Genomic DNA, 53,567 nt, shown 5'->3' on the forward strand with positions numbered 1-53,567 from the left:
GCGAGGTGCGCGGAGCGATGTTCGGTCTGACGCGGGGAACCACAAAAGAGCATTTTATCCGCGCCACCTTGGAGTCGCTCGCTTATCAGACCAAGGATGTGCTTACAGCCATGGAGATTGACTCAGGTATTACGGTGAAGATGTTGCGAGTGGATGGTGGAGCTGTGTTGAACAATTTTCTGATGCAATTCCAGAGCGATATTCTGGATGCGACGGTGGAACGGCCGGTCATCCATGAGACAACAGCGCTGGGTGCCGCATGTCTGGCAGGCTTGGCGGTTGGATACTGGAAGAGTACAGATGAACTTCGTAAGCGAGTGAGGGTGGAAACTTCCTTTACCCCTACGATGGATGAAGCAACACGTGACAGCCTGTATGAAGGCTGGAAAAAGGCCGTGAATGCAACGATGGCCTATAAGTAATAGCTTAAACGAAGAGGCTCAATATATTTAAACTGTAAAAAGGTGACTTCTAAATTCAACAGGAGTCACCTTTTTGAGGTATATGCTATCCCTTGATCCTCGTATGGTTCCAATTTTGCCGGGCTCCGCAAGAGGTACGAATGACTAGTTCGGGCTCTACTTTAATACATTTCGTATCCATTTGTTTATTCATCAGGTCAAACAGCACCATGGCGGCTAGACGACCTATTTTTTGCTTGTCTTGTTTTACAGTCGTCAATGGAGGATCGGTATAACGACAGGCTTCAATATCATCACAGCCTACTACAGCAATATCCTCGGGTACCCTCAAGCCGCTTTCCTTAAAAGCACGGATGGCACCAAGGGCAAGCAGGTCGGTAGCCGCAAAAACAGCTCTTGGTAAATCTCCTTGCTGTATCCACGCCTTCGCAATCTGGTATCCATCCTCTGCCGCATAGTCCTTACCATACACGATCCATTCAGGTCTGAAATCAAGGCTAAACCTCTTTAGTGAAGCGATAAACGCTTCCTCTCTCTCTTTAATAACCAAGGAGGGGCGTTCAATGCCTATAAAACCCATCTCGCGGTATCCATTCATGTAAAAGTGCTCAACAACCTTCATTGAGATCTTTTGATTGTCGGACATAATGTAGCAGGAACTGGCTCCGGTTAGCTCAATATCGACACCGATGCAGGGGATAGGACTGGCGTCGAGATCGAAAACACTTTTCTCCACTTCGTCTCCAGCAATAATAATGCACCCGTCCACTGAAAAATATTTCGAGCGAGCCAAATAGTCCTCTCCATTATCCAGAAATTTTTCATTTGAAAAAAACAGCAGGTCATAACCGAGCAAGCCAATCTGCTTTTTGAAAACATTAATGATGTCCACAAAAAAAGGATGACTAAAATCGACATTCAGCTTGCCAGCGAATATAACGCCTACCAGATTGGATTTTTTGGTAGCAAGTGTTTTAGCCGAGGAGGAAGGTCTATAGCCTGTTTCCTCCATAATTTTAAGTACTCGCTGCCGGGTTTCCTCACTGATATCTGTGTAATTGTTTATGATTTTCGAAACCGTCGCTACTGAAACGCCTGCCATACTAGCTATTGTTTTTATATTCATGGAATCCTCCACAACTAAACTGATTTAGTTGAATTGACTTTGTATTTCAAATTCAATGATTACTCGTATTCTATGCTACCTCATAGATGGGAGTCAACAGAGTTAATAAAGGATTTATCCTAATATTTTAAGGAGTAAGAACGATAATTTAACGGTGATTATATTTTTTTGATATTTCATAATTCTCTATTTACAAATACAGGTTATTCGATACATAATAGTAGCTGTAATTAACTAAACCGATTTCGTAAAAGTGAATGCATTTACCACTGGTTATTTTGCATATTTTCCTCCAGCGCTTTATTGTCGGCGGTGCAATGGCCGGAGCTGTGAAGTCTTTATTTCTGAAAGGAAGGTACCGAGTATGAGCGAGAATATCTTTGTATTTCCTGATACGTTTATGTGGGGAACTTCAACCTCTTCCTATCAAATTGAAGGTGGCACAAATGAGGGCGGTAGAACGCCCTCCATTTGGGATACTTTCTGTCAAATTCCCGGGAAGGTGATCGAAGAGGATTGTGGAGATGTGGCTTGTGACCATTTTCACCGCTTTAAAGAAGACGTGCAATTAATGAAACAGCTTGGTTTTTTACATTATCGTTTTTCTGTGGCTTGGCCGCGCATTATGCCCGCGCCCGGCGTGGTCAACGAACAAGGGCTGCTCTTCTATGAGCATCTGCTGGATGAGCTTGAGTCGGCCGGGCTAATTCCAATGCTGACTCTGTATCACTGGGATTTACCGCAGTGGATTGAGGACGAAGGTGGATGGACGCAGCGAGAGATTATCCAACATTTTAAAACGTATGCCTCTGTAATCATGGACCGATTTGGCCAGCGAATAAACTGGTGGAATACGATAAACGAGCCTTATTGCGCTTCTATTTTGGGATATGGTACAGGGGAGCATGCCCCTGGGCATGAGAACTGGAAAGAAGCCTTTACTGCCGCCCATCATATTTTGATGTGTCATGGGATTGCGATCAATTTGCACAAGGAAAAAGGATTAACAGGTAAAATTGGCATTACGCTAAACATGGAACATGTGGATGCCGCTTCCGAGCGACCCGAGGACATAGCTGCTGCCGCCAGAAGGGATGGCTTTATTAATCGTTGGTTTGCTGAGCCATTGTTTAACGGAAAGTATCCTGAAGATATGGTGGAATGGTACGGAACGTATCTGAATGGATTGGATTTTGTACAGCCTGGTGATCTGGAGCTGATTCAGCAACCGGGAGATTTTGTAGGCATTAACTATTATACCCGCAGCGTCATTCGAGCAACTAACGACGCTTCGCTACTGCAAGTGGAGCAGATTCACATGGAGGAGCCAGTAACAGACATGGGATGGGAGATTCACCCTGAATCCTTTTATAAGCTGCTGACGCGGATTGAAAAGGATTTTAGCAAGGGCTTACCCATTCTGATTACGGAAAATGGAGCAGCGATGAAGGATGAACTGGTGAATGGACAGATTGAAGATACCGGGCGTCAGCGCTATATTGAAGAGCATTTAAAGGCGTGTCATCGCTTTATGCGGGAGGGAGGTCAGCTCAAGGGCTATTTTGTCTGGTCTTTCTTTGATAACTTTGAATGGGCCTGGGGATATAGCAAGCGTTTTGGTATTGTACATATCAATTACGAGACGCAGGAACGGACCCCCAAACAAAGTGCGCTGTGGTTCAAGCAAATGATGGAGAAGAACGGGTTTTAAACAGAAAACCAGGTGCAAGTTAGCAATAGCTTCAATTTATGTAGGCCGTCATGCTGTAAAACAGAGCATGACGGCTTTTTAATTTTATAAAATACTTGCGTCAGGTAGGGGATCTATGCAGAAATATCTTGCAAATCCAATATAACAGGGCAGTGGTCACTGCCTGTAATATGGCAATCAATACTCGCATCCATTAATAGCGGACGAAGCCTCTCTGAGACGAGGAAGTAATCAATCCGCCAGCCGATATTCCGTTCCCTCACCTTTGGCATGTAGGACCACCAGGAATAAACATCTGTCCGATCAGGATAAAAATATCTGAAGGTATCTATAAATCCGGCGTTGAGCAGCTGTGACATGCGGTCTCGTTCCTCGGGCGTGAAGCCAGCATTACCGTAGTTGGCTTTAGCATTTTTAAGGTCGATCTCCTGATGAGCCACGTTCAAGTCTCCGCAAATGATGACAGGCTTCTGAGCGTCTAGTTGTTGCAGATAGCTGCGAAAACGGTCTTCCCATTCCAGTCTGTATGGCAATCGCGATAAGTCTCGTTTCGTATTTGGTGTGTACACATTGACGAGGTAAAATTTTTCGAATTCTAGTGTAATAGTTCGACCCTCTGGCTCTTCATTTTCTTCAAGTCCATAATGCACAGAGAGCGGCTTGATTTTGGTGAAAATAGCTGTGCCGGAGTACCCTTTTTTCTCAGCGTAATTCCAGTATTGAGCGTATTCCTCCATGTTCTCCATGAGGATTTGTCCTTCTTGAAGCTTCGTTTCCTGTACGCAAAAAATATCAGCATTCGTTTCTTTTAGATAAGTATAAAATCCTTTGGTTACACAGGCTCTTAAGCCATTTACATTCCAAGATATTAATTTCATTTGATTAAACTCCTTACTACTCTACGCAGTCAAGCGGTGTAATGGTATACCCTCGATAAAAGGCTGTCCCAGACAAGCGCTCAAACAGCGCTGCGGAAACAGCCTTTTCTACATTAAAATAGGTTGTAATACGATGCTAGGCTCCAACATCCACAGTGGGTCCTATTTCGCTGGAAAATAAAAAAAGCTTCCTAAACAGGAAGCTTCGGCTATACGTCCCAGGAGGGATTCGAACCCCCGACCGACGGCTTAGAAGGCCGTTGCTCTATCCAGCTGAGCTACTGGGACATAAAATTCAAGCGAATACTAATATATCATATGGATGAAAAAGATACAAGTCTTATTTTGCATATATCGCTTATTTGGGCTCTACACCACATAAATTCAGAATACACATCGTTTTTTTTGCCTTATAAAAGGGTATGTTAGAATACAGGTGAATATGTTGAAGACGAGTGGTTGAACTTCGGCTGCTGTTTCTCATATAATCTACAAATACTTTAGCTTGCGGAGGAGAGGGGGTGCCTTGAAAATAAAGGACTCCAAGGTGACGACAAAAGAAAATAATATCGTATTGTTTCCGAAGACACTGGACTACTATCAAATTCAACTTACGGTGATGCTTGAGAACGAACGTTACGGAGAGGCGATGGCGATGCTGCGTTTTTTGATGCAGTGTCAGGGACAGGAGCAGAAACAATACGATGAATGGAACGCTCTGTTACAATGGCTGGAAGCTGCATTTCCACAGTACGCTGACAGCGGGGCGGCAACGGACAATGTGGAAGAAGACGAAGTCAGTGAAGTTGAGTTGGCTCGCCGTCATGCACGCTTTAAGCAGGAACAGGATGCAGGCTACGGTAACAAGCTTTTGCAGATGGCTATGGATCAACCGTTATCCGAACAGACGATTCTAGCTTTGGAACAGCTATCCTACTTGGAACTGCCGGAGATCGACGATGCCTTGCTTCGCTGGATTACTGAACGGGAAATCCATCCTCTTCTCCAATTCCGTGTTCTACAGACAATGAGACGCCGTGGAATGGAAGGGACGATAGAAATCAGACGGGGTGATGAAAAGACGGAAATCGATATTGAAACGGTTCCGTTACAGCCCGATGAGTTTCCAGAGGCGATTATGCGTATTTTGGAACGGGTAGCTGACCAGACTGAAGTGCATGAGCCTACACTATTCTATTTTGCACAGGAGCTATGGTCACAGTTTGTGATGGCAGTGTACGGTACGAAAGATTATAGATCAATGTTGGTGGAAGAGGACGGGATGCCGGATATTTGGGCAGCAGCACTCCATCAGACCGTTTCGGAAAGTTTGAACGGGAACAATAATGAGGAAGAAACCCGCGCTATATATGGCATTACAGATGCACTACGCTTCCGTTTTGAGCAAGCGTATCGGTCGATGCGATTATTCGTCGCGGCGGGAATGAACACTCCTTAATGACCGGAAACGTTTACCTGTTAAAGCATTCAAGGGCTGCCCTTGAAAAAGACAGTAATGTTAGATATACTATAGTGGTTATTTTGTGTGCGTTGATTGTAATGAAAACTAAGTGAAGATTTTGTTGGAGGGGAAAGCATAAAATGAAAGCAACTTGGGAGAAAATAGAGAAGAACCTTGGGGTTCTTGAAGTTGAGGTAGACGCGGATCGTGTAGCCGCTGCACTCGACAAAGCTTTTAATAAAGTGGTTAAACAAGTAAGTGTACCAGGATTCCGTAAAGGTAAAGTACCACGTCCTATCTTTGAAAAACGTTATGGTATTGAAAGTCTGTACCAGGATGCAATTGACTTCCTGTTGCCAGAAGCATACAGCCAAGCTGTAGAGCAAACAGACATCTTCCCAGTAGATAGCCCTGATGTTGAAATTGATCAATTTGCTAAAGGTGAATCTTTCAAATTCAAAGCAAAAGTTACGGTTAAACCTGAAGTAACTTTGGGCGATTACAAAGGCGTAGAAGTGCCTGTAAGCAAAAACGAAGTAAGCGACGAAGAACTGGCTCAAGAGCTGGAGCGCCTGCAACAACGTCATGCTGAATTGGTTGTTGTTGATGAAGATGCTGCTCAATCCGGCGATACAGCTATCATTGACTTCGACGGTTCCGTAGACGGCGTACAATTCGAAGGTGGACAAGCTGAGAAGTATTCTCTGGAACTGGGTTCCAATACCTTCATCCCTGGCTTTGAAGACCAAGTGATTGGTTTGCACACTGGTGATTCCAAGGACGTTGAAGTAACGTTCCCTGAGAACTACCATTCTGCTGACCTCGCTGGTAAACAAGCTGTATTCAAAGTGAAAGTTCATGAACTGAAACGCAAAGTTCTTCCTGAATTGGACGATGAATTTGCTAAAGATGTAAGTGAATTTGACACACTTGCTGAATTCAAGGAAGACTTGAAAAAGCAATTGCTGGAGCGCAAAGAAAACGAAGCTAAAGCAGCTCGTGAGGGCGCTGTAGTGGAGAAAGTTGCTGAAAATGCAACAATCGACATTCCTGAAGCAATGGTCAAGAGTGAAGTGCAAAACATGGTTCGCGATTTCGACAACCGTCTGCGCAGCCAAGGCATGAACCTTGAAATGTTCCTCGGCTTCTCCGGTCAAAGCAAAGAAGACCTGGAAGAGCAAATGAAAGCAGATGCTGAGAAGCGCGTACGCAACAACCTCGTGCTGGAGCAAGTGGCTAAAGCAGAAAACATCGAAGTTTCCGAAGCGGAAATTAATGAAGAACTGCAAAACATGGCTGACACTTACAAACGTTCTGTAGAAGAGATCCGCAGCATTCTGGAAAGTAACGGCTCGTTCGCTAACTTGAAAGAAGAGATCTCCCTGCGCAAAACAATCGCTTTGCTGGTGGAAAACAGCAAAGAAGTTGAAGCGCCAGCTGCAGCTGCTGAGTAATTTAAACGATAAAATATACGGTGTAGGCTATAACAGGCTGCAACGTAGTAATTAGATAAGGATAAGGCACGTAGTGAAAGTTACGTGCCTTATTTTTACCTTAGACAACCCAAATTTTAGTCGTTTATGGAAAGCGCTGTGAATGGTGTTTTCTGTTTTACATAAGTCACTACCGTACATTTGCACATACATACGAAACATGGTTAAATATGAGAAGGTCTCGGCAGGGTGTCTGTAAATAGCCTGCACTTCATATATGAGCAGGCAAATATGACACGAGACTCTGAACATGTTAAAATATTTTGTAAGGTGTTCACGTTTCATGATTGCCGCTTCCGTTTTAATGGGACATAAGGAAGCGGATGAATACAGGTGTTCATTTTAATAAAGAAAAGAGGTTGGTCGTGATGAGTCTCGTCCCTATGGTTGTGGAACAAACGAATCGAGGAGAACGATCTTACGATATTTACTCGCGGTTGCTTAAGGATCGCATCATTTTCCTAAGTGGCCCGATTGATGACGATGTCGCCAATCTCGTCATTGCACAGCTATTGTTCCTTTCTGCGGAAGACCCGGAGAAGGACATTAATTTGTACATTAACTCGCCAGGCGGTTCTGTTACTGCAGGCATGGGTATATATGATACAATGCAATTCATTAAGCCGGATGTATCGACGATTTGTGTAGGTATGGCTGCTAGTATGGGTTCTTTATTGCTCACAGCTGGTGCACCAGGCAAAAGATATGCACTTACCAATAGTGAAGTTATGATCCACCAGCCGCTCGGCGGCATTCAGGGGCAAGCCTCCGACATGCTGATTCATGCGGACTGGATTATCAAAACACGTGCCAAGCTGAATCAAATCTATGTGGAGCGTACAGGTCAGCCCCTCGAAAAAATCGAACGTGATACTGACCGGGATTTCTTCATGGAAGCGGAAGAGGCAAAAGCATACGGTATCATTGACCAGGTGCTGTCTAAACCGATTAATCTGTAAAGGGGTGGCTCTATGTTTAAATTTAATGATGAAAAAGGACAATTAAAATGTTCTTTCTGCGGTAAATCTCAGGATCAGGTTCGCAAGCTTGTTGCCGGACCGGGCGTATATATATGTGATGAATGCATCGAGTTGTGCACGGAAATTGTGGAGGAAGAATTGGGTCATGAAGAAGAAGTAGATCTGAAAGACATTCCAAAACCAATGCAAATCCGTGAAATTCTGGACCAATATGTTATTGGTCAGGATCAAGCGAAAAAATCATTGTCTGTTGCGGTGTATAATCACTACAAACGTATTAATACACAAAACAAAATTGATGATGTGGAACTGCAAAAAAGTAACATTTTGATGCTTGGACCTACAGGTTCGGGTAAAACGTTGCTTGCGCAAACCATGGCTAAAATTTTGAACGTCCCATTTGCTATCGCAGATGCCACTTCCCTTACGGAAGCGGGTTATGTGGGTGAAGACGTTGAAAACATTTTGCTGAAACTGATTCAAGCTGCCGATTATGATGTAGAAAAAGCAGAACGCGGCATTATCTACATTGACGAAATTGATAAAGTAGCTCGTAAATCTGAAAACCCGTCCATTACGCGTGACGTATCGGGTGAAGGTGTACAGCAAGCATTGCTTAAGATTTTGGAAGGCACGGTTGCTTCTGTACCTCCGCAAGGCGGTCGCAAGCATCCACATCAAGAATTCATTCAAATTGATACTACGAATATCCTGTTCATTTGTGGCGGTGCCTTTGATGGTCTGGAGCAAATGATCAAACGTCGTATCGGTAAGAAGGTCATCGGCTTTAACGCGACTAGTGAACAAAAAGATCTGAAACCAGGCGAATATACCTCCATGGTATTGCCTGAGGATCTGTTGAAGTTCGGTCTGATTCCGGAATTCGTAGGACGTTTGCCAGTCATTTCGACGCTGGAGCCACTTGATGAGAAGACATTGGTTCGTATTTTGTCTGAACCGAAAAATGCGTTGACCAAGCAATACCAGAAGATGCTGGAACTGGACAATGTGCAGCTGGAGTTTAAACAAGATGCTCTGGAAGCCATTGCTCGTGAGGCGATCAAGCGTAACACGGGTGCTCGTGGCCTTCGCGCAATTATTGAAGGTATTATGCTTGACGTTATGTACGAAGTTCCTTCCCGTGATGATGTGACGACTTGCGTCATCAACGAGCAGGTAGTAAAAGACAAAATTGCACCGGAACTCGGTGGTACAGATAAGGATAAAAAACAAGAAGAGAGCGCCTAAGGATTGATACTTCGCGATCTCTACAACATGAGAAGCCAGATCTCCACTTCACGAAACCTGTATGAGGTTTTATGGGGTGGAGGTTTGGCGTTAATGGGAGAGAAAAGTATATGTTCTTAAGACAAGACACACGTCCCGTTCAAGTCGGGAATCTGACGATTGGCGGCAGCAATGAAGTCATCATCCAAAGCATGTGTACAACCAAGACGGCAGATGTGGAAGCTACAGTAGCCGAGATTCTTCGTTTGGAAGAAGCCGGATGTCAGATAGTGCGGGTTACCGTCAACAATGAGGAAGCTGCCGCAGCTATTAAAGAAATTAAGAAGCGGATTCATATTCCGCTGGTTGCAGATATTCACTTTAATCACAAGCTGGCTCTACTGGCAATTGAAAATGGGATTGACAAGGTTCGCATTAACCCAGGCAACATTGGACGACGTGAAAAAGTGGAAGCTGTCGTTAAGGCATGTAAAGAAAAGGGGATTCCGATTCGGATTGGTGTAAACGCCGGATCATTGGAACAGCATTTACTGGATAAGTATGGCTACCCTACGCCAGAAGCGATGGTAGAAAGTGCACTGTACCATATCGGGATACTGGAAGAGCTTGATTTCCATGATATTATCGTATCACTGAAGGCTTCTGACGTTCCAATGGCGATTGCCGCTTACACGAAGGCAGCTGAAATTATTAAGTATCCCCTCCATTTGGGCATCACCGAAGCCGGTACACTCTTTACTGGAACGGTTAAAAGCGCGGCAGGTATGGGAGCTCTGTTGGCAGCAGGTATCGGGTCCACCATGCGTATTTCGCTAAGTGCCGATCCGGTAGAAGAAGTGAAGGTAGCACGGGAGTTGCTCAAAACGTTTGGGTTGATCACGAACGCAGCTACATTGATTTCTTGTCCGACTTGTGGGCGTCTGGATATTGATCTGTTCTCTATTGCGAACGAGGTAGAGGATTACATTGCAAAACTCAAGGTGCCGATTAAAGTATCTGTACTAGGGTGTGCAGTTAACGGCCCGGGTGAAGCGAAGGAAGCTGATATCGGAATTGCCGGAGCACGCGGAGAAGGTCTATTGTTCCGTTATGGAAAGATGATTCGCAAAGTCCCTGAGGCTGAAATGGTTGACGAATTGAAAAAAGAAATTGATATCATCGTCAAAGCTTATGAGGAAACAGGTAAAATACCCGGACGTGAAGAGCGTCACACTGCCGAGAAAGTGTAGGCATAAGCGGTTATTTTAAAATAGGTATAATCATAAACTATTGTCATTGTTTAAACACCGTGGAGAGCAGCTCTGCTACAGAACTGTTCTTCGCGGTGTTTTTGTATTTCTCTCTGATCTTTTGAAAGACAGCCGTTTAGCTCTCGTGGAAAAGGAAATACTGTCTTTCATAGAACAGCATTTTCAAATTGCTGAGATGAGAAACGGAGGGAATACGATGGACTTGACTATGATATTGTTATTGGTGCAAATGTTTTTCGGGATTGTTATTGGTCTGTATTTCTGGAACCTTCTACGGAGCCAGAAAACGAACCGTAGTGCGGTGGATCGGGAATCTCGGAAAGAATTGGATAAGTTGCGCAAATTGCGCTCTATTTCACTTACTAAGCCGCTAGCTGAACGCACACGTCCTGCCACGTTACAGGATATCGTCGGTCAGAAGGACGGGCTACGTGCGCTCAAGGCGGCGTTATGCAGTGCGAATCCGCAGCATGTCATTATTTATGGCCCCCCTGGTGTAGGGAAAACGGCTGCCGCACGTGTGGTGCTGGAAGAGGCCAAGAAGAATCAGTCCTCCCCGTTCAAAGGGGATGCTAAATTCACGGAAATTGATGCCACAACGGCCCGTTTTGACGAGCGTGGTATTGCGGACCCGTTAATTGGTTCAGTACATGATCCAATCTACCAAGGGGCAGGAGCGATGGGTGTAGCAGGTATCCCTCAACCTAAACCCGGAGCTGTAACGAAGGCTCATGGAGGGATGCTGTTTATTGATGAGATTGGCGAGCTGCATCCAACGCAGATGAATAAGCTGTTGAAAGTGCTGGAGGACCGAAAGGTATTTTTGGAAAGTGCATATTACAATTCAGAAGATTCGCATACGCCTGCTTACATTCACGATATTTTTCAAAACGGTTTGCCAGCGGATTTCCGCTTGGTTGGTGCGACGACCCGTTCACCGCATGAGCTGCCACCTGCTATTCGATCCCGGTGCATGGAAATTTATTTCCGTGCCCTGCAGCCGCAGGAGATTGCTCGTATTGCTGAAGATGCTGTACACAAGCTAGGCTTTGGCCCTTGTCCAGAGGCAGTAGAGGTTGTACAGCGTTACGCGACCAACGGCCGGGAGGCAGTCAATATGATCCAGCTTGCTGCTGGTTTGGCACTTACCGAGAAAAGGGAACGACTCGATGCTTCGGACGTGGAATGGGTAGCGGGTAGCAGCCAAATTCAACCCCGTCCTGATCGGAAAATACCGGGCTTGCCGCAAATCGGATTCGTTAACGGATTAGCCGTATACGGTCCGAACATGGGGATGCTGCTGGAAATTGAAGTTACTGCGGTTCCGGTTCCCGAAGGAAAGGGAAGCTATAATATTACGGGTGTTGTGGATGAAGAAGAGATCGGAGGTAACTCCCGAACACTGCGTCGTAAGAGCATGGCTAAAGGCTCTGTAGAAAATGTTCTGACTGTTTTGCGTACGCTCGGTTTATCCCCCTCCAATTACGATTTGCATATCAATTTTCCTGGGGGGACACCAGTAGATGGTCCGTCGGCAGGGATTGCAATGGCAACAGCTATTGCTTCTGCAATGCGGGGAATTCCGGTGGATCATGAAATTGCCATGACTGGCGAGATTAGCATCCATGGCCGAGTCAAGCCGATTGGCGGCGTATTAGCCAAGGTCGAAGCTGCTTTTCAGGCTGGTGCCAAAAAAGTGATCATTCCACAGGACAACTGGCAAGCTCTTTTTGATAGCATTGAAGGCCTTAAAGTCATCCCTGTACAGTCGGTGACCGAAGTGTTCCGTCATGTGTTCGGAGAAGAGATGACGACGGATGCGCCTGTACATGCGCCAATTGAGACTTTTCGCCCATCCCAGTCTTCCTTGTTACAGGCGGATGGAACGCATAATGGGACGATTTCAGATACAGGATCTTGCTAATGAACTAGTCTTTCATTGGTTTTTTTATAAAACATTTGATAAAATATGAAAGATAGCAACGTGAGGATTGTAAAATCCGGAACCTGAGAATCACTGGAGGTGCGAAAGCGATGGGACCCACCAAGACAAAAGGTCGTCGTTTTCCTTTGCTGCCTTTAAGAGGACTTCTGGTTTACCCGAGCATGGTTCTGCATCTCGATGTGGGCCGGGAAAAATCGGTCAAGGCTTTGGAAAAAGCGATGGTTGAAGACAATTTGATTCTCCTGTGTTCTCAATCAGAAGTTAATATTGAAGAACCCACACAAGAGGATATTTTTCGAGTCGGCACGGTAGCCAAAGTACGCCAAATGCTCAAGCTTCCCAACGGAACCATTCGAGTATTGGTGGAAGGGCTGGAACGTGCTGAGATTATTCAATATACGGACAATGAAGAATATTACGAGGTAATGGCGAAGGAACTGCACGAGGCAGAAAATGTACAGCCTGAAACGGATGCGCTTATGCGCACTGTATTAACTCAGTTCGAGCATTATATCAATTTGTCCAAAAAGGTAACACCGGAGACTCTCGCTGCGGTATCTGATATTGAGGAGCCAGGACGCCTGGCTGATGTGATCACAAGCCATTTGACGCTCAAAATTAAGGAAAAGCAGGATATATTGGAGACGATCGACGTAACTCAGCGTCTGGAGAAGCTTCTAGATATTTTGAACAATGAGCGTGAAGTGCTGGAGTTGGAACGTAAAATCAACCAGCGTGTGAAGAAGCAGATGGAAAAGACGCAGAAGGAGTATTATCTGCGTGAACAAATGAAGGCGATTCAGAAGGAACTTGGTGAGAAGGAAGGTCGCGCAGGAGAAGTTGAAGAACTACGCAACCAGCTAAGTGAACGAGAGTTGCCGGTTCCGGTGAAGGAGAAGGTCGAAAAGGAAATTGACCGTCTGGAAAAAATGCCGGCAAGCTCTGCCGAGGGTGGTGTCATCCGCAATTACGTCGATTGGCTGTTAAGCTTGCCGTGGAACAAGTTCACCGATGATGATCTTGATATTGTCAAAGCAGAAGAAATACTCGATAACGACCATTACGGGCTGGATAAGCCCAAGGAGCGGGTGTTGGAGTATTTGGCTGTGCGCAAACTGGTGAAGACCATTAAGGGACCCATTCTGTGTCTCGTAGGTCCGCCAGGAGTCGGCAAGACCTCGCTGGCTCGCTCGATTGCCAAATCCATGGGACGGGAATTTGTCCGCATCTCTCTCGGAGGTGTGCGGGATGAAGCGGAAATCCGTGGTCACCGCCGGACTTATGTTGGCGCGATGCCGGGTCGGATTATTCAGGGAATGAAGACCGCAGGAACATCTAATCCAGTCTTTTTGCTGGATGAGATTGATAAAATGGCCTCCGACTTCCGGGGCGATCCATCGGCGGCATTGCTCGAAGTGCTCGATCCTGAACAAAACAACACGTTCAGTGACCATTTTGTTGAATTGCCGTTTGATCTGTCCAACGTGATGTTTGTAACGACAGCCAATGCTGCACATAATATCCCGCGTCCGCTGATGGATCGTATGGAGACGCTCTATATTCCCGGCTACACCGAACTGGAGAAGTTGGAAATCGCCAATCGGTATCTCCTGCCCAAGCAGAAGAGAGAGCATGGCTTGGGAGAGGAACAGTTGGTTATTGGGGAGGATACGCTGCTGCGTGTCATTCGTGAATATACCCGTGAATCTGGTGTGCGTAATCTTGAACAGCAAATGGCTTCTCTATGCCGCAAGGCGGCGAAGTCAGTTGTATCCGGTGGCGAAGGGCCGATTGAAATCACACCGGATAATTTGAAAGATTATTTGGGTATCGCCAAATTCCGTTACGGTGTAGCAGAACTGGAGGATCAGATCGGTACGGTTACAGGCTTGGCGTGGACAGAGGTCGGTGGTGAAACACTGATGATTGAAGTGACGGTCGTGCCTGGGAGCGGGAAACTGATCCTTACGGGTAAACTAGGAGACGTTATGAAAGAATCCGCGCAGGCGGCATTCAGCTACACTCGTTCCAAAGCAGTCGATCTGGGCATCGAATTGGATTTCTATGAGAAAAATGATATCCATATTCATATTCCTGAGGGAGCAATTCCGAAGGATGGTCCATCTGCCGGAATCACGATTGCTACTGCATTAATTTCGGCTTTGACCAACCGTCATGTATCCAAGGATGTAGCGATGACGGGCGAAATTACCCTGCGCGGTCGCGTATTGCCGATTGGTGGTTTGAAAGAAAAATCGCTGGCTGCCCATCGGGCAGGTTACAAAAAAATTCTGCTTCCCAAAGATAATGAACGGGATTTGAAGGATATTCCCGACAGTATCCGGCAGGATGTTGAATTTGTCCCCGTTGCCCATATGGATCAGGTGTTAAAGCATGCTTTGGTTGAGCAGGCAAGGGTACATTAGAGAGGAATTAAAGACACAATGAAAGTAACAAAAGCAGAATTTATAATAAGTGCGGTTGGTCCGGATCAGTTTCCTGTGGACGCTTTGCCAGAGATTGCTCTGGCGGGGCGCTCCAATGTTGGAAAATCATCACTGATTAATCGGATGATTAACCGTAAAAATTTGGCGCGTACCAGTTCTACGCCGGGTAAAACTCAGCAACTCAATTATTACCGGATTAATGATGAGCTCTATTTTGTCGATTTTCCCGGTTACGGTTATGCTAAGGTATCCAAAACGTCACGTAAGGCTTGGGGACAAATGATTGAGTCTTATTTGCTGGAACGTGAGCCGCTCAAGCTGGTGCTACAAATGGTAGATTTGCGCCACCCACCGTCCAAGGATGATATCATGATGTACGACTGGCTGCGCCATAACGGGCTCCCTGTCTGTGTTGTAGGTACAAAAGCAGATAAAATCCCTAAAACACGTCGAGAAAAGCACTATAAGGTAATCAAGCAGGAACTTGGAATACTTCCCGGGGGTTTGTTTATCCCCTTTTCATCCGAAGAAGGTATGGGCAAGGAAGAGTTGTGGTCGGTCATCTCCAGTTATATCGAGAATGACGACGATGAGCAGACGGAATTGTAAGGTTAGGGGCGTCCTTAAGGACGCCTTTTTTTTATGATGTTGGATTCAAAAACATTAAACTTACTAAAAAGGTAGGAATAATATATAATAAACAAAGGAAATCGTGGGATTTAAGCATAAAAGTGAGCATATGGAGGATAATACAGCTGCGATTCCGGTATTTTCCGTTTATTTTCGATGAATGGCGGATATTTATGATTTGATACGCAAGAAAGCGCAACAGGACTGATGTATAATAAAGTATAAAGCTTACACTAAAGGTTCAGGAAAGAATTGAGGAGATTGGTATGGCACAGCGGTTAGCCACAGAGTATGTAAAAACCACTTTGACCTTGTCAGAAACCCAAATGGACGAATTTTTGCAGGCAGTGGATGATCCCCAGGTGCATTACCGCATTAAAGTTCTGGATAACGGAAGACAGGAAATCGTTCTAGAGCATATTGCGGGTGAGGAAGTTCATTTATTTTTTGAAGCCAAAGAGGGAGCGTTTGTTTGTGAATTAACTTGCCGCTTAGTTCATCCACAGCTAACTCTGTTTATACGCCAACTATTTGTTCGCTTTAAGGGTGAAGGTATTGTTTACCGCATGTATCAAGGATTCACTATGGTGTATTTTTATAATGAAGGTGCGGTCCGCAAAATTATGGAAAAGAATGCGGAAGGCTCTAGGCTGGTGTTTGAATATAGAAATACAGTGCAAGAACTGCAACAGCTTTTTCAACATCAGAACGTCGAAAATGAAATAGCAGATATATACAACCTCATTAATTCGTTACTTGACGAGCGGAATTTGGCGCGTACTTTCTCTGAGCTGGAACAGATTGACGATAAGCTTCGGATGAGTTGCTCCAAATTATTTGCACTGGAAGCTTAAAAGGCTGAATATATGGAATGAATTGTTATACAGTGTAGTCCCTTTCTTTGCCGAAAGGGGCTTTTTTATTCCAAAAAAATGATTGCATTTGCTGCACATAGATGTTATTTTTAATCTCGTTGAAAATGAATATAGGAACCAGGATTCACTCAGGACATTGAATGTTGCGAGAGGTTATCCCTCGGGAAGTGAATGACGTAGGTCCTAGCGGATGAAATTTTTTTCAAACATTTTATTCCTAGGAAGGGGGAACCGAAAGATGGAATTGGAATACTCAACTTTCGGAAGACACGTTGCCGTAGATACTTGGGGTGTTGAGTTTGAATTACTGAATGATGCGCAGTTTCTGGAGGCTCAATTAGTTGAAGCTGCTGAAGCTTGCGGAGCAACGGTGATGTCCGTTCAATCCAAGCAATTCGAACCACAGGGAGCTACCGTGCTTGTACTGTTGTCGGAGAGTCATCTCTCTATTCATACGTATCCTGAGAGAGGGTTTGCCGCTATTGATTGCTATACTTGCGGTGAGACTGTTGATCCGCAGCTGGCTATTGATTACCTGGTATCCGTTCTAAAACCGAAAAAAACATATGCGAAGAAGCTAATTCGCGGCTTGGGAGAACTTCAGGTGGAATCACCGAAGTGCAAGTTGGCTGAGTTGGTATAAATCTTTTTTTATGGAGCCTTTTGTGCGTCCTATATTATAACCATGGAACAATTCCATGGTTATTTGTTTTAAAAGTAGTTCAAACTAAACTAAATCATACAGAACGTGCTGGATGTTTATGAAAGCTATCCAATTTTCATAAACAATTCATAAAACAGCCGAAGGGGATTCGGACTTCTGTGATATAATTAACATAGTTTATGATAACAATGAGTATTCTTATTACAGTTTAGGCAGGTGAATTTTACAATGCACATCGTCGTTGTTGGGTTGAATTATCGTACGGCGCCTGTGGAAGTCAGAGAACGGTTTACATTTGCAGAACAGGATTTGCCAAAAGCGCTGGAGCAACTCAAACTTACCAAAAGTGTGTTGGAGGGCGTAGTTGTCGCAACCTGCAATCGGACTGAAATATATGTTGTGGTCGACCGCCTTCACATGTGCGGTTATTTTATACGCAGTTTTATGGAGCAATGGTTTGGTATTCCTCGTGATCAGTTTACACAACATTTATATATATATGAAGACGAGCAGGCAATTCGGCATTTGTTCCGTGTGACTTGTGGTCTGGATTCCATGGTCATCGGAGAAACACAAATTTTGGGTCAGGTAAAGAATGCTTTTCTCCAGGCTCAATCTCAGAAAATTACAGCAACGTGGTTTAATATGCTATTTAAGCAGGCCGTCACATTGGGCAAGCGTGCCCATTCGGAGACGTCTATTGGAGAAAGTGCCGTATCTGTTAGCTATGCAGCCGTTGAGCTGGGCAAACGGATTTTCGGGATGTTTACGGATAAAAAGGTATTAATCCTCGGTGCTGGTAAAATGAGTGAGCTTACCGTTAAGCATTTGTACAGCGGCGGAGCTGCCGAGGTTATTGTAGCAAATCGAACTTTGTCCCGCGCCGAGGATCTGGCCTCCAAGTTTAATGGAACACCAGTTACGATGGAGGAAGGCATGAATCGGTTGTCGGATGTGGATATTGTGATTAGCTCGACTGGTGCTCAGGGGTATATTCTGGATCGCAACCGTGTCGAAGCCAGTATGAAACGTCGTCAGTCTCGTCCTTTGTTTATGATTGATATCGCGGTTCCGCGCGATTTGGATCCGGCTATTGGCGAATTGCAGAATGTTTTCCTATATGATATTGATGATCTGGAAGGGATCGTGGAGAGCAACCTGGAAATGCGTCGTACTGAAGCTGCAAAAATCGAGCATATGATCGAAGATGAGCTTAGCGAGTTTTATCAATGGTTGAAAACGATGGGAGTGCGTCCGGTGATTCGTGCATTACAGGAAAAAGCGGAGTCTATACATCAGGATACGCTGGAAAGCTTGTATAACAAGCTTCCCGAGCTGGATGAACGGCAGCGTAAAGTGATAAGCCGCTTGACGAAAAGTATGCTGAATCAGATGATGCATGATCCGATCAATCGGGTTAAGGAACTGGCTGTCCAAAAGCAGGGAAATGAGGCGCTAGACATGTTTAGCCACATTTTTGCTCTGGAGGATCGTTTGGAGGACGCTGCTCAGAAAGTAGATAAAAGCGATGCATCTGCGTTGATAAAACCGGAGACTGGTGTTCATGGAAAAACCGGTCAGGCTCAGGCTTTGCCAGCGTCGTTTGCGCCGGCCAGCCTGTAAAGGTGGGTGAACAGACATGGCCTCAGGCATGCTTATATATGATTCAATGATTTATGTTTTTGCCCTGAGCCTTCTGTTTGTATTTTCGGATGGAATTCGTCGCAATGCGAATGCTAAACGGACAGGTACAGGGCTTCTTCTTGTCGTTGTAGTGCTCCAACTTGTTTTTATGGGAATGAGAACCTGGAATGAAGGGCATCTTCCCATTTTCGTGACCTACGACTTTCTGTTTCTGTTCTCATTTATTCTGGTGCTGATTTCTTTGTTTCTGTCACGTTATCAGCGATCGGAATTTGCGGTATTGCTGCTTAATATCATTAGCTTTGCTGTTCTTGTGCTCAACAATATCTGGATGGAGCCGATCGACAACCCGCTTGGAAATTGGCATACCGTACATGGGCTGCTTCTGATTCATATTGCGCTGGCTAATCTTGGATTTGTCGCAATGACGGTAGCAGCTGTATTTTCGGGATTGTATCTGTTTTTGCATCGTAAATTGAAAGTAAAGAAATGGAATGACACGATCAAGCGCCTGCCGAGTCTGGAAATGATGGATCGGTATACACATATGGCGCTATTAATTGGTACTCCTCTGCTGGGAGTTTCTATTGTCGTGGCTGTCATTTCTATTATTGCCGAGGAACGTTGGCGTCTTTTACTAGATACCAAAGTGCTGATGACAGCGATTGCCTTATGCGTGTATATTGTATTTTTAGTGAGCAAAAGATTGAACCAGCGTTCAGGCCTTGTCATGGCAAAGTGGTCTTTGGTTGGCTACACGCTACTAATTCTTAATTTTTTGCTGAATTCCTGGTCTGTATTTCATCAGTGGACGGGAGAGTGAAAAGCCACTTGCAGCATTTTGTCCCGATTTCGTTGAATTGTAACAATAAGCTCTGTTGTGTTGTAGGCGGCGGCAGGATTGCGGAACGAAAGGTTAAGGGGATGATGGAAAGTGGGGCGTCCATTACCGTCATTAGCCCGAATATAACGCCGGATTTACAGGTTCTGGCCGATCACAAGCAGCTCCACTGGGTAAATCGCGTATATCGCGAGGGTGACCTCCAGGGAGCCTTTCTTGTATATGCCGCTACGAACCAGAGAGAAGTGAATAATAAGGTTGCGCATGAGGCCAGACAAAGGGGTATACTGGTAAATGTGGCGGATCGCTCGGAAGAGGGAGATTTTATAACGCCGGGTATCATCCGACGAGGGAGACTGACGATTAGTATTTCCACAGAAGGGGCAGGCCCCGCTGTGACCGCTAATATTACATCAGCCTTGGATACGTTGTTCGGTAGCGAATATGAGCCTTATCTGGATTTCATGCACGATATGCGGCAGATCATCAAACGCAAGATAAGTTCCCCACAGCAAAGGACCAAACTATTAAGACGCTTGGCGAGTAGCGGAATTTTGGAACAAATACGACGTCATGAATTTATGGCTTGGACCGAAAAAGAAATAGATTTATGGATTGCGCAAAATCAGGAGGAATAACATGCGAACAATTGTGGTAGGCAGCAGACAGAGCGCTCTGGCGTTAACTCAGACCGGGCATGTCATTGAGGATTTGAATGCGCTGTGCGCGGAGCATGGATTGGATTTGCAATTTGTCATCAAAAAAATCCTGACCAAGGGTGATCGGATATTGGATGTAACCTTGTCCAAAGTGGGTGGCAAAGGGCTTTTTGTCAAAGAGATTGAACAGGCCATGCTGGCTGGTGAAATTGATATGGCAGTACATAGTATGAAGGATATGCCGTCCGAATTGCCGGAGGGTCTTGTCAATGGCGCTGTACCGCGCCGTGAGGACCCACGCGATTGCCTAATCACATTGGGCGCCAAGAGTCTGGAGGATTTGCCTTCAGGAGCCAAGGTGGGCACAAGCAGCTTGCGCAGAGCCAGTCAAATCAAGTCCATGCGTCCTGATCTACAATTGGAGCCAGTACGTGGCAATATTGATTCCCGTCTGAAAAAGCTGGAGACGGAAGGTTTTGACGCCATCATTTTGGCAGCAGCAGGCTTGCACCGGATGGGCTGGAAAGACCGAATCACGTCCTATATACCAGAGGAGGCATGTTTGCCGGCAGTGGGACAGGGAGCGCTCGGTATTGAATGCCGTGCGAGCGATGAAGAGCTGTTGGCATTGCTGCGTCTCTACAACCACCAGGATACCTCGGCTACGGTTGAGGCAGAACGAACTTTTCTGGGTGTGTTAAATGGGGGATGCCAAGTGCCAATCGGCGCTCATGCAGTCTGGGCTGGTCAAGAAATCAGTCTCACAGGGATGGTAGGCTCGCCAGATGGCGAGGTTATTTTGAAGGAAACGCTCCAGGGAAATGATCCGCAGAAGCTGGGAGAAGCGGTGGCGGCCAGTTTGATAGCCAAAGGAGCGGAACAGATTCTGGCGCAGGTGAGGGGATAATGGAATGGTGGGAAAGGTATATTTAGTAGGTGCAGGACCCGGAGATGCAAGATTAATTACGGTTAAGGGTTGGGAGTGCATTCAACTGGGCGATGTCATTGTGTATGACAGACTGGCAAGCCCTCGCCTCTTGGGGCTGATGAAGCCAGGGGCCCAAAAAATATATGTCGGCAAGCTGCCAGATCGTCACACCATGAAGCAAGAAGAAATTAATCAGCTGCTGGTGGATTTAGCTTTGGAAGGAAAGACAGTCGTCCGGCTCAAAGGGGGAGACCCCACCATTTTTGGTCGAGTCGGCGAGGAAGCCGGGCTGCTGCGTAAACACGGCATTTCCTATGAAATCATACCTGGCATCACATCAGCTATCAGCGTGCCTGCCTATGCAGGCATTCCCGTTACACATCGGGATATGGCTTCGTCGCTGTCTATTATTACAGGTCATGAAAGTCCGGATAAACTCGATAAAAGTATTCATTGGGATAAAGTAACGAACGCAACGGGGACACTGATCTTTATGATGGGTGTAGCGAAGATCGGCTATATCAGTGATCAGCTGATAAAGCACGGTAAGCCGTCCGATACTCCAGTTGCATTGATCCGTTGGGGGACCCGCGCCGAGCAAGATACGCTAGTGGGTACGCTGGCGGATATTGAAGCCAAGGTGAAGGCAGCGAATTTCCAACCGCCCGCCGTCATCGTTGTCGGAGAAGTGGTCAATCAGCGTGAACAGTTAAAATGGGCAGAGGATATGCCTTTGTTCGGGAAGCGAATTTTGGTTACTCGCGCACGCGCGCAGGCCAGCAGTCTGGTTCACCGGATTGAGGAGCTTGGAGGCGAACCTTATGAGTTCCCAGTTATCCAGACCGTCGTCCCTTCGGACGAGCAGGCAAAACAGAAAATCAAAGAGGCGTTTGCGCGGCTTCCTGAATATGACTGGGTGTTTTTTACCAGCGTTAACGGAGTGGAGTACTTTTTCACTCACTTAAAGGAACAGGGCAAGGATGTACGTGCGCTATACAAAGCTCGTATTGCCGCGGTCGGACCAGCTACAGCAGACGCGCTTCGGGCGCACGGGATTGTAGCAGAACAGATCGAAGGTCCTTTTCAGGCAGAGGGTTTACTTGAAGCGTTTGAGCAAGATTTGCAAGCAGGGCAAAACGTATTTCTTCCAAGAGGTGATCTCGCTCGCTCCTGGCTGCCAGATCAGCTGAGGGAAATGGGACTTCGTGTGACCGAGGCAGATTTGTATCAAACGGTGTTGGCGGCCAACACACAGGATGATGAACTGCTCAAGTTGCTGGAGGAGCGTGCCATTCATGCGATTACTTTTACCAGTTCCTCAACCGTAACCTTTTTCCTGGAAGCCCTCAGACAAATGGGGATCAGTGATCCAGTCTCCCTGCTGGAGGGAGTTACGATCGCTGTGATCGGTCCCTTGACTGGTGAGACAGCAACCCAAGCTGGCTTGACTGTCAGTTTGATGTCAGAGAAGGCGACCATTGAAAGTCTAATTCAATCGCTATGTGACTGGAAACAATCAAGTACGGTTATGACATTATAAATTTTAATTTTTACAAATGAATGTATAAAAAAATGGAGGTTTGTAACTATGAGTGTCCCTTTTACTAGACATCGTCGTTTGCGCCAGTCGGCTGCCATTCGCAGCATGGTGCGTGAAACGGTATTGAATCCGGCAGACTTTATCCAACCGATCTACGTAACATTTGGTACTGGAGTGAAACAGGAGATTAGCTCCATGCCAGGCGTATACCGTTTTTCTTTGGATCGGCTGGAAGAAGAGCTGAAAGAAATTAGTGAGCTTGGCATTCCTGCTGTGCTCCTGTTTGGCATACCAGAAACCAAAGACAGTGTAGGGACTTCAGCTTTTGTGGACAACGGTATTGTTCAGGAAGCTACTCGTTTGATCAAGTCACGTTATCCCGAACTGCTGGTCGTGGCAGACACTTGCTTGTGTGAGTTTACGGACCATGGACACTGCGGTATGGTGCACATGCATGAGCATGATGGTGAGGTATGCGGTGAAGTATTGAATGATGAATCTCTGGAGGTGCTGGTACGTACAGCCGTTTCTCAGGCGAGAGCCGGTGCAGATATTATCGCTCCTTCTAATATGATGGACGGTTTTGTACAGGCGATTCGGCAAGGACTAGATCTGGAAGGTTTTTCACATATTCCGATTATGTCGTATTCCGTTAAATATGCGTCTGCCTTTTATGGTCCTTTTCGGGAAGCTGCTGATTCTGCGCCGCAGTTCGGTGACCGCAAATCCTATCAGATGGACCCTGCCAATGCACGTGAGGCGTTGCGGGAAGCGGAGTCTGACGTGATGGAGGGTGCGGACATGCTGATGGTGAAGCCTTCTCTTTCTTATCTGGATGTAATGCGCACCATTAAAGACCAATTTGATTTGCCTATGGTGGCTTACAACGTCAGTGGTGAATATGCAATGGTCAAAGCGGCAGCCCTCCAAGGCTGGATTGATGAAAAAGCGATGGTACTGGAGATTCTGACAAGCATGAAGCGTGCCGGTGCGGATATGATTATTACCTATTCTGCCAAGGATGCGGCAAGATGGTTGAAGCAATAAGTGTATTTTTTAGAAGACAGGAGTGATTAGAATGATCGACGAACAACGAACAGTACGCAAGGATACGCGTTCCAAAGCAGCTTTTGATGAGGCAAAACAGTATATTCCGGGTGGCGTGAACAGTCCGGTTCGAGCTTTTAAATCCGTAGGTATAACACCGGTATATATCGATCGTGGAGAAGGATCGCGTGTATATGATATCGACGGTCAATCCTATCTAGACTATGTATGTTCATGGGGACCGCTTATTATGGGCCATGCGCATCCCGAAGTGGTTAAAGCTTTACAGGCTGCTGTTGTAAAAGGAACCAGCTTCGGAGCCCCAACGTTGGCGGAAACGGAAATGGCGAAGCTCGTATGTGAGCGTGTTCCTTCTATGGACATTGTTCGCATGGTCAACTCGGGAACCGAGGCGACGATGAGTGCGATACGACTCGCGCGTGGATTTACAAAACGTAGCAAAATTCTTAAATTTGAAGGCTCTTATCACGGTCATGCGGACAGCTTGCTGATTAAAGCGGGCTCTGGTGTTGCGACCTTAGGTCTACCTGATAGTCCGGGTGTACCTGAAGTCGTGGCCACACATACAATCACCGTCCCTTATAATGATTTGGCATCGGTGAAGCTGGCTTTTGAGAAATTTGGTGAAGAGATTGCTGCTATTATTGTCGAGCCGGTAGCTGGCAATATGGGTGTTGTACCACCACAGCCTGGATTTTTGGAAGGTTTGCGTGAGGTAACCCAGCAGCACGGAAGTCTACTAATTTTTGATGAAGTGATGACTGGATTCCGGGTGGGACTTCATTCCGCTCAAGGGCGCTTTGGTGTGACGCCGGATCTTACGTGTCTAGGCAAAGTGATTGGTGGTGGCTTACCTGTAGGTGCATATGGCGGTCGTCGCGACATTCTAGAGCAAATCGCGCCATCTGGCCCCATCTATCAAGCGGGTACGCTTAGCGGAAATCCGCTGGCTATGGCAGCAGGTTATTCGACGCTTAAATTGCTGACACCAGAAGTATATGATCGCTTGGAAGAGCGGGCAGCACGACTTCAGGCCGGATTCGAACGTAACGCGCGAGAGCTGGGGATTCCTGTCACGATCAACCGTGTAGGTTCTATGGTGTGTCCGTTCTTCACAGACGAGAAGGTTGTCAATTTTGACACTGCTAAAACGAGTAATCAGGACCACTTCCGCCGTTACTTTACTGAAATGGTGAATGAGGGCGTTAGTGTAGCTCCATCTCAATTTGAGGGCATGTTCGTATCAGGTGTGCATACAGTTGAGGATATTGATGCTACCATTGAAGCGAACTATCGCGCGCTCAAACGTCTATGAGTTGGAAAGGCACCTGGAAAAGAAGAGGACCGTGGCTGGAAGTCACACCGGGGCGAGAAATTGCAACTGATGAAAATCGCGCTGAAGCTGTGGACCGCTGGTTGTTGAACCGTCTGGGATTACCAGACAAGCTGTGGCGCAGGCTACGGCATGAAAAAGGGATTGAACTTACAGGGGACCGGCTGCGGCTGGCCCTTTTTCCTGTAGTGGACCTCGGCGTCATCCCACGTTGGTATGATTTGAAGATACTATACGAGGATGATTTTTGCTTGGTCGTACACAAACCAGCGGGTATGGCGGTCCATCCAGACGGTGGTATAAAGGATGGTCCGCTGACGTTGGATCATGCTGTCGCATCCTATTATGAAATTAACGACATTCATACAGCAGTACGGCATGTACATCGTCTGGATGTGGACACGACAGGCCCGGTGCTATATGCCAAAAATGAATTTGCGTTGCTCAAGCTGGACGAACAAATGCGAGCTAAGGACATCGGTCGTCGTTATGTAGCTTTGGTACGAGGGAAAGTACCTCCATCGCTGCGGACGTTGGATTGGCCAATTGGCAAGGATAGGCATCATAAACAGCGCCGCCGTGTATCCCCAACCGGGCAGAAGGCGGTTACCCATGTGGAAGTTGGTGAAGTATGGGGGAGTGGTCCGAGTGCGGTCAGTCTCGTGTATCTGACGCTGGAGACAGGCCGGACGCACCAGATACGCGTACATCTTAGTCATGCTGGCTATCCTTTGCTTGGGGACGTATTATACGGCGGTCGTGCTGTTGATTTTGGTAGGCAGGCCCTTCACGGAGAGCGCCTTACCTTCTGTCATCCGCTGAGCGGCGAAACGATAACCGTGGAGGATGCTTGGCCGGATGATTTTCAAAAGCTGCACAAACAGCTATAAAAGATGGCATGCCTTCTATTTTGGCGCATATACTTGAACCTAGAAACGGTTTGCAATATGGAGTTTCCGTGCGCCTGACACGAGTCAGAGGATGTGCGGAGGCTGCCCAAAGGAGGATGCCATCCTTGAATAAACAACAGAATGATCAGCCGCAAGGCTTGCGTTTTGATATTTATGAACGCATTCATTTGACGGAGGAAGCTGCCGGGATTGCCGAGTTGGAGGAAATTGAGCTTCTGCCACGCATTCAGGTTGTAACCCACGGCGACCATGCCGCTTTGCGAGGGCATTTGCTGCTGGAGGGCGTGTACCGCACACCTGAACAGATCACGAGCGAGCTTCATCATTTGATCCCTGTGGAAATTACCATTCCGCTAAATCGGGTAGGAAGATTGGAAGATATCTCCGTGGAGATTGAAAATTTTGATGTGGACCTGCTCTCTTTACGCAGTCTAAACATTACAGGGGTTCTTTCTTTGCATGGGGTGGAAAGCTCTCATGCAGAGGAGACAGCGGTTTGGCTGGATGAGGAGTTTACTGTAGTGCATGCGCCTGAGCATCCAGCTTCATCTCTTTCTGGCGATGGAGAGCATCGTCACGAAGAGGCCTATTCTACCCAAGACTCGGCATTCAACAACTATACAGACTCGGAAACTTCATACACAGTAGCAGCGCAACAGGAGTCAGCTTACTGGGAACAGTCGTCAGAGGATCAACTTGAACAGAAGTCATCATTGGAGCAGCAGACTTATGACCCGATAGTAGATCCGAATCGATATTATGAGCCATGGACGGGAAAAGCAATTGAAGACAGTTCTTCCGAAGTGAAGCATGAGCAGGAGTCACCGGAAGTGTGGGGAATTCAGCAAGAGGCAGTAGGGACGGTAGGAGATGAGCCTAAAGTATCTTCTACATCTCCCAATGTAACATACGACTCTTTGCTGTCGGAGCCGCATTCTGACACAGAGTCGGAGATTTATTTGGAGCCGCAGTTGGAAGCAAGTCAGGGGAATGATTTTGACTTCAGGCCTGAGGCGTCAGAACAGGTAAACCATGAAGTTCATGATACCTTTACTGAGGAAAAGCCAGAGATGCGCGTGGCTTTTAACAGTAAAAAGGATGAAGGAGCAGACGAGCCGGACCCGGTTGTCTACTCATCATTGCTTCAATCCAGCCGTTCGGTAAAAGAAGCGGAACACCAGCAGCAACTGGAACATGAACCGCAAGGTCAGGATCAGAAAGTCGACGAAGAGCGTGAGGATGCCAAGTGGAAAAATCTTTTTTTCCATACACAGGATGAAACGCCTTTCCGCAAGGTAAGGTTATGCATTGTACAGCGCGAGGATACACTGGAAACGATAGCAGACCGTTATCAACTCAGCACACGGGAGCTTCAATTGTATAACAGATTGGCAGAGCATCATGTAGAAGAAGGGCAAGTATTGTACATCCCTTGATTCGGTTGCTGAAACATGCGACGAAGTGCTGACTATAGTCAATGAGAAATGGGTGTTGACTATAGTCAATGGGAAATGTATGATGTGGTATAGTTATTGAAAGACTGAGATCGGGAAGAGTAGGCAGCAAGCCCTTCAGAGAGTGGAATTGCAGCGCTGTGAGGTTCCGCAGGAAGCTACTGGCCGAAGTCACCCGGGAGTCGCCTGTTTGAACGGTTCCTCATTTCATTCCTTCGGAAGGTAAGAGGTTCACGGTAGAATAAGGCCGGTCCGCAACCGTTATCTGCATAAAGTGTCACACCATGTGTAATGGATCAGTGGATACATACACTAGGGGTGAAACAAAGGTGGTACCGCGAGAGAACAGCCTTTCGTCCTTTGAGGATGAAGGGCTTTTTTTATTTGCCAATTGAAAAATCATGGAGGTATCCTGATATGTCAGAACAAGACAACAAGACAACCTTGGAAATGCCAACAACGTATGATCCCAAATCAGCAGAACAAAAATGGTACAAAACGTGGATGGAGAAGGGCTATTTCCGCGCCGGGCAACATCCAGAGGCAGAGCCTTTTACAATCGTTATTCCACCACCCAATGTTACGGGTATGTTGCATATTGGACATGCTCTTGACTTTACTTTGCAGGATATTATTATCCGCGCCAAGCGGATGCAGGGTTATGATGCCTTGTGGCTGCCAGGGGCAGACCATGCAGGTATTGCTACTCAAACAAAAGTAGAGCAGAAGCTGCGTGAAGAAGGCCTGACTCGCTATGATTTGGGCCGTGAGAAGTTTTTGGAAAAAGTGTGGGAGTGGAAGGATCTTTATCTGGACAATATCCACAACCAATGGGAAAAAATGGGCTTTTCTCTCGATTATTCCCGTGAACGTTTTACATTGGATGAGGGACTGTCCAAAGCGGTACGCGAAGTATTCGTTAAACTGTACAAAAAGGGCCTGATTTATCGCGGTAAACGCATCATTAACTGGGACCCTGCTGCACGTACTGCGTTGTCGGATATTGAGGTGGAATACAAAGAGGTGAATGGAAATCTGTATCACCTGCAATACCCACTGAAAGACGGTAGCGGATTTATTACTGTAGCCACCACACGTCCTGAAACGATGCTGGGCGATACGGCTGTAGCTGTACATCCGGAAGATGAACGCTACAAGCAAATGATCGGCAAAACGCTTGTGCTTCCAATCATTGGGCGTGAAATTCCGGTCATTGCGGATGACTATGTGGATAAAGATTTCGGTAGCGGCGCTGTTAAAATCACACCGGCTCACGATCCGAATGACTTTGAAATGGGACAACGTCACCAGTTGCCACAAATTACGGTGATGGACGAGACGGGAACCATGAATGCTGAAGCAGGCAAATATCAGGGACTGGATCGCAGCGATTGCCGTAAGCAAATCGTCGCTGATTTGAAAGAGCAGGGTGTACTAATTCGTATTGAAGAGCATGTACACCAAGTAGGCCATAGTGAGCGTTCAGGTGTAGTTGTAGAACCTTATCTGTCCACGCAATGGTTCGTGGAAATGAAGCCTCTGGCAGCTAAGGCGATTGAAGCACAGAAGGCTGGCAACGGTGTAAACTTTGTGCCGGATCGCTTTGAGCGTACTTATCTGCATTGGATTGAAAATGTGCGAGATTGGTGTATTTCCCGTCAATTATGGTGGGGACACCGTATTCCGGCTTGGTATGATGAAGAAACCGGAGAAGTGATTGTATCAGCGGAGGACCCTACCACTTTGCCTGAATATGCCGGTAGAAAGCTCAAACAGGATGAGGATGTACTCGATACTTGGTTCAGCTCTGCTTTGTGGCCGTTTTCGACCCTGGGTTGGCCTGAGCAGACAGAGGATCTCAAACGCTATTATCCGACTAATGTTCTAGTTACAGGCTACGACATTATTTATTTCTGGGTATCGCGTATGATTTTTACCGCGCTGGAATTTACGGAAGAGATTCCGTTCAAGGACGTACTTATGCACGGTCTGGTTCGTGATGCGGACGGAAGAAAAATGTCCAAATCCCTGGGCAATGGTGTTGATCCGCTCGATGTGATCGAACAATATGGTACCGATGCTATGCGTTATATGATCTCCACCAGCAGCACGCCTGGACAAGACCTTCGTTTCCGCTGGGAACGTGTGGAGCAGGCGCGTAACTTTGCCAATAAAATCTGGAATGCATCACGTTTTGCGCTGATGAATCTGGAAGGCGTCACTGCGGCAGATATAGACATTACCGGTGACTTGAGCACCGTTGATCGTTGGATTCTGCACCGTCTAAACGAAACTTCACGCGACATCACGCGTCTAATAGATGCTTATGAATTTGGCGAGACAGGCCGCCTTCTGTACAACTTTATTTGGGATGATTTGTGCGACTGGTACATTGAGTTTGCGAAGCTTTCCCTATATGGCGATAATGCAGAGGCGAAAAAGAAAACACAATCCGTCCTTGCTTATGTTTTGGATCGGACACTGCGCATGATTCATCCGTTCATGCCTTTTATCTCCGAGGAAATATGGCAGCATCTTCCGCATGAGGGAGAAACGATCACACTAGCTGCTTGGCCTGCTTACGATCCTGCTTTCGAGGATAAGGATGCGGTCGCTGAAATGAATTTGCTGATCGACGTGATTCGTGCTGTGCGCAATATCCGCGCTGAAGTCAACGTGCCGATGAGTAAAAAAATTGAATTGCTCATAAAACCCGGCGATCAAGCCGTTCTTGATATCATTAACCGCAATGGGGAGTATGTACGTCGATTCTGTAATACGTCTGAATTCGACGCGGGATTAGAGTTCACCGCTCCAGACAAAGCCATGACATCTATTGTTAGCGGCGCAGAGCTATACCTGCCGTTAGCCGGACTGCTAGATATTGCCCAGGAAATTAGCAGACTCGAAAAAGAACTTCAGCATTTGAACAGTGAAGTGGAGCGCGTGGAGAAAAAGCTTTCCAACCAAGGCTTCGTGGCAAAGGCACCAGCCAAAGTCATTGAGGAAGAGAAGGCCAAGCAAGCCGATTACTCAGATAAGCGCGCTAAAGTTATCGCACGTATTGAAGAACTCAAGGGATAATTTCACTCACAATAAAATGACCTGAAGGTGAAGAGGATGTCAGATACGATCAGGGGCGGCGACATAGCCCCTTTACAAAGTTATGATGAAGCAGTGGAATGGATTAACGGGTTGATTCCGTTTGGCATTAGACCCGGACTGGAACGAATCGAACAGCTGATGAGTAGACTGGGTGATCCCCAACGACATCTGAAATTTATTCATATTGCGGGAACCAACGGTAAGGGCTCGACTTGTGCCTTTCTAACCTCTGTGCTTCTGAAATGTGGATACGATGTTGGGACCTTTACTTCTCCGTACATCACCCGATTTACGAACCGTTTTCAATTCAACGGGACCGATATTCCAGATGAAACGCTGGTTTCACTCGCCAATCGCTTGTATCCGTTGGTGAAAGAAATCGCTGATAGTGAGTTGGGATCACCCACGATGTTTGAGGTGTCCACAGCGTTGGCTATTTTGTACTATGCTACGGTAGCTTTTCCAGATGTTGTGGTATGGGAGACAGGTCTCGGGGGAAGGATGGATGTAACTAATATCGTGAGTCCTATCGTCTCGGTTATTACGAATGTCGGCTATGACCATACGGACATTTTGGGAGATACACTGGAACAGATTGCAAGAGAAAAGGCTGGGATCATCAAGCCGGGTGTACCTGTCGTCAGTTGTGTTTCCCAGCCCGAGGCTATTCAGGTCATACGTGAAACGGCGACCAAGCAAGGAGCTACCTTGTACCTGGCAGGAGAACAATTTACGTATGAACGGTTAAATGGGAATGAAACAGGTCAGACCTTTTCATTCGCTGGACCCTTCCGGCATATGGAAATCGACATCACGTTGTTAGGCGAGCATCAATGTTCTAATGCGGCAGGAGCTATGATGGCACTTGAAGTCCTACGTCAGTATATGGCTTTTGTGTTGGATGATGCGGATCTGTTGGAGGGCTTTAGGCAAGCTGCCTGGGCAGGGCGTCTCGAACAAGTCAGTACCTCGCCGAGAATTGTCCTTGATGGGGCTCATAATCCAGAAGGGGCTCAGACGCTGGCCAAGAGTCTCCCACAAGTGTATTCGTACAAAAAATTGGTTTTAATGATGGGAATGCTGTCAAACAAGCATCATGAGGCATACTTGCAGCATATACTGCCACTAGTGGATACGCTTATCCTGACCGAGCCCGATTTTCGCCGCAAAATGAATGCCGCTGATTTGGCTCATCTCGTGGAGAAGCTGCGGCCGTCTTATGCCAAAACGGATTTAAAAATTATTGTAGAAGGTGACTGGAAAAAGGCTTTAAGCCTGTTTCAGTCACATACGGAAGCGGAAGATCTGGGGGTGGTGTCCGGCACGCTGTATCTTATTGCGGATGTACGGGCTACCCTTATGTATCAAACCGATTCGGAAAAAGGTTGGTGAAATTTGTTGATTACTTCGGAACATGTTCATTTTATCGGTATCGGCGGCTACGGGATGAGCGCGATTGCTCGGGTCATGCTGGAGATGGGATATACCGTGACTGGCTCAGATGTGGCATCACAGGAGCTGACAGAAAAACTGGCGGCAAAAGGCGCAAAAATATATATTGGACACACGCCTGAACATATTGCAGGCGCAGATATTGTTGTCTATTCAACAGCATTGTCACGTGACAATGTAGAGCGGGTGGCAGCGGAAGAATTGAATATTCCAACACTGCACCGTTCGCAGATGCTGGCTCGCTTGCTTAACGAACGTAAGGGAATAGCGGTTGCGGGTGCGCACGGGAAAACGACAACCTCTTCCATGATCGCTCTGGTTATGGAGAGATGTAACGTTGATCCAACGTATATTATTGGCGGCGAAATCACGAATTTGGGAACGAACGCCAAAGCAGGTAAAAGCGAGTTTGTCGTTGCCGAGGCGGATGAGAGCGATGGTTCTTTCCTGCAATATCATCCTTGGCAGGGTATCGTAACTAATATTGAAGCGGATCATTTGGAAAATTACGATGGCGATTTTAATCGGCTGAAAAGTGCTTACGTACAGTTTTTGAGTCAAATTCGGCCGGATGGAGCAGCTATTGTATGTGCAGATGATCAGAACATCCGAGAGATGTTGCCTCAGCTCCAAACTCGGGTCATTACTTATGGGGTAGAGCATGAAGCGGATTACATGGCGACAGATATCCAACTAGGTGACCGCCGATTAAGCTTTACGATGAGTCGTAAGGGAACAGCACTCGGAACGATTGAATTGTCTGTACCGGGTAAACATAACATGTATAATGCGATGGCTACCGTGATTTCATGTTTGGAAGCAGGGATTCCATTTGATCAAATTGCTGCAACTATTGTGGAATTTCACGGAGCAAAACGTCGTTTTCAAGTGCTAGGTGAAGGCAATGACATTTTGATTATTGATGACTATGCGCATCACCCAACAGAGATTGAGGCAACGATCAGTGCAGCGAGAGCAACTGGCAAGCGTATTATTGCCGTGTTCCAGCCACAACGCTACAGTCGTACCTTTTTCCTGCTGGATGCGTTCAGCCGTGCGTTTAGCGAGGCTAATGAAGTGATCATTACCGATATTTATTCACCAGCGGGAGAAAAACAGATTGAAGGTGTGCATTCTTCCAAACTGGTGGATTTAATCGTCCAAAACAGCAATGCGAATGCAATCTATTTACCGACCAAAGAAGCCGTGATCGAAGAGCTGAAAGATCGGTTACAGCCGGGTGATCTAGTGCTGACAATGGGAGCAGGGGATATTTGGAAAGCTGGCGACGCGTTAGCACGCCATCTTCGCGGGCAACAAGTGTAATAGGTATAAACATGGGCTGTTACGCCAATGAATTATAGCTTTGAAGGGTATTCCGAGCACGAAAGTGTTTCGGGATACCTTTTTTTGTAATGCCGTGGCATATTTCCTCAGCTTGACTCATACAACAGACTATGAGGAAGTATGGGACAAGGAGGGAGTGCATCCATGAACAAGGCCAAGATGACATTCCGGTTCGATCAACAGTTGCCGGAAACAAGCCGGGAGGATAAGCTACAGGTGCTTCCGAACAAAAATGAGTCGTTTACGAACGGACAGCGTGACATGATTAGAGATACGGAGTTACACCACGATGATGAGCTTTATCAAACTGATAACCAGCGTAAAGGAATGGAACGGACTAGTAGTATGGAGAAACATACTCGAACTACACAACATTCAGAGCTCGGCAAACCTGTGGAGACGAATAAACGCACTGCAACTCGGCGCTTTACTCCAACATTGAGGGTACAAGAGGGATGGGACGACCCTTTTGGTCGTTCGGCAGCTTCCTGGTCAGATGCGGACGTTCTACCGGAAAGTCCAGAAGAGGATGATGTTGAGGAGGCCTATTATTCCGGTCAAGAGTATAGAAGGCGTCCACCTCACCCTTCCAGATGGAGATTAATCGGTTCTGTAGCCAGTGCGTTGGTGACTGGGGGCATGTTCGGATATATTATGTTGTTACTGTTTAACGGAGGTAGTATGGTCCCGGGATCTGATTCTTTGGATAATGAGGCTGTACCCGTTTTCAAAGAATCTGTTGATGTCGATACAACGTCTGCAAAAGAGAATTCTGCCCCTGTCGCCGTCGTAGCGACTCAAGTGTCTCCACAAACCTATTACTTGCTGCAATACGGGGTTTTCAGCACTCCAGAGAGGGCTTTACAGGCAAAGGAAGAACTGTTGAAGGCAGGCATTGCAGCAGGAGGGGATAGCGAGGATCAAAACCGAGTATATGCAGGAATATCGTCGGATAGGGAGCAAGCCAAGTTGCTTAGTAATCAATTGAAGACACAAGGAGTGGAATTGTATGTCCGCGAGCTCGAATTACCCGGATTCGAAAAAGCGGCTTACGGAGGTAATGGTGATAAACTCACTACCTTTTTTCAGTTAAGCAACTCATTAGTGGGCAAGCTGAGCGGACTTTCCTCAACTTTGCTCAGAGAAGAAGGCCCAAATACGGTGCCAGCCTCCGACATGAGCGAGCTGAACGACCTGCATCAGCAGTGGACACAAAATATCGCTGCACTTCCCACTGGTCTTCCGAAGGAAGCGGCTGCCACCGCAACTTCGCTTGAAAAGGCGATGAACAGCGCAGTCTCTGCACTTGGAGAATATAACAAGAACACAGCCAAGGAACACATTTGGGAGATTCAGTCCTCCATGATGGAATATGTTTTGCGTGAGAAGGAATTTATCCAATTCATAAAACAGTAGACTAACCATACTTTCCGGCAAGGAACTGGAAATAGTTCCCCATGCCGGATTTCTGTTTGTATTGCAGTACAAATCACCGTATAATAATGAAGGTGTCAAAAAATGGCGAGGGAAGATCAGGATGAAAAAAAATGTAGGAATGCTTATACTGTTTTTGTTGCTCGGTTGGCTTTTGGGTGCCTGGATTGCTAAGGCCCTTCAATCGGTCAAAGTCCTTTCCTTTCTGACCCACCCCACTACGATATCCTGGTCGCCGAGAGCGGATCTGGATATTATCAGCTACAACATAACGATAAATTTTGAATTGAGCCTGCTTAGTCTGATCGGCATCATCGCCGCATTCTGGCTGTATCGCAGGCTCTAACTGATGAAAAGGAGCTTCCCTTATGGACGGGAAAATTACGCCCCGCATTATTCTGGCATCGACTTCACCAAGAAGGAAGGAATTACTCGCATATTTGAGACTCCCCTTTGAGGTGGTGCCGAGTCATGCGGATGAAAGCACGCCTGAGAGCTGGACGCCTCAGCAAATCGTGGAGACCCTTGCGGCCCGCAAAGCCGAAGCGGTCGTGCGCACTGCCGCACAGTCCGAGGAAGCTGGATTGGTGATTGGCAGTGATACGATTGTCGTGCTGGAGGATTCGGTATTGGGCAAGCCTGCTGACCATGCGGACGCGGTTCGTATGTTGACTGCATTGCAGGGAAGAACACACCGTGTGTACACTGGGGTAGCCTGCATACATACCGGAACCGGCAAGATGCTTGTTAGACATCGCCAAACGGAGGTCACAATGAAGCCTCTGAACCAAGAGCAAATTGTGGCATACGTAAATACTGGTGAACCGTCTGACAAAGCAGGATCGTATGGCATTCAAGGCATGGGTGCTACGTTGGTGGAATCTATTCAGGGTTGTTATTTTAACGTCGTAGGATTGCCGCTTTCTTTGCTGTCGGACATGCTGTCCGATTTTGGAGTGAATGTGCTGCGTCCATAAAAGGGGATAAACATATGCTGGAGTCGCCAATACTGATGCTTCGCGACCTCCCCCATGAAGAACGACCAAGAGAGCGCATGATGACATATGGGGCGGATGCCTTGAGCAACGCGGAGTTGCTAGCAATACTACTGCGTACAGGAACACAAAGTGAATCATCTCTGCATTTAGCGCAGCGTATTTTGCAGCAAGCAGGGAATTTGCGTCAACTGGTGGATATGAGTCTGAGCGAGTTGACCCAGATTAAGGGCATTGGAAATGCTAAAGCGATACAGCTAAAAGCGGGGATCGAACTCGGGCGTCGATTAGCATTGTCACGCCACTTGGAGACCCCGGTAATTAGTTGCCCACGGGATGTGGCAGATCTGCTGTTTGAACAGCTTCGCTATTTGCAGAAAGAGCATTTTGTCTGCCTGTTTTTAAATACCAAAAACCATGTCATTGCTCAGGAAACGCTATCTATGGGCAGCCTGAATTCCGCCATCGTGCATCCTCGTGAAGTATTTCGGGCTGCAATCAAGTGCAGCAGTGCTTCGATTATTTGCGCTCATAACCATCCGAGCGGTGATCCGAAGCCAAGCCCGGAAGATGTCCAGTTGACTCGCCGCCTGATGGAAGCGGGCAACATCGTGGGCATCGACGTGCTTGATCATATTGTGATCGGGGACGGGACCTTTGTAAGTTTGAAGGAACAAGGTCTGATATAATATAATATTTAAATCAAACATTTAAACATGACCGAATAAACCGGCCTGAATAAACCGTTTATACAGGGATAACAGATTTCAGGGAAGAGAAAAGGAGATTAACATCATGCTGGGTGGCTTTACAAAAGATTTGGGAATTGACTTGGGGACGGCAAACACGCTTGTATACGTAAGAGGTAAGGGAATCGTGGTTCGTGAACCATCTGTAGTTGCTTTGCGTACAGATACAAAAACCATTGAGGCTGTTGGGGAATCTGCGAAAAAAATGATCGGTCGCACACCGGGAAATATCCGTGCAATTCGTCCAATGAAGGATGGAGTCATTGCTGATTTTGATACGACTGCAACGATGATCAAATATTTCATCCGTCAGGCGCAAGCACAACGTTCATTGTTTCCGCGCCATCCGAACGTGATGGTTTGCGTGCCTTCGGGCATTACTGCAGTGGAACAGCGTGCTGTTGAAGATGCGACCAAGCAAGCAGGCGCAAGAGAGGCGTACACGATTGAAGAGCCGTTTGCAGCGGCAATTGGCGCTGATCTGCCGGTATGGGAGCCTACAGGCAGTATGGTTGTCGATATCGGTGGAGGTACAACCGAAGTTGCGGTCATTTCCTTGGGAGGGATCGTAACAAGTCGTTCTGTACGTGTAGCTGGCGATGAAATGGACGAGTCCATCATTCAATACGTGAAACGTCAATACAACCTGATGATTGGTGAACGGACTTCTGAGCAACTGAAAATGGAAGTTGGTTCAGCTATGCCATTAGAGCAAGTGGAAACATCGGAAATCCGCGGACGCGATCTGGTAACAGGCTTGCCGAAGACAATTACGATTACCTCCGATGAAATTAGCGAAGCATTATCGGATACCGTTAATGCGATCGTGGATGCAGTTAAAGTAACATTGGAAAAATGCCCTCCCGAGCTGGCGGCGGACATCATGGATAGAGGAATTGTACTGACTGGTGGTGGAGCACTACTGCGCAACCTGGATAAGCTGTTGGCAGGTGAGACCGGAATGCCGGTGATCGTAGCGGAAAATCCTCTGGATTGTGTGGCAATCGGTACGGGTAGAGCACTGGAAAATATCCATTTGTTCAAATCGCGCAGCAGTTCTGCCGTCCGTTCCAAACGTTGAATCGGGGGTGTAGGAACTGTTTAAGCTGTTTGGCAATAAAAGACTATTTGTTCTATTGATAGGAATCGTTCTGTTTATTGCCCTTATGGGGATTACACTTGGACAGAGAAATTCCTTAACCTGGCCCGAGAAGTTTGCCAGAGATTCAATTGGCTTTGTGCAAGGTATCTTTTACAGGCCCGCTTCAGCAATAGCGGGCTTCTTTGAAGATATCGGTAATATGCGTAGTATTTACGAAGAAAATGAGCGCTTAAAAATAGCCGTGGCCAAGCTGACTCGTGACCAGATTCAGACTCATAATTATGTTGAAACAAATGCTAGATTGCAGAATGAACTGAAGTTCACCCAAACGCAAAAGGCGAAAAATAATTATGATTATCGTGTTGCACAAGTGAACAGTGTTAGCAATGATTCCAAAACACTCGTGATTGATATTGGTGAGAAGGACGGAGCCAAGGTCGGTCAGGAGGTCAGTTCACTTGAAGGGTTTGTTGGGGTCATTAGCCGCACGGGGAATTTTACGTCTACTGTTACGCTGTTGACTACATTGGATCCTAAAAATCCGAATTCTTATGCCATTGCAGCGACAGTCTTGGGTAAGGAAAATCAATCGTTTGGTATGATTGAAAGCTATGATCCGGGTACGAACACATTTCAAATGACTCGCATTGAAGAAAAAGATCCAATCGCAAAGGGTGATCAGATTATTACGTCTGGTGCAGGCGGGAAGTTCCGCAAAAATCTAATGATTGGAACGGTGGAGAAAATTCAGGTTGGAGAGTTCGGCAAAACACGGACAGCCATTATTAAACCGGCAGCCAGCTTTGTGGATTGGAAAGAACTGCTCGTCCTCTACACTCCTGAGGTACCGGAATAATGAAGATGCGCGGTCAGGTTCTGATACTGCTGCTGTTTGTCCTGTTTATAGCTGAAGGAACGATTCTTCCGTGGCTTCTCCCGGATAGCTGGCATTCAAGAATGGTCCCAAATTTTGTGTATGTCGTAATTTTGTTTGTATCTGTGTATTACAGCCGTCATACAGCGTTGGTGCTAGGTATTGTTTTTGGACTTATTCATGATGTAGTGTACTACGGGTTTATCATTGGCCCTTATTCTTTTGCAATGGGGTTGTCTGCATACTTATTAGGGCTTGTGTTTACTGCTAGACGTGCACCGATGCCCATTATGATGGCGGCCGTATTGATTGGTAGTTTCCTGCTGGATTCTATGCTTTTTGCCATTGATCAGCTGTTTCAACTGAATCATCAGACTTTCAATTGGGCACTTGCTCAGTATATGATTCCTGATTTGTTTATCCATTTTCTGTTCGCCCTCATCATTTATGTCCCAGTTCGCAAGCAATTGCAGCGTTTGGGTACCCGTGTGAAAAAGGAAGAGACTGTCTAGGTCTTTTTACACACATTTTGTCCGGGTTAGCAGGGATTTGACGTCCCGGGGACGAAATGATTGAGATAGGAGGGACAGGCTAATGGCGGTGAAATCGAATCATGTCACGATTAAAGGCATCAAAGATGGCCTGGTATTCCTGCTGGACGATCAATGCGAATTTGAGGATTTGCTGGGTGAGCTGCGTTTTAAGCTGGAGCACAGTCATCAAAATATTTTAACTGGTCCGATCATTCATGTGGATATTAAACTGGGAAGTCGGGAAGTAACTGAGGAGCAAAAGGAAAGTATTCTGGAGATTTTGAAGCAGAAGGGGAATCTGCTCATCAGGTCTGTAGAATCACCCGGATTGCCTGCGGTAGTGCAGGGCAAGCCCCCCATTCACACGATGACAGGGATTATCCGTTCAGGACAAGTGCTTCATCACGATGGAAACTTACTCTTTTTGGGAGATGTTAACCCGGGTGGAATTATAACTTGTACCGGTGATATCTATGTCCTTGGCGCTCTGCGGGGTATGGCGCATGCAGGGATGGAGGGAAATAGTGAAGCGATTATCGCGGCCTCCTATTTTGCACCAACACAGCTGCGAATTTCCGAAATGATTAGCCGTCCACCAGATGAATGGGAGACGCGTGAATCCGGCATGGAATTTGCGTATCTCAAGGATGGCGCTATGCAAATAGATAAAATGAGCAATATTGTGCGTCTGGGCCGCGATTTTAACGTGTTCAAAGGGGTGTAGCACATGGGAGAGGCTATCGTCGTCACTTCAGGAAAAGGCGGCGTCGGCAAAACGACGACGTCAGCCAATATAGGAACAGCGCTTGCACTGCTCGGCAAAAAGGTGTGTTTGGTGGATACGGATATCGGTTTGCGTAATCTAGACGTTGTGATGGGTCTGGAAAACCGGATTATTTATGACCTTGTTGATGTAGCGGAAGGTCGTTGCCGTCTGAACCAGGCACTGGTTAAGGACAAGCGTTTTGAGGAGCTGTATATGCTACCAGCTGCTCAAACCAAGGACAAAAGTGCTGTTACGCCGGAGCAGGTTAAGGATATTATTTTGGAGCTTAAAAAGGATTTTGAATATATATTGATCGACTGCCCTGCGGGTATTGAGCAAGGCTTTAAAAATGCCATTGCCGGTGCGGATCAGGCAATTGTTGTGACTACTCCAGAAAATGCTGCTGTACGCGATGCAGATCGGGTAATTGGTTTACTGGAAAGTTCACATGTGATATCACCTAAGTTGGTGGTTAACCGCATTCGCAATAGTATGGTTAAATCCGGAGATATGTTAGATATTGACGGAATTTTACAAGTGCTTAGCATAGACCTTATTGGGATTGTACCGGATGATGAAATGGTAATTAAAGCAGCTAATACAGGAGAGCCTACTGTTATGAATCCGGATGCGCAGGCAGCGATTGCCTACCGGAACATTGCGAGACGAATCTTGGGCGATACTGTGCCTCTTATGCAGCTGGACCAGAAGAAGAGTGTGATGACACGCTTTAAGAAGTTTTTTGGTATGGGTGGATAAGGAAAACAGGAAGTTATTGCTGGTGGTTGCTTGGCCCTTTCTAGTGAGATAATTTCACTGATTTCTAAGGGAAGTGTTACAGTAGCATTCATTTGTAATACTAGACACTTAAATAAGTCGCCACTTATTTAAGTGTTTTTGGTTTGCTTTTTTAAATTTCTATGATTCTGGTTCGTAAATTTAGATCATTACATAAATGTTATAAATGCAAAACATATCCGGTGCGCTAGCGCCGGTTTTTTTGATTTTTAGGGTATGTAATCCCCAACCGGACAACATAAGTTGAAGCCCGTCCTCATAAGATGTAATAAACTTACCTCGCTGAGGGGGCTGAACAGGATGGACAAAAATTCCGGAATCAAGCAGCGCAGAAAAGAACGTATACAGCAGCTAATCGAGGGAAACAAAGCGGAGGCGTATTCCTCAGGCATAGATCAGAACAGGTACGGGTACAGAGAAATGAAATCGATGCCTGTAGTCAGTGTCAACTCGCCCAGAGACCCAGAAACTGAGTGGAAAAATGATCGACAACGTTGGCAGCAATCTTTTGGGGCAAATCGTGGTCCGTCTTTTTGGAGTTCCTTTTGGCGTAGAACTGTCATAGCAGCAGTGTTATTTGGAGTGGTGTGGGGCTTATTTCGCTGGGATATTCCCTATGCAGTAAATTTGAGAATGTTTGTCGCGGATGCCTTGAATAAGGACATGGATTTTGCAGCCGCCGGGCAATGGTATAAAACTTATTTTGACGGAGCTCCTTCCTTCTTACCGATTTTTGGCGAGGAGCATGAAACGAATCAGGTAGACGCAAGTCGAAAGGGTTCTCCACCGATTGAAGGCAATATAACGCAGCCGTTTGTACTGAGCCTTAAAGGGGTAGAAATTACGCCGAATGTTGCCGATAACGGGGCAATCGCTGTTAAAAGTATAGATGCAGGACGTGTATTAGACGTATTAAACCATCCCAAAAGTGGGATTTCAGTTACAGTTCGTCACACTGGCGGTATCACAGCAACTTACGGAAGGCTCTCACGCTCTACCTTAAAAGTGAACGATTGGGTTCAGGAGGGTGAAGAGATCGGTGTATTGCCAGCAAGTCACGGCGGTAGCGAGGCGGCGACTTTATTTTTGGCAATTCAAAGAGGGGATCAATACATTGACCCGTCGGAAGTGGTAGCCCTTGATTAATGTCCGAGGGGTGACCTTATCACTGCATCCACTGTTTGTACTGGTTATGCTGACCTCTGTGTTAACTGGACATTTTATCGAGATCATGACCTTATTTACACTGGTGTTTATACATGAGCTAGGTCATGCGACAGCTGCTTCGTTGTTGGGGGCGCGGTTGCTTTCCATACAGATGTTACCCTTTGGAGGAGTGGCTGTCATTGAGGATCAAGGGAAGCTCAATGCGTGGAAGGAGATTGTCATTGCTCTAGCAGGCCCCCTGCAAAACGGAATCATGATCATCATTCTTTTGTGGCTTAGGAATGTGAGTGGGTTGGAGCATGATTATGTAAATTATATAATTCAGGGAAATGCTGTTATTGCATTGTTTAATTTGTTGCCAATTTTACCGCTTGATGGTGGAAAAATATTGCAGTCGCTGATTAGCTTATTCTTCTCTTATCACCGCACATTAGTATGGACTTTTAGAGCCAGTATCATAACAAGTCTGCTATTTTGCCTGTATGGTATTTCGCCGTTATTAAGGCAAGATGAGCCTTTACATTTAAATCTGCTGGCGGTAGGGATTTTTTTGCTTTATTCTAATATTGTGGATTATCGGAATATCCCTTACCGTTTTATACGTTTTTTGCTGGGGAGGGACGAGCTTTTTTACCGCGAAGCGGCTAAAGGAAGCATTGCCTTACCTATTGTATCCCTGCCCGTGAAACATTTGGAGCCTGTTTTGCGTCTTTTCAGAAGAGATCGATATCATATGGTTTACGTTATGAATGAACAGGGACGGATTGTAGCTGTATTGCCGGAACAACGACTTATACGTTCTTATTTTGCGGCACGTCCGCCAAATGGTGGAGAATCCAAACCCAAATAATGTTTATGAAATAAGGAAGAGGCTGTATTCAGAGAGGTTGAAAAACCATGAAGCAAATGATTGTACAATGCCAACAGCAGATGACCCAAATGGCACTGTTGGAAGAGGGACGATTGGTTGAATATGCGGCTGAACTACCGCGAAAACGGGGAATTCTAGGTTCTTTTTTCAAAGCGAGGGTGGTCAATGTGCTACCAGGAATGCAAGCCGCCTTTGTTGACATTGGACAGCGAAAAAATGCTTTTTTGTATGTAGATGACGTACTTCATGCCCATTTGGACAAGCAACCAGAGGTAAAGCCGTCCATTTCTGAACTGTTAAAGGTGGGGCAGGAAATTGTAGTACAAGTATTAAAAGAGGCGGTTGGTAGCAAAGGAGCCAGGGTGACCACTCATTTTTCACTTCCGGGCCGCTGGATTGTATACATGCCCCGGGCTGATTATGTGGCCGTATCCAAGAAGATTGAGCGTGAGGGAGAACGTGCCCGTTTGAAAGCCATGGGAGAGCAGCTACGCACGGGTGAGGAAGGGCTCATCATTCGTACGGTTTCAGAGGAAATGAGTATAGAGGCGATTGAAAATGATCTGAATCAACTACGTAAGCAATGGGTGGCTATTCAGCGCAAAGCGGGTGAACACTCCGCACCGTGTGAATTGCACCGGGATCTGAGTATCGTTCAGCGTTTAATTCGCGATGTGTTTACACCTGAGCAGGATGAACTGGTCATTGACAGCGAGGAGCAAGCAAAGGATGCAGAGGTAATGCTGCAACAGATTGGTTCTGCGAAAGCTCATGTAAGTATATTTCGCAGTGCAGAAGAAACGATTTTCAAAGCTTATGGCATTCATGAGCAGCTGGAACGCGATTTTGCACGAAAGGTATGGCTTCAGGGTGGTGGCTACATTGTCATTGATCATACGGAGGCATTGACCGTCGTGGATGTGAACACTGGGAAGTTTACGGGCGGCAGTAATTTGGAAGAGACGGTGACCCAAACTAACATTGAAGCAGCAGAAGAGATTGCCCGCCTGGTACGTGTACGTGATATTGGAGGTATTATTATCATTGATTTCATCGATATGGAACAAGAGGAGAATCGTAGGGAAGTATCTTCTGTGCTGGAGGCAAGATTAAAAAAGGATCGGACTAAATCATATGTTGTCGGTTGGACGCGGTTAGGTTTACTGGAAATGACCCGCAAAAAAGTGCGTGAAGAAAAGACTCTCGTGTAGAACGTGCGTAATCAAAATTATTTCAAAACTAAAGGTTGAATGTGTACGAAGCTTGTGCTATAATCATTTAGTATGTGTGATGCGTAAGATTGACTGCACATGCTGTAACCGCTCCAATCAGGTACTGAAGTGCAGTATCCTAAGGAAACTGCCACCTGCAATTAGGCGAGTCTGAGACATAAGGAGGTGCAAGCAAATGTACGCAATTATCGAAACTGGTGGTAAGCAATACAAAGTTCAAGAGGGCGATGTATTGTTCATCGAGAAGTTGGAAGCTAATGATGGTGAAACTGTAACGTTCGATCGTGTTCTGGCAGTGTCCGGCGACAATGGCTTGACAGCAGGTACACCGCTTCTTTCTGGAGCTTCTGTAACAGCTAAAGTTGAGAAGCATGGTCAAGGTCAAAAGGTCGTTGTATACAAATACAAACCTAAAAAGAACTACCATGTGAAGCAAGGTCATCGTCAACCGTACACGAAAGTGACGATTGAAAAAATCCAAGCGTAAGAGGGTGCGATAATTGATTATCGTGCGTATTATACGACTGGAGGATGGCAGCATACAGGGGTTTTCTGTTAAAGGCCATGCGAATTTTGCTAAATCTGGCGAGGATATCGTATGTGCTGGTGTTTCAGCGGTAACAGTAGGAACTGTCAATTCGATTGTAGCTCTTACGGACGTTGAAATGGAAACGGAAATGGAAAACGGCTTTTTAAGCGCGTATCTTTCTCCTGAAAGTTATCATGATGCGAACGCACAGGTTCAACTGTTGTTGGAGTCCATGGTGATTATGCTGACAAGCATTGCTGAATCATACGGTAAGTATATTCAAATAGAAAATAAACAAAGAAGGAGGTAGACATCATGTTGAAATTGACATTGGATCTTCAGTTATTCGCATCGAAAAAAGGTGTAGGTTCCACAAAAAACGGACGTGACAGCAGATCGAAACGTCTTGGAGTGAAACGTGCTGACGGTCAAGCAGTTACCGGCGGTAGCATCTTGGTTCGTCAACGCGGAACGAAAATTCACCCGGGCACGAACGTGGGCATCGGTAAGGACGACACTCTGTTCGCGAAAGTGGACGGCGTTGTGAAGTTCGAACGTTGGGGCCGTGATCGCAAAAAGGTGAGCATCTACCCGATCGACGTTGCTCCAGTAGCAGCTACTGTAGAAGCTTAATAGCGGCTTAGACACGCTGAAAAAGCCTCCGGCACTTTTGTCGGAGGCTTTTTTGCATGATGGTAATGAACTGGAAAGTTAGTCTGTGCTATACTGGATAAAGGTTGTTGACTAGTCCATTTAATTATCGCAGAACGGAGAGAAGCCATGTTCCAGCGGATAAGAGCGCCTTATCTGGCGTTGGGTTCCATTCTGATTCCTTTGGTTTTTTCACTGCTCTATCCCAAAGCATTAACGATTATCATACTAGCTGTGTGGGCTGTAGCTGCTGCTTGTTTTGGTATGTGGTATACACATAGACAGGTTGAACATGAGCGGAAAGCTGCTTTGCGTTCTTTTGAGCGTACAGCGATAGCAACGCTTAACCATCATCGGCATGACTGGATGAATGATTTACAGGTGCTTTATGGCTATATTCGTATGAATAAGCATGATAAATCAGCTGCTTATGTGGAAACAATAAAGGGGCGGGTGTCGGAAGACAGTAAAATATCTAAGCTGGGTATTCCCTCGCTGGTGTTTTATTTGCAGTCTTTTCGCGTGAACGCCGGAAATTTACAATTGTCGGTACAGGTTGAGGAGGATTTAAAGTTAGACGCTGTCATGTCTCCCGAAGACGGCGAGTCGCTTGCCTCGGCCGTCATACAAACGGTGCGTGCGTATCAATATGGCGGGGGCCGGTCGTCCTGGGGAGAAGTGCGCAGATTGATACTTTATTTCGGTATGGATCAGAATGATGTTATCGTCCGGTTTGAAGGAAGTGACATACCTGCCGATTTAAATATACTAAAGCAGGTCAGATCCGTACTTGGAAGTAAACGCCTTCGAACAGAGAAGCTCCCTACGGGCGATATGCTTCAAATTCGAATGCAGTGCCAGACATAAGGAAGGTGTAACCATGTTTGTAGATAAAGCGAAGATTTTTGTTAAAGGCGGTGACGGTGGAGACGGATTAATTGCGTTTCGCCGTGAGAAATATGTTCCTAATGGCGGCCCAGCTGGTGGTGACGGAGGGAACGGTGGAGATGTAATTTTCCGTGTAGATGAGGGTTTGCGTACCTTGATGGATTTTCGGTACCAACGGCATTTTAAAGCCCAGCGTGGGGTAAAAGGTCGCAACAAAAGCCAACACGGAGCCAACGCAGAGCATATGATCGTCCGTATACCACCGGGAACAGTTATCATGGATGATGACACAGGTGAAGTATTGGCAGATATGACTCGTCATGGCCAACAGGTTGTTGTAGCTAAAGGAGGACGCGGAGGACGTGGCAATATTCGTTTTGCAACACCGAGTAATCCAGCGCCTGAATTGGCTGAAAACGGTGCGGAGGGGCAAGAACGTTATATTACGCTTGAGTTAAAAGTGATGGCTGACGTAGGCTTGGTTGGATTTCCTAGTGTAGGAAAGTCTACCTTGTTGTCAGTTGTATCTTCTGCAAAACCCAAAATTGGCGCATACCACTTTACAACGATTACCCCAAATCTGGGCGTCGTGGATGTGGGGGATCAGCGGAACTTTGTGATGGCCGATTTGCCTGGTTTGATTGAAGGAGCCCATGAAGGCACTGGACTGGGCCATGAATTCCTGCGGCACATTGAGCGGACGCGAATTATTATCCATGTTGTGGATATGGCCGGCTCTGAAGGACGTGACCCGTTCGAAGACTGGACCAAAATAAACGACGAATTAAAGCAATATAATGCAGCTCTGGCTGAGCGTCCACAAATTGTGGCGGCCAATAAAATGGATATGCCGGAAGCTGAAGAAAATCTTGCTCACTTCAAAGAGCAGATTGCTACGATACGTCCTGACCTTGAAATCATGCCTATTTCCTCTCTGACACGTCAGGGTGTAAAGGAACTGCTCTATCGGGCTGCTGATCTGTTGGATCAAATACCGGACGAGCCGGTTGTTGAGGAAGTAGCAGAAGTCAATGAACGCAAGGTATTTAAGTTGGATACGGCCGAAGACGAGGGCTTTACGATTGTACGTGAAAACGACACATTCGTGGTGCACAGCCCCAAAATTGAGCGCATGATGAAGCGCATGCAGATGAATTCGCATGATGCCATCTTGAAATTAGCAAGAACGTTGCGTCATATGGGTGTGGATGCTGAGCTACGCAAACGTGGTGCCACAGATGGTACATCTGTACGCATCGCTGATTTCGAGTTCGAATTCGTAGAAGGCAGCAGCTACTACTAAAAATTAAATAAAGCTTTAAAACCTGAACGGTTACTGTACTATAGGGAATTCTATAGAAGGCAGTAGCCGTTTTTTTGTATTGTTAGCTTGCCGATTTTCATGAGTTTAGATATAATGTCCTCTATACAAAAACATAAGTCTTTGAGGAGAGGACGTTCTTGAAAGAGCGCTATTACTTGGTACGGGAAGATATTTTGCCTGAAGCTATTGTTAAGACCATACAGGTAAAACTGCTGCTGGCTTCGGGAGATGTTAAAACCGTACATGATGCTGTGGAGCAAGTTGGGCTAAGCCGAAGCGCCTTTTATAAATATAAAGATGGCATACATTTGGTTAACCAGTTGGAGCGTGAGCGAATTGTCAATATCTCTATCGATCTAGAGCATCAATCCGGCATGCTGTCCAGGGTGCTCGGCAGAGTGGCGGATTACGGAGGTAATGTGCTGACGATCCAGCAAAGTATTCCACTGCAAGGTAGAGCCAATGTAGTTATCTCAGTCGAAATGTCCAGGCTTAGTGATGAATTGGGTGTTCTGCTGGAGGGCTTGGAAAGCATTTCTGGAGTCAAGCGGGTCCGCCTGATTGGGCAAGGCTGAGGCGATACAGTTCGTTAGATAAAAGTTAGCAGGAGGGGAATGGATGAAACCGGTCAAAGTAGGATTGTTAGGCTTAGGGACTGTAGGTACGGGAGTCGTTCGAATCGTTGAGGGTAATCAGGAAGACTTGAGCAGACAAGTAGGTTCACCGATCATCATTGAAAAAATAGCTGTAAAAAACATAGATAAGTATCGTTCCATAGAAGTAGACACCGCCAAACTTACTGAGGACCCGTGGGAAGTCATTCGAGACCCTGAAATTGATGTGATTATCGAAGTCATGGGTGGGATTGATCAGACGAAGGAGTACATTCTAGAAGCGCTAGAGAGAGGCAAACACATTGTAACAGCCAACAAGGACTTAATGGCATTGCACGGTTCTGAAGTATTGGCAAAAGCACAGGAAAAACAATGTGATATTTTTTATGAGGCTAGTGTGGCAGGCGGTATCCCGATCATTCGTACACTCATTGAAGGGTTCTCCTCTGACCGTATTACGCGCATTATGGGGATTGTGAACGGTACAACAAACTTTATTTTAACTAAAATGAGTCAGGAAGGAGCCTCGTACGAGGAGGTTCTTAGGGAAGCTCAAGAACTTGGATACGCAGAATCTGATCCGACCTCAGATGTCGAAGGATTGGATGCGGCGCGCAAGATGGCAATACTGGGAACCCTTGGTTTCCGCTCTAATGTAGAGCTCAAGGATGTAAGCGTGAGCGGTATTTCAAAGGTAACCAGTGAAGATATTGCCTTTGCTAAAAAACTAGGATATGAAATGAAGTTGCTTGGTATTGCAGAACGCCAAGGTGATGAATTTACGATTAATGTTCAGCCGACTATGGTGCGCAAGCAGCATCCATTAGCATCGGTGAACGGGGTATTCAACGCAGTTTATGTACATGGTGAAGCAGTGGGAGAAACCATGTTTTATGGTGCAGGTGCAGGCGAAATGCCAACAGCTACATCAGTAGTGGCTGACCTGGTAGCTGTAGTGAAAAACCTCAAACTTGGCGTAAATGGGCTAAAAGCAATCGTACCCTACAATCCTAAAAAAATTTGCAATGACGAAGACGTGTATTTCAAAAATTTCGTGCTTTTACACGTAGATGATAAAGCAGGGGTATTGGCACAGATTACGCAGGTATTTGCTGAATTCAATGTCAGTTTGGCATCTGTCGTGCAGCAGCCGAATGAGACTAATCCCGATGCTGAGATTATTATCGTGACTCATTTAGCTAGTAAAGCAAGTATGAAAAAGGTTTTGGAGCATTTTGAAACTTTGGACGTGATTCGCCGCATCAAGAGTGTATATCGGGTAGAAGGATAGTTAATAAAAGCAGGAGGAATCATCTGTATGACCGTTTTGAAAACAGCAAGAGTGCGCGTGCCTGCGAGTACGGCTAACCTAGGACCTGGCTTTGATACATTGGGCATGGCGTTGTCTCTATACGCATGGATTGAATTAAAAGAGGCCGAGCAGACAGCTTTCCATCTGTACGGGGATCAAATGAATGGCGTTCCCCAAGATAAAACCAATTTGATTTACAAGGTAGCACAAATGGTTTTTCGTGAAGCAGGTGTATCTGTTCCTGAACTGGAAATTTCGATGTACTCGGATATTCCGCTTACCCGTGGTTTGGGCAGCAGCGCTTCCGCCATTGTAGGTGCGCTGGTGGCCGCTAATACGCTGATTGGCTCGCCTCTGTCGGATTCCAAGCTATTTGATATGGCAAGCGCTATTGAAAAGCATCCGGACAATGTCGGGGCCTCTTTGTTTGGCGGTATTATTACTGCCGTGTGGGATGGCAAACATGCCAAGCACTTACGGATTGAACCGGATGCTAATCTAGAGGTAATGGTAGTTATTCCAGATTTTCAACTGTCCACGTCGAAGGCCAGAGAGGTCCTGCCTACCCATGTATCCTTGAAGGATGCTGTATATAATATTAGCCATGCTTCAATGCTGGTAGCGGCATTGGCATCGGGTCGAACAGATCTAATCGCTGAAGCGATGCGTGATCAGCTTCATCAGCCTTACCGTGCGGCACTTGTACCGGGTATGACAGAGATCCTACAGAATGCGTACCATTATGGTGCATTGGGTGTGGCCCTTAGCGGTGCTGGACCGACATTGCTGGCATTGACGGATCAACGGGAAAATCGTAAAGCGGAGCTTGAACAGTATTTAACGGAGACAATGAACAAAGAAGGGATCACTGCGTCTGTTTTAAATTTGCGCCCGGAGATTGAAGGGGCTAAAGTATATACGGAAGGGAATACACACCCTTTTATGGATATGATTAAAGGGGAACTTACGATATGATGCGAATTGCACTTCTTCCTGAGGGGACTGTTTCTCATGAAGCAATTAAATATTTGTTAGGAGATACACCCTGTGAACTACTGTTTTACAAGCATATAGCAGACGTATTTCAGGCAATAGACAAGGGACAGGCAGACTATAGTGTAATTCCTATAGAAAATACGATTGATGGCTCTGTAAGTTTGCATATGGACTGGCTTGTGCATGAGGTAGACATTCCAATGCAGGCGGAATGGGTATATCCTTCAATTCAAAATCTTATTGGACATCGTAGTGAATTTCTCGGGGATCAGGACAAGCTTGATTTGAGCAAAGTGGTCAAAATTATGTCCCATCCTGTAGCGCTTCCCCAATGTAAAGAATTCATACAAACTTTCGCTCCTCAAGCCGAGCTGGAGAATGCAGGAAGTACGGCAGAGGCCGTCGAAATTGTTAAACATAACCCAGGTAAAGGTTGGACCGCTCTTGGAACCAAGCTTGCGGCTACCAAACACGGATTAGATATTTTGGCCAGCAAAGTGACGGATCATGATAACAATTTCACCCGCTTTGTCTTGATTGGACATCAACCTGTAAGGTTCCCGCGTACGCCTGAAGGCCAGCGAACCAGTATTCTGGTTACGCCGCCGCAGGATTTCCCAGGAGCGCTGCATCAGGTTTTATCCGCATTTGCATGGCGCAGGTTAAATCTGTCTCGTATTGAATCGCGTCCGACCAAAAAGCAATTGGGTAATTATTATTTTTACATTGAAGTTCTGGAATCTCTGCATTCCGTTTTGCTTCCGGCAGCCTTTGCAGAGATCGAGGCTTTGGGGTGCCATGTACGTATTCTTGGCTCTTATCCAAGCTACAAGTATGTTGAAGCAGCGATCGAACCTATTTTGAAGGAACATTAATCGGAGGTGTGGTTGTAATGGCAGAACAATGGATCTATCTGGATGGACAGCATGTGACTAAGGAGAACGCAAAGGTTTCCGTATACGATCATGGTTTCTTGTACGGAGACGGTATATTTGAGGGTATTCGTATTTATAACGGCAATATTTTTAAATGTAAGGAGCATTTAGAGCGGCTGTATGATTCTGCGAAATCTATTCAGTTGAACATTCCGTTGTCTCCTGATGAAATGTTGGAAGCAATGGCTGAAACGATTCGTCTTAACGAAATGCGCAATGGATATATCCGATTGGTTGTATCCCGGGGTGCTGGAAATCTAGGTTTGGATCCCCTTCGTTGTGTAAAGGCGAGTGTCATCATTATTGTCGAGCAGCTCGCCATTTATCCGGAAGAAGCTTATTTGACAGGTCTGAAGACAATTTCTGTCTCTCAACGTCGCAACATCCCGGATGCTTTGAATCCAAAGATAAAATCATTGAACTACCTCAACAATATCCTGGTGAAGATCCAGTCTAATTATGCTGGTGTAGGTGAGGCTATTATGCTCAATTCCCAAGGATATGTGACGGAAGGTTCTGCTGATAACATTTTCATTGTCAAAAATGGAGTGTTATATACACCGCCTTGTTATTTGGGAGCGCTTGAGGGGATTACACGTAATGCTATCATCGATTTGTGTGCCAAGCTTGGATATTCGCTTAAGGAGCAACCTTTTACATTGCATGATGTATATGTGGCGGATGAGGTGTTTTTTACGGGAACCGCTGCAGAAGTGATTGCAGCTTATGAAGTAGATGGTCGTACGATCGGCTCCGGTGTTGCTGGTCCAGTGACTTTAGAGCTCCTGGCCGAGTTCCGGAAGATTGTGGATCAGGATGGCTATAAAGTGTGGCAGGACTAAAAGAATACGAGATCCTTTTGACTGAATGCTTGTAAGAGTATTCGGTTGAGAGGATTTTTTTGTTTGTAGGGGGTCATTCGCCCGGGAGGTGCATAGGATGTAATAACAGAAGCCGGGCGTTTATCCCGCCCGAACGAAAGTCTAGGAGGTTTGTGACCTGTGAAAATACACATCGTCAAAAAAGGTGACACTCTGTACTTACTGGCACAGAAGTATAATGTGACACTAGAGAAAGTTATTGCCGCCAATCCCCAATTGGCAGACCCTAATCAGTTGAGCATCGGCGAGAAAATCAAAATTCCGACAGATCCTGTTACGATGGAAACACAGCCGTCAACGGTCTATCAACACAAAGTTAAGCAAGGTGATACGTTGTGGAAGTTGTCCAAGGCGTGGAATGTACCGCTTAAGTTAATTATTGATGCCAATTCCCAGCTTAAAAACCCGAATGCACTTTTGGTTGGAGAAACAGTTAATATTCCACACTACAAAGAAAGCGTATCTGATCTTTCTGTGAATAAGAAAAATACCGCAGTGAAAGAAGAGATGACACAGCCTAAACCTGAATCCCCAACCAAGGAAGAGCTTACCCAGCCCAAGGCGGAATTAACACAGCCTAAACCGGAGAATATGCCTAGTCCTAAAGAAGAAATGACACAGCCGAAAGAAACAGTGAATCCTCCTAAGCTTCCTGAATTAAAACTGCCTGAAGTTCCTATGGCGCCTGTCAATATGGCACCCGTCAATATGGCGCCCGTAAATCCTGCTCCACCTCAATTGCAGCCCATAATTACTCAACCTGCCCCACCTCAACAAATGCAACCTATAGTCACCCAACCGATTGCACCTAAACCGCAGCTTCCAGTTCATATTGAGAAGCAACCCGTAACCGAAAAGTTTTGTGGCTGCACCAGCTCGAAGCCGATGGAGAATTCCTCATGGCCATTACAGCAACCGGCATTTGATTACAGTCCGCCAATAAATGCTATGCCGAACTCGTGGTATCCGGGGATTGGATCTCCTCAGAATTGGGGGAATGCTCCTGTAAATACTTCCTTTGCAGAACATGCCTCTCCTACTGTAGTTGCAGATCAGGGCTATCATCATGACTGTGAGCATCCATGGTGCTGGGGGCCTGTGCAGACAGCACCCATACATGCTCATCCCTCACCTTATCCTGCCTATTCAGATTGCTGCTGCACCCCCGGATATTATCCGAGTCATGAAGCGTCTGAAAATACATCCTATCCTGTTTATCCTCCATTTATCCATCAAGGGGGCCCGCAGCAGCAACCAGAGAGTGCGGTCCAGGGTAGCCAGTGGGGCAACGCATGGGGAGGACCACAATATAGTATGCCTGCAAGTGGATACGTGTCCGACTTTAGCCAACCAATAGGTCAACACTCCGCGAATCACCCATATCATCCGTTCGCACATGGAAATGCACCTATGTATCCATTAGAGGGATATACCACGCCCTATATGTTTATGCCAGACTGTGGATGCCGGGAAGGAAACACCGAGTCGGCGCCAGCCACTCCG

Annotated in this window: 49 protein-coding genes, 1 tRNA gene and 2 other annotated features (2 of these 52 only partly in view); of the genes, 47 read left to right on the top strand and 3 right to left on the bottom strand. The window is 46.3% G+C overall.

Going from position 1 to position 53,567, the window contains the following annotated elements; all coding sequences use genetic code 11:
• Positions 1-422: the 3' portion of a glycerol kinase GlpK gene (gene glpK, locus BN1546_RS17300; RefSeq protein ID WP_090738416.1), read on the top strand. 1,072 nt of this gene lie to the left of the window's left edge; the window shows 422 of its 1,494 coding nt (coding positions 1,073-1,494); its start codon lies off the left edge, out of view; the stop codon is at positions 420-422.
• A gap of 85 nt (positions 423-507) precedes the next feature.
• Here the strand turns inward: glpK and BN1546_RS17305 are convergent, their stop codons facing one another.
• A complete protein-coding gene (locus BN1546_RS17305; protein ID WP_090738417.1) occupies positions 508-1,548 on the bottom strand; it encodes a LacI family DNA-binding transcriptional regulator in 1,041 nt (346 codons plus the stop codon).
• A gap of 364 nt (positions 1,549-1,912) precedes the next feature.
• On the opposite strand from BN1546_RS17305, the gene BN1546_RS17310 reads away from it, so the two are divergent.
• Positions 1,913-3,259, top strand: a complete 1,347-nt coding sequence (locus BN1546_RS17310) for a GH1 family beta-glucosidase (RefSeq protein WP_090738418.1) — start codon at positions 1,913-1,915, stop codon at positions 3,257-3,259.
• A gap of 113 nt (positions 3,260-3,372) precedes the next feature.
• Here BN1546_RS17310 and BN1546_RS17315 read toward each other — a convergent pair whose 3' ends face one another.
• Positions 3,373-4,137, bottom strand: a complete 765-nt coding sequence (locus BN1546_RS17315; protein WP_025678474.1) for an exodeoxyribonuclease III — start codon at positions 4,135-4,137, stop codon at positions 3,373-3,375.
• Positions 4,138-4,351: 214 nt separating this feature from the next.
• Positions 4,352-4,425, bottom strand: a tRNA-Arg gene (locus tag BN1546_RS17320).
• A 238-nt stretch (positions 4,426-4,663) separates the two neighbouring features.
• On the opposite strand from BN1546_RS17320, the gene BN1546_RS17325 reads away from it, so the two are divergent.
• The 45 genes from BN1546_RS17325 to BN1546_RS17545 form a co-directional block, all read left to right on the top strand.
• Positions 4,664-5,596 (top strand): hypothetical protein, encoded by a 933-nt coding sequence (locus BN1546_RS17325; protein WP_025678472.1) that lies wholly within the window; start codon positions 4,664-4,666, stop codon positions 5,594-5,596.
• A gap of 143 nt (positions 5,597-5,739) precedes the next feature.
• Positions 5,740-7,053: a trigger factor gene (tig, locus tag BN1546_RS17330; RefSeq protein WP_013372696.1), complete on the top strand. Its 1,314-nt coding sequence runs from the start codon at positions 5,740-5,742 to the stop codon at positions 7,051-7,053.
• A gap of 407 nt (positions 7,054-7,460) precedes the next feature.
• Complete coding sequence (gene clpP / locus BN1546_RS17335; protein WP_016324659.1) at positions 7,461-8,051, top strand: ATP-dependent Clp endopeptidase proteolytic subunit ClpP; 591 nt, start codon at positions 7,461-7,463, stop codon at positions 8,049-8,051.
• A 12-nt stretch (positions 8,052-8,063) separates the two neighbouring features.
• Positions 8,064-9,320: an ATP-dependent protease ATP-binding subunit ClpX gene (gene clpX / locus BN1546_RS17340; protein ID WP_013372695.1), complete on the top strand. Its 1,257-nt coding sequence runs from the start codon at positions 8,064-8,066 to the stop codon at positions 9,318-9,320.
• Positions 9,321-9,430: 110 nt separating this feature from the next.
• Positions 9,431-10,549 (top strand): flavodoxin-dependent (E)-4-hydroxy-3-methylbut-2-enyl-diphosphate synthase, encoded by a 1,119-nt coding sequence (ispG, locus tag BN1546_RS17345; protein WP_013372694.1) that lies wholly within the window; start codon positions 9,431-9,433, stop codon positions 10,547-10,549.
• A 217-nt stretch (positions 10,550-10,766) separates the two neighbouring features.
• The gene (lonB, locus tag BN1546_RS17350) at positions 10,767-12,494 is read left to right on the top strand and encodes an ATP-dependent protease LonB (RefSeq protein WP_016324658.1); all 1,728 of its coding nucleotides are present in this window, start codon (positions 10,767-10,769) and stop codon (positions 12,492-12,494) included.
• A gap of 110 nt (positions 12,495-12,604) precedes the next feature.
• Positions 12,605-14,941, top strand: a complete 2,337-nt coding sequence (gene lon / locus BN1546_RS17355) for an endopeptidase La (RefSeq protein ID WP_025678468.1) — start codon at positions 12,605-12,607, stop codon at positions 14,939-14,941.
• A gap of 18 nt (positions 14,942-14,959) precedes the next feature.
• Positions 14,960-15,571 carry a ribosome biogenesis GTP-binding protein YihA/YsxC gene (yihA, locus tag BN1546_RS17360; RefSeq protein ID WP_058712261.1) on the top strand — a complete coding sequence of 204 codons (612 nt, stop codon included), beginning with the start codon at positions 14,960-14,962 and terminating at the stop codon, positions 15,569-15,571.
• 287 nt (positions 15,572-15,858) lie between these two features.
• Complete coding sequence (locus BN1546_RS17365) at positions 15,859-16,446, top strand: hypothetical protein (RefSeq protein WP_058830510.1); 588 nt, start codon at positions 15,859-15,861, stop codon at positions 16,444-16,446.
• 265 nt (positions 16,447-16,711) lie between these two features.
• Positions 16,712-17,110 carry an adenosylmethionine decarboxylase gene (gene speD / locus BN1546_RS17370; RefSeq protein WP_025678464.1) on the top strand — a complete coding sequence of 133 codons (399 nt, stop codon included), beginning with the start codon at positions 16,712-16,714 and terminating at the stop codon, positions 17,108-17,110.
• 249 nt (positions 17,111-17,359) lie between these two features.
• A complete protein-coding gene (hemA, locus tag BN1546_RS17375; RefSeq protein WP_090738419.1) occupies positions 17,360-18,754 on the top strand; it encodes a glutamyl-tRNA reductase in 1,395 nt (464 codons plus the stop codon).
• 16 nt (positions 18,755-18,770) lie between these two features.
• The gene (gene ccsA, locus BN1546_RS17380; protein ID WP_013372687.1) at positions 18,771-19,598 is read left to right on the top strand and encodes a cytochrome c biogenesis protein CcsA; all 828 of its coding nucleotides are present in this window, start codon (positions 18,771-18,773) and stop codon (positions 19,596-19,598) included.
• A gap of 8 nt (positions 19,599-19,606) precedes the next feature.
• Positions 19,607-20,254, top strand: coding sequence for a precorrin-2 dehydrogenase/sirohydrochlorin ferrochelatase family protein (locus BN1546_RS17385; protein WP_090738420.1), 648 nt, complete (start codon positions 19,607-19,609; stop codon positions 20,252-20,254).
• Position 20,255: 1 nt separating this feature from the next.
• On the top strand, positions 20,256-21,182 hold the full coding sequence (hemC, locus tag BN1546_RS17390; protein WP_013372685.1) for a hydroxymethylbilane synthase: 927 nt from the start codon (positions 20,256-20,258) through the stop codon (positions 21,180-21,182).
• Between the two features lie 4 nt (positions 21,183-21,186).
• A complete protein-coding gene (gene cobA / locus BN1546_RS17395) occupies positions 21,187-22,743 on the top strand; it encodes a uroporphyrinogen-III C-methyltransferase (RefSeq protein WP_025678459.1) in 1,557 nt (518 codons plus the stop codon).
• 48 nt (positions 22,744-22,791) lie between these two features.
• Positions 22,792-23,790, top strand: a complete 999-nt coding sequence (hemB, locus tag BN1546_RS17400; RefSeq protein WP_013372683.1) for a porphobilinogen synthase — start codon at positions 22,792-22,794, stop codon at positions 23,788-23,790.
• A 31-nt stretch (positions 23,791-23,821) separates the two neighbouring features.
• Positions 23,822-25,126 (top strand): glutamate-1-semialdehyde 2,1-aminomutase, encoded by a 1,305-nt coding sequence (gene hemL / locus BN1546_RS17405; protein WP_058712267.1) that lies wholly within the window; start codon positions 23,822-23,824, stop codon positions 25,124-25,126.
• Positions 25,123-26,034, top strand: coding sequence for an RluA family pseudouridine synthase (locus tag BN1546_RS17410; RefSeq protein WP_090738421.1), 912 nt, complete (start codon positions 25,123-25,125; stop codon positions 26,032-26,034). The genes hemL and BN1546_RS17410 overlap by 4 nt, the downstream gene beginning before the upstream one ends.
• Before the next feature lie 125 nt (positions 26,035-26,159).
• On the top strand, positions 26,160-27,491 hold the full coding sequence (locus BN1546_RS17415; protein ID WP_090738422.1) for a LysM peptidoglycan-binding domain-containing protein: 1,332 nt from the start codon (positions 26,160-26,162) through the stop codon (positions 27,489-27,491).
• A gap of 97 nt (positions 27,492-27,588) precedes the next feature.
• Positions 27,589-27,873 (top strand) — a binding site (T-box leader).
• Positions 27,874-27,926: 53 nt separating this feature from the next.
• A complete protein-coding gene (locus BN1546_RS17420; protein ID WP_013372679.1) occupies positions 27,927-30,593 on the top strand; it encodes a valine--tRNA ligase in 2,667 nt (888 codons plus the stop codon).
• 36 nt (positions 30,594-30,629) lie between these two features.
• Positions 30,630-32,006: a bifunctional folylpolyglutamate synthase/dihydrofolate synthase gene (locus tag BN1546_RS17425; RefSeq protein WP_090738423.1), complete on the top strand. Its 1,377-nt coding sequence runs from the start codon at positions 30,630-30,632 to the stop codon at positions 32,004-32,006.
• 6 nt (positions 32,007-32,012) lie between these two features.
• On the top strand, positions 32,013-33,392 hold the full coding sequence (gene murC, locus BN1546_RS17430) for a UDP-N-acetylmuramate--L-alanine ligase (RefSeq protein ID WP_058830530.1): 1,380 nt from the start codon (positions 32,013-32,015) through the stop codon (positions 33,390-33,392).
• 165 nt (positions 33,393-33,557) lie between these two features.
• Positions 33,558-34,829 carry an SPOR domain-containing protein gene (locus tag BN1546_RS17435; RefSeq protein WP_058830519.1) on the top strand — a complete coding sequence of 424 codons (1,272 nt, stop codon included), beginning with the start codon at positions 33,558-33,560 and terminating at the stop codon, positions 34,827-34,829.
• 121 nt (positions 34,830-34,950) lie between these two features.
• Positions 34,951-35,193, top strand: coding sequence for a DUF4321 domain-containing protein (locus BN1546_RS17440; RefSeq protein WP_013372674.1), 243 nt, complete (start codon positions 34,951-34,953; stop codon positions 35,191-35,193).
• Positions 35,194-35,215: 22 nt separating this feature from the next.
• Positions 35,216-35,824 (top strand): Maf family protein, encoded by a 609-nt coding sequence (locus tag BN1546_RS17445; RefSeq protein WP_013372673.1) that lies wholly within the window; start codon positions 35,216-35,218, stop codon positions 35,822-35,824.
• A gap of 14 nt (positions 35,825-35,838) precedes the next feature.
• The gene (radC, locus tag BN1546_RS17450) at positions 35,839-36,531 is read left to right on the top strand and encodes a RadC family protein (protein WP_013372672.1); all 693 of its coding nucleotides are present in this window, start codon (positions 35,839-35,841) and stop codon (positions 36,529-36,531) included.
• 106 nt (positions 36,532-36,637) lie between these two features.
• Complete coding sequence (locus tag BN1546_RS17455) at positions 36,638-37,672, top strand: rod shape-determining protein (RefSeq protein ID WP_013311600.1); 1,035 nt, start codon at positions 36,638-36,640, stop codon at positions 37,670-37,672.
• Between the two features lie 55 nt (positions 37,673-37,727).
• Positions 37,728-38,549 carry a rod shape-determining protein MreC gene (gene mreC, locus BN1546_RS17460; protein WP_013372671.1) on the top strand — a complete coding sequence of 274 codons (822 nt, stop codon included), beginning with the start codon at positions 37,728-37,730 and terminating at the stop codon, positions 38,547-38,549.
• Positions 38,549-39,079 carry a rod shape-determining protein MreD gene (gene mreD / locus BN1546_RS17465; protein WP_013372670.1) on the top strand — a complete coding sequence of 177 codons (531 nt, stop codon included), beginning with the start codon at positions 38,549-38,551 and terminating at the stop codon, positions 39,077-39,079. The genes mreC and mreD overlap by 1 nt, the downstream gene beginning before the upstream one ends.
• Before the next feature lie 82 nt (positions 39,080-39,161).
• Positions 39,162-39,824 carry a septum site-determining protein MinC gene (minC, locus tag BN1546_RS17470; protein WP_090738424.1) on the top strand — a complete coding sequence of 221 codons (663 nt, stop codon included), beginning with the start codon at positions 39,162-39,164 and terminating at the stop codon, positions 39,822-39,824.
• 3 nt (positions 39,825-39,827) lie between these two features.
• The gene (gene minD, locus BN1546_RS17475) at positions 39,828-40,625 is read left to right on the top strand and encodes a septum site-determining protein MinD (protein ID WP_013372668.1); all 798 of its coding nucleotides are present in this window, start codon (positions 39,828-39,830) and stop codon (positions 40,623-40,625) included.
• Between the two features lie 339 nt (positions 40,626-40,964).
• Positions 40,965-41,810, top strand: a complete 846-nt coding sequence (locus BN1546_RS17480) for a peptidoglycan DD-metalloendopeptidase family protein (protein ID WP_090738425.1) — start codon at positions 40,965-40,967, stop codon at positions 41,808-41,810.
• Positions 41,803-42,681, top strand: a complete 879-nt coding sequence (locus BN1546_RS17485; protein ID WP_013372666.1) for a M50 family metallopeptidase — start codon at positions 41,803-41,805, stop codon at positions 42,679-42,681. The genes BN1546_RS17480 and BN1546_RS17485 overlap by 8 nt, the downstream gene beginning before the upstream one ends.
• Positions 42,682-42,728: 47 nt before the next feature.
• On the top strand, positions 42,729-43,913 hold the full coding sequence (locus BN1546_RS17490) for an Rne/Rng family ribonuclease (protein ID WP_040103047.1): 1,185 nt from the start codon (positions 42,729-42,731) through the stop codon (positions 43,911-43,913).
• Between the two features lie 96 nt (positions 43,914-44,009).
• Positions 44,010-44,096 (top strand) — a sequence feature (ribosomal protein L21 leader region).
• A 13-nt stretch (positions 44,097-44,109) separates the two neighbouring features.
• Positions 44,110-44,421: a 50S ribosomal protein L21 gene (gene rplU, locus BN1546_RS17495; RefSeq protein WP_013372663.1), complete on the top strand. Its 312-nt coding sequence runs from the start codon at positions 44,110-44,112 to the stop codon at positions 44,419-44,421.
• Positions 44,422-44,434: 13 nt separating this feature from the next.
• Positions 44,435-44,773 (top strand): ribosomal-processing cysteine protease Prp, encoded by a 339-nt coding sequence (locus tag BN1546_RS17500; RefSeq protein WP_016818432.1) that lies wholly within the window; start codon positions 44,435-44,437, stop codon positions 44,771-44,773.
• Between the two features lie 5 nt (positions 44,774-44,778).
• A complete protein-coding gene (gene rpmA / locus BN1546_RS17505; RefSeq protein ID WP_013311590.1) occupies positions 44,779-45,096 on the top strand; it encodes a 50S ribosomal protein L27 in 318 nt (105 codons plus the stop codon).
• A gap of 147 nt (positions 45,097-45,243) precedes the next feature.
• Complete coding sequence (locus BN1546_RS17510; RefSeq protein WP_090738426.1) at positions 45,244-45,981, top strand: Spo0B domain-containing protein; 738 nt, start codon at positions 45,244-45,246, stop codon at positions 45,979-45,981.
• Positions 45,982-45,994: 13 nt separating this feature from the next.
• Entirely contained in the window at positions 45,995-47,305 is a 1,311-nt protein-coding gene (obgE, locus tag BN1546_RS17515) for a GTPase ObgE (RefSeq protein ID WP_013372660.1), read from the top strand.
• A gap of 158 nt (positions 47,306-47,463) precedes the next feature.
• Positions 47,464-47,901, top strand: coding sequence for an ACT domain-containing protein (locus BN1546_RS17520; RefSeq protein ID WP_013372659.1), 438 nt, complete (start codon positions 47,464-47,466; stop codon positions 47,899-47,901).
• 43 nt (positions 47,902-47,944) lie between these two features.
• Positions 47,945-49,231, top strand: coding sequence for a homoserine dehydrogenase (locus BN1546_RS17525; protein WP_064963346.1), 1,287 nt, complete (start codon positions 47,945-47,947; stop codon positions 49,229-49,231).
• Between the two features lie 27 nt (positions 49,232-49,258).
• Entirely contained in the window at positions 49,259-50,227 is a 969-nt protein-coding gene (gene thrB, locus BN1546_RS17530) for a homoserine kinase (RefSeq protein ID WP_013372657.1), read from the top strand.
• Positions 50,224-51,123: a prephenate dehydratase gene (pheA, locus tag BN1546_RS17535; RefSeq protein ID WP_058830522.1), complete on the top strand. Its 900-nt coding sequence runs from the start codon at positions 50,224-50,226 to the stop codon at positions 51,121-51,123. The genes thrB and pheA overlap by 4 nt, the downstream gene beginning before the upstream one ends.
• 17 nt (positions 51,124-51,140) lie before the next feature.
• Positions 51,141-52,025, top strand: a complete 885-nt coding sequence (ilvE, locus tag BN1546_RS17540) for a branched-chain-amino-acid transaminase (RefSeq protein WP_058830523.1) — start codon at positions 51,141-51,143, stop codon at positions 52,023-52,025.
• 159 nt (positions 52,026-52,184) lie between these two features.
• Positions 52,185-53,567, top strand: the 5' portion of a protein-coding gene (locus BN1546_RS17545; RefSeq protein ID WP_058830524.1) for a LysM peptidoglycan-binding domain-containing protein. It continues 261 nt past the right edge of the window; 1,383 of the gene's 1,644 nt are visible here — the first part of the coding sequence; its start codon is at positions 52,185-52,187; its stop codon lies beyond the right edge, outside the window.

The sequence above is a fragment of the Paenibacillus sp. Mc5Re-14 genome, assembly GCF_001049835.1.
Classification (GTDB): Bacteria; Bacillota; Bacilli; order Paenibacillales; family Paenibacillaceae; genus Paenibacillus; species Paenibacillus polymyxa_C.

What these genes read in the sequence shown, in the direction of transcription:
- clpX (WP_013372695.1), top strand. Translation starts at nt 8,064, where the DNA reads ATGTTTAAATTTAATGATGAAAAAGGACAATTAAAATGTTCTTTCTGC.
- minD (WP_013372668.1), top strand. Translation starts at nt 39,828, where the DNA reads ATGGGAGAGGCTATCGTCGTCACTTCAGGAAAAGGCGGCGTCGGCAAA.
- BN1546_RS17425 (WP_090738423.1), top strand. Translation starts at nt 30,630, where the DNA reads ATGTCAGATACGATCAGGGGCGGCGACATAGCCCCTTTACAAAGTTAT.
- thrB (WP_013372657.1), top strand. Translation starts at nt 49,259, where the DNA reads ATGACCGTTTTGAAAACAGCAAGAGTGCGCGTGCCTGCGAGTACGGCT.
- cobA (WP_025678459.1), top strand. Translation starts at nt 21,187, where the DNA reads ATGGTGGGAAAGGTATATTTAGTAGGTGCAGGACCCGGAGATGCAAGA.
- BN1546_RS17410 (WP_090738421.1), top strand. Translation starts at nt 25,123, where the DNA reads ATGAGTTGGAAAGGCACCTGGAAAAGAAGAGGACCGTGGCTGGAAGTC.
- BN1546_RS17510 (WP_090738426.1), top strand. Translation starts at nt 45,244, where the DNA reads ATGTTCCAGCGGATAAGAGCGCCTTATCTGGCGTTGGGTTCCATTCTG.
- BN1546_RS17480 (WP_090738425.1), top strand. Translation starts at nt 40,965, where the DNA reads ATGGACAAAAATTCCGGAATCAAGCAGCGCAGAAAAGAACGTATACAG.
- hemA (WP_090738419.1), top strand. Translation starts at nt 17,360, where the DNA reads ATGCACATCGTCGTTGTTGGGTTGAATTATCGTACGGCGCCTGTGGAA.
- pheA (WP_058830522.1), top strand. Translation starts at nt 50,224, where the DNA reads ATGATGCGAATTGCACTTCTTCCTGAGGGGACTGTTTCTCATGAAGCA.
- obgE (WP_013372660.1), top strand. Translation starts at nt 45,995, where the DNA reads ATGTTTGTAGATAAAGCGAAGATTTTTGTTAAAGGCGGTGACGGTGGA.
- ispG (WP_013372694.1), top strand. Translation starts at nt 9,431, where the DNA reads ATGTTCTTAAGACAAGACACACGTCCCGTTCAAGTCGGGAATCTGACG.
- lon (WP_025678468.1), top strand. Translation starts at nt 12,605, where the DNA reads ATGGGACCCACCAAGACAAAAGGTCGTCGTTTTCCTTTGCTGCCTTTA.
- rplU (WP_013372663.1), top strand. Translation starts at nt 44,110, where the DNA reads ATGTACGCAATTATCGAAACTGGTGGTAAGCAATACAAAGTTCAAGAG.
- clpP (WP_016324659.1), top strand. Translation starts at nt 7,461, where the DNA reads ATGAGTCTCGTCCCTATGGTTGTGGAACAAACGAATCGAGGAGAACGA.
- mreD (WP_013372670.1), top strand. Translation starts at nt 38,549, where the DNA reads ATGAAGATGCGCGGTCAGGTTCTGATACTGCTGCTGTTTGTCCTGTTT.
- BN1546_RS17315 (WP_025678474.1), bottom strand. Translation starts at nt 4,137, where the DNA reads ATGAAATTAATATCTTGGAATGTAAATGGCTTAAGAGCCTGTGTAACC.
- ccsA (WP_013372687.1), top strand. Translation starts at nt 18,771, where the DNA reads ATGGCCTCAGGCATGCTTATATATGATTCAATGATTTATGTTTTTGCC.
- tig (WP_013372696.1), top strand. Translation starts at nt 5,740, where the DNA reads ATGAAAGCAACTTGGGAGAAAATAGAGAAGAACCTTGGGGTTCTTGAA.
- yihA (WP_058712261.1), top strand. Translation starts at nt 14,960, where the DNA reads ATGAAAGTAACAAAAGCAGAATTTATAATAAGTGCGGTTGGTCCGGAT.
- BN1546_RS17365 (WP_058830510.1), top strand. Translation starts at nt 15,859, where the DNA reads ATGGCACAGCGGTTAGCCACAGAGTATGTAAAAACCACTTTGACCTTG.
- BN1546_RS17455 (WP_013311600.1), top strand. Translation starts at nt 36,638, where the DNA reads ATGCTGGGTGGCTTTACAAAAGATTTGGGAATTGACTTGGGGACGGCA.
- BN1546_RS17445 (WP_013372673.1), top strand. Translation starts at nt 35,216, where the DNA reads ATGGACGGGAAAATTACGCCCCGCATTATTCTGGCATCGACTTCACCA.
- hemB (WP_013372683.1), top strand. Translation starts at nt 22,792, where the DNA reads ATGAGTGTCCCTTTTACTAGACATCGTCGTTTGCGCCAGTCGGCTGCC.
- hemL (WP_058712267.1), top strand. Translation starts at nt 23,822, where the DNA reads ATGATCGACGAACAACGAACAGTACGCAAGGATACGCGTTCCAAAGCA.
- BN1546_RS17310 (WP_090738418.1), top strand. Translation starts at nt 1,913, where the DNA reads ATGAGCGAGAATATCTTTGTATTTCCTGATACGTTTATGTGGGGAACT.
- BN1546_RS17435 (WP_058830519.1), top strand. Translation starts at nt 33,558, where the DNA reads ATGAACAAGGCCAAGATGACATTCCGGTTCGATCAACAGTTGCCGGAA.
- ilvE (WP_058830523.1), top strand. Translation starts at nt 51,141, where the DNA reads ATGGCAGAACAATGGATCTATCTGGATGGACAGCATGTGACTAAGGAG.
- radC (WP_013372672.1), top strand. Translation starts at nt 35,839, where the DNA reads ATGCTGGAGTCGCCAATACTGATGCTTCGCGACCTCCCCCATGAAGAA.
- BN1546_RS17420 (WP_013372679.1), top strand. Translation starts at nt 27,927, where the DNA reads ATGTCAGAACAAGACAACAAGACAACCTTGGAAATGCCAACAACGTAT.
- rpmA (WP_013311590.1), top strand. Translation starts at nt 44,779, where the DNA reads ATGTTGAAATTGACATTGGATCTTCAGTTATTCGCATCGAAAAAAGGT.
- BN1546_RS17440 (WP_013372674.1), top strand. Translation starts at nt 34,951, where the DNA reads ATGAAAAAAAATGTAGGAATGCTTATACTGTTTTTGTTGCTCGGTTGG.
- BN1546_RS17490 (WP_040103047.1), top strand. Translation starts at nt 42,729, where the DNA reads ATGAAGCAAATGATTGTACAATGCCAACAGCAGATGACCCAAATGGCA.
- hemC (WP_013372685.1), top strand. Translation starts at nt 20,256, where the DNA reads ATGCGAACAATTGTGGTAGGCAGCAGACAGAGCGCTCTGGCGTTAACT.
- lonB (WP_016324658.1), top strand. Translation starts at nt 10,767, where the DNA reads ATGGACTTGACTATGATATTGTTATTGGTGCAAATGTTTTTCGGGATT.
- minC (WP_090738424.1), top strand. Translation starts at nt 39,162, where the DNA reads ATGGCGGTGAAATCGAATCATGTCACGATTAAAGGCATCAAAGATGGC.
- BN1546_RS17525 (WP_064963346.1), top strand. Translation starts at nt 47,945, where the DNA reads ATGAAACCGGTCAAAGTAGGATTGTTAGGCTTAGGGACTGTAGGTACG.
- BN1546_RS17305 (WP_090738417.1), bottom strand. Translation starts at nt 1,548, where the DNA reads ATGAATATAAAAACAATAGCTAGTATGGCAGGCGTTTCAGTAGCGACG.